Genomic DNA, 54,688 nt, shown 5'->3' on the forward strand with positions numbered 1-54,688 from the left:
CTGCTGGAGGCCGGTCCGCAACGGCCCGGTGAGCTGCGCAGGCAACTGCCGGGCCTCAGCGAGAAGGTGCTGACCCAGGCGCTGCGCTCGATGGAGGCGGACGGTCTTGTGCACCGGGAGGTGCACGACGTCCTGCCGCTCAAGACGGTCTACTCCCTGACCGCCTTCGGCCGTGAACTCTCCGAGCTGCTGGCCCCGTTGTCCGACTGGGGCCACCGCCACATGGAGAAGCAGGCCGCTTCCTGATCCCTCCGGTTTCCGATCCCCTTTCCTTCGCCGGCCCTTCGTGACCAGCTTCTGATCCACCCGGTCCCGCTGCCAAGTACGCACTTTTTTGTGGGTACGTGGTCAGCTCATCCGGTCGGCCTCCCGAGCCGCACGCTCCAGCCGCTCCCGGTAGGCCTCCCACCAGGCCGGGTCCTGCGAGGCCATGCTGTCGTTGCCCTGGTTCATCCCGACGGCACCGTCCATGAGCTCCCGGAGGATGTCGGCGTGTCCGGCGTGCCGGTGCGTGTCGGCGATCACGCGGACCATCGCGTGATGCAGCGTGACCTCGTCCTTGCCGTCCGGCCACCACGGCACCCTGCCCACGGTGTCCAGGGCGAGCGCGTCGAGCGTCGCGTCCGCGTGCGCCCATGCCCGGCGGTACAGGCCCACGATGTCCTCGCGCGACTCGTCGGCGGTGGCCCACATGTCGCCGTTGGCCTCGGCGGCGGTGTCGAGCCAGGGCAGTCGCTCCCCGGACGGACGCCCGAAGGTGTCGCCCAGATACCCCAACTCCACGCCGGCCGCGTGCTTCACCAGCCCCAGGAGGTTGGTTCCGGTCGGTGTCAGGGGGCGGCGGACGCCGTACTCGGAGACCCCGTCGAGCTTCCAGAGGAGGGCGTCGCGGGCGGACTGGAGGTAGAAGCGGAGGATGTCTTTGGGATCCGTTTCGGTCATGCGTGCCAGTCTGTGACGCGGGCGATCTTCGCGCACCGCTTTTCGCATGAGCGGCCGGGTGGAGGGCCGTCCCGGGCGCTCAACCGCGGGCGCCGGCTACCCCTGAAGCGTCCATGTAGTCGCGCGCCCGCGTGATCAGTCCGTCGTGGACATGGAGTACGAGCAGGCCGGGGACGGTGAAGGAGCTGCGCCCGGGCGGCACCGACCCCACCACGACATGCTCGGCGACGATCACGCCGGGTTCGGCGGACTCGTAGGCCGCGACCTTCCTGATCTCGTCCACGCGGGCGGGACTTCCGCCCCAGGCCACCCGGTACCCCGCACGTACGGCCTCGCGCCCGTCGTAGCGAGGCGGGAAGCCGGGGACGGCGAACGGGAACTCGTGCACCGCGTCCACGGCGTACAGGTCGGCGAGGTCGTCCGCGGACTTGTCGACCATGGCCCGGTAGTAGCGGGCTAGCACCTCGCGCGGGGTGCGGAGGACGGGGACCTGCGGTTCGGACATGGTGACCACCCCAGTCGTACGGGACCTTCACTCAACAGTCGTTGACCCAATTACCGTAAAGACGGCGGGGTGGTTCGGTCAACGGCTGTAGAGTCAATTGATGCCTACGTCCCCCTCCTCGCCCCATCGGTCCCGCGCCGACCGCCGTCGGGCCACCGAGGCGCGCATCCTCGACAGTGCCCGGGAGCTGTTCGCGGAGAAGGGCTTCGACCGCACCACCATCCGTGCGGTGGCGGCCGCGGCGGGTGTGGACCCGGCCCTGGTCATGCAGTATTTCGGTTCGAAGCGCGAGCTGTTCTCGCAGGCGGTGCAGGCGCTGCCCGTGTCACCGGCACCCGCCGACACCGACGCGCTGGTCGATCAACTCATCGCCACGCTCGGCCTCAAGCTCGGCGGTCTGCCCGAGGGCACGCTGGCGATGATGCGCTCCATGCTCACCGACCCGGCCGCGGCCGACCACGCCCGCGCCGCCCTCGCCCGGCAGATCGACGGCGTCGCCGCCGCCCTGCCGAGGGCCGGGGACCCCGAACTGCGCGCCGCCCTGATCGTCACCACTCTCCTGGGCGTCACCATCGGGCATCAGCTCCTCGACCTGCCCGCCCTCCATGACGCCCCGCCCGAGCGCGTCGCGGCACTTCTGCGGCCGGCGGTCAAGGCGCTGACGGGGCAGTCGGGGCAGACGGGTTGACGCCGGTGGGTGACGCGAGCTGATCCCGCCCCGCACCTGCAAGCCATAACGAGCTGATCCTGCTCCGCACCTGCGGGCCGTGCCGTCTCAGGACGGGGCGAGGACGCAGAACTCGTGCCCCTCCGGGTCGGTCAGACACGTCCACGGCACATCGCCCTGGCCGAGGTCGAGGTCGACGGCGCCGAGGGCCCGCAGCCGGGCCACCTCCGCCTCCTTGTCGTCACCGGGGTACGGCAGCAGGTCGAGATGGATACGGTCCGGCACGGTCTTCACGTCGGGCGTGCGGAGGAACTCGAGATACGGGCCGACACCCTCGGGGGAGCGGAACAGTGCATGGTCGTCGGTCACCTCGTGCAGCGGCCAGTCCACCGCCTCACCCCAGAACCGGGCCATGGCCCGCGGATCCGCGCAGTCGACCACCATCACGGCGATCGGTCCGGTGTCCCGGTGGATCTCCCGGGGCTCCAGCACACAGAACTCGTTGCCCTCCGGATCGGCGAGGACCGTGAACGGCACGCCGTCGCCCTGGCCCACGTCTACGGGGGTCGCACCGAGCGCCTTCAGACGCGCGACCAACTCCGCCTGATGGGCCGCGGAAGTGGAGGCGAGATCGAGGTGCACACGGTTCTTCGTCGCCGTCTTGGGTTCGGGAACCGGCACGATGTCGATGCCTACGCCGAGGGGGTCCGGCCAGACGAGTTCGGCGGAGGGTCCGACGTAGGTGGTCACGCCGGGTCGGAAAAGGTTCCAGCCGAGCGCCTGGGCCCAGAACCGGCCGACCGCCGGGCCGTCGACAGCCTTGATGTTCAGCTGAACAGGTCGCAGTGCCATGCGGACGATCCTATGCACCCGCTCCGCCGGATCACGTGGCGTGGAGCACTTTTGCAAGCGCCTGCTTGCAATAGTTAGCAAGGGTGAGGCACAGTGGGGCCATGGCATCGCTCAACGTCGGCAATCTCGGTGAGTACCTGCGCGAGCAGCGGCGAAACGCCCAGCTCTCGCTCAGGCAGCTCGCCGACGCCGCCGGGGTGTCCAATCCGTATCTGAGCCAGATAGAGCGCGGGCTGCGCAAGCCGAGCGCGGAGGTGCTGCAGCAGGTCGCCAAGGCGCTGCGGATCTCCGCCGAGACGCTGTACGTCCGTGCCGGCATCCTCGACGCCGAGCGCGACCGGGACGAGGTGGAGACGCGTGCCGTCATCATCGCCGACCCGACGCTCAACGAGCGGCAGAAGCAGGTGCTGCTCCAGATCTACGAGTCCTTCCGCAAGGAGAACGGATTCGGGACCGACACTGAGGAGACCGGCTCACAGGGGGCACCCGCTCCCGCGGCGGAGGCCACCACGGTCGACGTACCGGCAGACATCCCGGGCGAAGAAGCCCGGGGCACTGCCAAGCGCCGTACCCGCAAGAAGAGCACGGCCCCCCGTGCGACCGACGGCAGCGACGCCGGCCCGCAGCAGACGGCCAGTTGAGACACCGGCTGACCGAGCGCGGAACCAAAACCCTCACACGAAAGCGATCCGGGAGGACCATCACCATGGCCATCACCGACGACATCCGCAAGGCCGTTTCGGACCCCACCCCGCTCTACTTCCTCGCCGGCGCCGGTGACCTCGCCCTCCAGGAGGCCAAGAAGGTGCCCGGCATCGTCGAGCAGCTGCGCGCCGAGGCCCCGGCCCGTATCGAGGCCGTGCGCGGCACCGACCCGAAGGCCGTGCAGGAGAAGGCCGCCGCCCGTGCCAAGGAGGCCGGCGCCAAGGCCAAGGAGGCGCAGGAGTCCCTCCAGGCCAAGGTCGGCGAGTTCATCGCGACCCTGGACGGCGACATCAAGAAGCTCGGCACCACCATCGACGCCGACCTGAAGAAGTTCGGCGAGAGCGCCCAGGACATCGCCCTGCGTGGCGTCGGCGTCGCCGCCGAGTACGCCGTGAAGGCCCGCGAGACCTACGAGAAGGTCGCCGAGCACGGCGAGCAGGCCGTGAAGACCTGGCGTGGCGAGGCTGCCGAGGAGATCGAGGAGCTGGCCGTGGCCGTCGAGCCCAAGGCCGAGCCCGTCGAGGTCAAGGAAGAGCCGAAGCCCGCCGAGGCCCCGGCCGCCGCGACCGCACCGGCGAAGAAGACCACCGCCGCCAAGAAGACGACCCCGGCGAAGAAGACCACCGCCAAGAAGACGACCCCGCCCGCGAAGTAGGCGAGGCGGCCGGTACCGGTACGACGGGCCGGGCACCCCTGGGGTGCCCGGCCCGTTCTACGGGTACGGTGACCGCGTAACGACGATCCGAGTCAGGTGGTGGGCGTTGTGCTGATGCAGGGGTTCGCGGGGTTGATGTGGATTCTCTACCTCGCGATGCTGGGATTCGCGGTGGTGGCCTTCGTGATGGCCGCCCTGTTCCGTGAGGACGCGTACCGCGCGGCCAGCAAGAACAACAAGGGCTTCTGGCTGATCATCCTCGGCGTCGCGGTCGCGGTGAACCTCCTCGTACCGATGCTCTTCCTGCAACTCGCGGGCCTGGTCGCCTCGATCGTCTTCTTCGTCGACGTACGCCCGGCACTCCGCCAGGTGTCGGGAGGCGGAGGCAGGGGCCGCGGCGGCAGCAGCAGCGACGGCCCGTACGGCCCGTGGAACGGCGGCAGGTGAAAAGCGCCCCGTAAGGGGCGCGGGGCTGTATCGATTTGCGGCTCCCGCCGCGTGGGCGCGAGCAACCACATCGGACCCGCACCCGGCAAACGACAGGAACCCACAACGGCGGGCCCCCGTCCCACCTCACCCGGTCCGATCAAGCAGCAGCACAGCCACGTCATCCGTCAGCTCGCCACCGTTCAACTCCCGCACCTCGCTGACGGCCGCCCGCAGCAACGCTTCCCCCTGCAGCCCTTCGGACAGCTGCCGGCGGACCATCTCCACCATGCCGTCCTGACCGAGCCGCTCCTTGCCGACCCCGACCCGCCCCTCGATCAGCCCGTCGGTGTAGAGCATCAGACTCCACTCCCGCCCCAGCTCCACCTGCATCCGCGGCCACCGGGCACCGGGCAGCAGCCCGAGCGCCGGCCCGTTGTTGTCGTACGGCAGCAGCCGTGCCGGCCGTCCCGGCCGCGCGACCAACGGCGCCGGGTGTCCCGCGAGGCACAGCCCCGCCCGGCGCCCGTCCGGCGCGATGTCCACCGTGCACAGCGTCGCGAAGATCTCGTCGTCGGACCGTTCGTGCTCCAGGACCTGCTGCAAGGTGCCGAGCAGTTCGTCCCCGCACAGCCCCGCCAGGGTCAGCGCCCGCCACGCGATCCGCAGCTCCACGCCGAGCGCCGCCTCGTCGGGCCCGTGCCCGCAGACGTCGCCGATCATGGCGTGCACCGTGCCGTCGGGAGTGCGGACGACGTCGTAGAAGTCGCCGCCGAGGAGCGCACGCGAACGCCCCGGCCGGTAACGCGCGGCGAACCGCAGCGAGGAGCCCTCCAGTAGCGGTGTGGGCAGCAGCCCCCGCTCCAGGCGGCGGTTTTCCTGCGCCCGCAGCCGGCCCTCGGCGAGCCTCCGCTCGGCCGTGTCGGAACGTTTCCTCTCGACGGCGTAGCGGATCGCCCGGCTCAGCAGCCGGCTGTCCAGTTCGTCCCGGAAGAGATAGTCCTGGGCGCCCACGCGTACGGCTTCCGTGCCGCGCTCGGCGTCGCCGGAGGTGGTGAGGGCGAGCACGGCGTGCCGGGGTGCGAGCTCCAGTACGTGCTTGAGCACGGCGAGCTCGTCGTCACCGCCGCGCACGGGGGCGGGCAGGGCGAGGTCCAGCAGGATGCAGTGGACGTCGTCGGTGAGCAGCCGCTCGGCCTCGGTGAGGTTGCGGGCGGTGCGGACGCGGATGGGGTTGCCGGCGGCGTCGAGGAGCTCCGGCACGAGCGTCGAGCCACCGGGATCGTCCTCGATCACCAGCAGCGTCAGATGAGTCGTGCCGTTGTGCTTCTCGAACGTGCCGTCCGTGCGCGGGGCCTCTTCCCTTGAAGGGCCGCCACTTGCGGTTGCGGCCGGCGCCTGACCACTTTCCACGGCCGGGATCGCTCTCTGCCGCGGTACGGGTACGGGCATCGTCTTGGGTCCTTCCCTCCCCCCGAGGGCATGGTGGGGCGAGGGACCTCGACCCACCGACGGGGACCATAGCGGTACTCGGCGCCGCAACGGAATGGTGTACGGCACCCGGCTCGGCAGGCGGCCGCTGTCATATGCCGCGTTCCGTACCGCAGTTGGACACCCCGCCCGAGGTGCGGGAATGACGAACGTCACGTCGGCGCCGGGTTTGGGAGCTCGTCGGCGTGCGGTGCGTCACGTGACCCCGGTCTCAGGGGCCCGCGAACCCCTCTACCCGTGCGTCAGGCGTCCGGCCGCACGACCGCCAGGATCGGCATGGAGCCCGCCCCGGCGATGGTCACCGTCCGCCCGGGCCGCGGGGCGTGGATGATCGCGCCGTCGCCTATGTACATCGCGACATGGCTGGCATCGGCGTTGTAGATGATGAGGTCGCCGGGCCGCATCTCCGCGACGTCCACATGCTTCAGCTGCTTCCACTGCTGCTGCGAGGTCCGCGGAATGGCCTGCCCGGCACTGGCCCAGGCCTGCGAGGTCAGCCCCGAGCAGTCGTACGAGCCCGGTCCCTCGGCGCCCCATTCGTAGGGCTTGCCTAGCTGGGCGCTCGCGTACTCCACGGCCTTCTTGCCCTGGGCGGACGCCTTGCCGTTGATCTCGTCGAGGATCCCGGAGTCCAGCCAGGCGGTCTGCGCCTGATAGGCGGCCTGCTGCTCCAGCCGGGCGAGGCGCTCCTTCTCCTCCTTCTCCAGCTGGGACTCGAGCTCCTCGGCCGCCGCGATCTGCTTCTTGACCTTCTTCTTGGCGGCGGCCTTCGTCTTCCGGTTGGCCTCGAGCTTGTTCCACTGCGCGGAGGCGTCCTTGGCGTACTGCTCCAAGTCCTCCTGGGTGCGGGTCATTTCCGCGATGAGGCCCTTGGTGGCGCGCTGGCCCTGCAGAATCCGGCCCGCACCGTTGAGGAACTGCTGCGGATCGTCGCTGAGCATCAGCTGTGCCTCGTCGGGCAGTCCGCCGCTGCGGTACTGGGCGGCGGCCGAGTCGCCCGCGCGCTTCTCCAGCTCCGCCAGCTTCTCCTTGCCCTTGACGATCTTCTTCGCCAGCGCCACGATCGCGGCCGACTGCTGGTCGGCGGCTTCCTCGGCGGCGTTGTACTCGTCCGTGGCGACGGCGGCGGCGTGATAGAGGTCGTCCAGCTTCTTGCGTACGGCCTCGAGGTCCTTGGTGGTCCCGGCGGTGGCGGATGCCGAAGGCGTGGGACTGGGACTGGGACTCGGGCTGGCGAACGCCGTGCCCGGCGCCGCGAGCACCGTGACCGCACAGACCACGGTCACAGCAGCCGTCACCAGCCCGCGCTTGCCCGCACCCATACCCCAGCCCCCCACCTGATTTACCGTCAGTAACTTACGGACGCCCGGGGATCGTGCCATGTCCTGACAGAAAACGACAGAGGCAGTACGACGTCCATCCCCCTGATCCACCCGCCCTATGACGATCTCCCCGCCATTGTGACGAACGACTCACGGAGATCGTTCCCCGCAGGTCAGACGGACGGGCGAGGTTCACCCGCGCGGAGCCAACGCCCCCCACGCCACGGTGACTTCCCCCTGACGCCACCGCACCGGCGCATCGGTCACAGGCCAGTCGGCGGTCAGATCCCGCACCGCGCGGATCCAGCGCTGGCGGGCGCCGTACGAGGCGTAGGGCGCGGCGGCGGCCCAGGCGCGGTCGAAGTCACGGAGGAAGGCGTGCACGGGCTCGCCCGGGACATTGCGGTGGATGAGGGCTTTCGGGAGTCGCTCGGCGAGGTCGGACGGCCGTTCCAGGGAGCCCAGCCGGGTCGCGAAGGTGACCGTCCGCGGCCCCTCCGGTCCGAGCGCGACCCACACATGCCGCCGCCCGATCTCGTCACACGTCCCCTCGACGAGCAGCCCGCCCGGCGCGAGCCGCGCACACAGCCGCGCCCACACCTCGGCGACCTCGCCCTCCTCGTACTGCCGCAGCACATTGGCGGCCCGGATGAGCATCGGCCGCGACCGGACCGGCACCTCGAAGCCGCCGTGCCGGAACTCGAGTCCCTCCCGCTCGTACGGCTTCGCGGCCGCGACCCGGGCGGGCTCGATCTCCACGCCTACGACACGCGCGCGTGGCGCGACGGTTCGCAGACGCTGCAACAGCTCGACGGCGGTCCAGGGGGCGGCCCCGTACCCGAGATCGATGGCGAGGGGGTCGTCGGTCCGCCGCAGCCCGGGCCCGTGGACCGCGGTGATCCAGCGGTCCATACGGCGCAGCCGGTTGGGGTTGGTGGTTCCGCGCGTCACTGTGCCCACAGGGCGGGTGGTGGCGCGGGATGTCATGCCTACGAGGGTATGCGCGCCGAAGACACTCCTGACGCATCCACTCCCCGAACAGTTGAGCGACCCCCGGTAATGCCTCAGCAAAATTCACCGTGCCCGGAATGGGAACCCGTTCCTCCGATGTTGCACCCCCGTGGAGGGCTCCCCACACCCTCCGTCAGGCATGCCCGCTGCGAGGAGGACCGCCACGTGAGCCAGTACGTCAGCAGGCTCGGGCGGCGCTCCCCGGCCGCGCCCCCGCGGCTGAGGCTGCACCGCCGCCCCCGCCGTATCGCGATGCTCTCCGTGCACACCTCCCCGCTCCACCAGCCCGGCACCGGCGACGCCGGCGGCATGAACGTCTACATCGTCGAGCTGGCGCAGCGCCTCGCCGCGATCAACATCGAGGTCGAGATCTTCACGCGCGCGACGACCGCCGCACTGGAGCCGACGGTCCAGCTCGCCCCCGGCGTACTCGTCCGCCACGTCGACGCCGGCCCCTACGAGGGCCTCGCCAAGGAGGAGCTCCCCGCCCAGCTGTGCGCCTTCACGCACGGCGTGATGCAGGCATGGGCCGGCCACCGCCCCGGCTACTACGACCTCGTCCACTCGCACTACTGGCTCTCCGGTCACGTCGGCTGGCTCGCCGCCCAGCGCTGGGGCGTCCCCCTGGTGCACGCCATGCACACCATGGCCAAGGTCAAGAACGCCAACCTCGCCGACGGCGACATCCCCGAACCCGCCGCCCGGGTCATCGGCGAGACCCAGATCGTCGACGCCGCGGACCGCCTCATCGCCAACACGGCGGAGGAGGCCGACGAGCTCGTACGCCACTACAGCGCGGACCCCGGCAAGGTCGCCGTGGTCCACCCCGGCGTCAATCTGGACCGCTTCTGTCCCGCCGACGGCCGCGCCGCCGCCCGTGCCCGCCTCGACCTTCCCCAGGACGCCCTCATCCCGCTCTTCGCGGGCCGCATCCAGCCGCTGAAGGCCCCCGACGTCCTCCTGCGCGCTGTCGCCGTCCTCCTCGACGAGCGGCCCGAGCTGCGCTCCCGTCTGGTCGTGCCCATCGTCGGCGGCCCCAGCGGCAGCGGCCTCGCCAAGCCCGAGGGCCTGCAGAAGCTGGCCGCCCGGCTCGGCGTCGCGGACGTCGTACGGTTCCGTCCGCCCGTCGGCCAGGAACAGCTCGCGGACTGGTTCCGGGCCGCGTCCGTGCTGGTCATGCCGTCCTACAGCGAGTCCTTCGGCCTGGTCGCCATAGAGGCCCAGGCGGCCGGCACGCCCGTCCTCGCGGCAGCGGTCGGCGGCCTGCCGGTGGCCGTGCGCGACCGGCAGACAGGTTTCCTCGTACGAGGCCACAACCCCGCCGACTACGCGCGCGTGCTCCGCGACCTCGCCGACGACCCCCACCTCGCGCCCCGCATGGGCGAGGCCGCCGCCCGGCACGCGCAGTCCTTCGGCTGGGACACCGCGGCCGCCGCGACGGCGGACGTCTACACGGCCGCGATGCAGGCCCACCGGCGTCGCGTACGCTCCCACCATGGCTGAGGAGCAGAAGGCGGCACAGGTCATCGAGGGTGTCCTCCAGGACAACGAACTGGAGTGGGAGAGCCCGGCCCCCGGCAATTACGTCGTCCAGCTCCCCGGCACCCGCAAGCTGAAGACGACGGTCTCGCTCCTGGTCGGCCGCCACTCCCTCTCCCTGAACGCCTTCGTCGTCCGCCACCCCGACGAGAACGAGTCCGGCGTCCACCGCTGGCTCCTGGAGCGCAACCTCAAGCTGTACGGCGTGAGTTACGCCGTGGACCGGCTCGGCGACGTCTACGTCACCGCCAAGCTGCCCCTGGCCGCCGTCACCGCCGACGAGATCGACCGCCTCCTGGGACAGACCCTGGAGGCGGCGGACGGCAGCTTCAACACCCTGCTGGAGCTCGGTTTCGCGTCCGCGATCCGCAAGGAGTACGAGTGGCGGGTGGCCCGGGGCGAGCCGACGCGCAACCTGGACGCGTTCGCCCACCTGACCCAGCGCCCGGCCGACCGGCCCGACCGGTCCGACTGACCCCGGGCCGACGCGTCAGGACTCGCCGGAAGGGTCGCTCTTGTCGAGCTCGTCGGCGAACGCGCGCAGGGCGTCCGCGAGTTCCTTCTTGGTGGGCAGCTCGTCGACCTTCTTGTCGAGCTCGGAGATACGCCGGTTGAGCTCGTCCAGCTCACTGGGCGCGGACGGTTCGCCGGAGGGGCCCTCGGTCGGTTCCTCGGTGGGGTCGTCCGGTTCCGTGAACGTCGGGCTCGGCTCGCTGCCGCCGGTGGTGTCGCCACCGCCGGAGCCGCCCGTGTCCCCGTCCGCCGGGACGCTGATCCCCACGGAGGGTTCGGAGGTGGGCTCCTCGTCCGAGGTCGCCGCGAGGGCGGCCCCGACGCTGAGGGCGACCAGGGCGGCCGCCCCGACGACGGCGGTCGAGAAACGTCTGACTCTCACGGTGCGGTCGGGCTGTGAAGTGCCTTGGGTGTCCTCTGAGTTGTCCATGGACCGACGCTAAGCGGCACTGATCACCGGACGGGCGTCTTCCGGCGAACCTCTCGAACGGACGTCCGCTTTCGGCCGTCGACCTGCCGTGATCCGAAGTCTCACCCTCCCTTTGTGTACCGCCCGGGCGTGACCCCCACCAACTTCCTGAAGTGCCGGGTGAGATGGGACTGATCGAAGAAGCCGGTGGCGGTGGCGACCTCACTCGGCCGCACCCCGTCCAGGAGGAGCCGCCGGGCGCGGTCGACGCGGCGGGAGTTGAGGTACTGGTGCGGCGCGATGCCGTAGGCGGTGCTGAACGCCCGTACCAGATGGGCGGGATGCGCGTGCACCAGCGCGGCGGCCTCGACGAGGGTGATCCCCTCGACCACCCGATCGTCGAGGAGTTCGCGCAGCCGACGGGCGAGGGCGGGGTCGGCGCGCGGGACGTCGGTGACCAGGCGCGGCCGCAGCTGTGCGGTGAGCCGTTCCCCGATGAACGTCAGCCTGCTGGCGGCCTCCAGCTCGTCGCCGGGATGGTCGAGGGCGTGGTGCAACTGCCCGACGCGCCGCCGCAGCAGGGGGTCCCGCAGATCGGGGGTGTCGACGGCGGACCCGACGAGATCCTCGCCGAGCAGCGAGGTGTCGAGATAGACGACCCGCTTGCGGAAACCGTCCGCCGTGACGGGGGAGCCGTTGTGCGGGACGTGCGGCGGCAGCAGGGACACCGTGTCGTGCGGGGTGCCGTGCTCGTGCCGGTCGAGGTCGTACCGTACGGCCCCGTCGTCCACGATCAGCAGCGTCCACGCGTCATGGACGTGCATCGGGTAGGCGTACCCGGTGTAGTGAGCGTGGAAGACCTCCACGACGCCCGGGACGGCGGGGCGCCAGGCGGAGACGGTCTGCCGGGTGGCCATGCAAAGAACGTACAAGACCGTGTCGTAGGCCGCCCGGCAGTCTCATGGCATGAGCGAAGCACCCATCCGATTCGACACGAAGATCGCCGTCCTGCTGCGGGAGGACCTGGAGCCGTGGCAGCGGCTGAACGTCACCGCGTTCCTGGTCAGCGGCCTCGGCACGGTGGTTCCCGAGGTGGTCGGGGAGCCGTACGAGGACGCCGACGGGGTGGTCTATCTGCCGATGTTCCGGCAGCCGGTGATGGTTTTCGAGGGGACGAAGGAGACGTTGACGGCGGCGCATACGCGTGCGGTGTCCCGGGGGTTGCCGTGCTCGGTGTTCACGGGCGATCTGTTCTCGACGGGGAACGACCGGGACAACCGGGCGGCGGTGCGGGCCGTGGGGACGGGGGAGTTGGATGTGGTGGGGATGGCTGTGTACGGGGCGCGGAACGGGGTGGACAAGGTGGTGAAGGGGGCGCGGATGCATCCGTGAGGGTCAGCGCTTCTTCGGGGTGCCTTTGCGGTGGACGGATGCTCTGAGTTTGGCCGCCTCGAACTGGCGTCCGCGGGCTTCGAGGGTGTCGGCGAGATCGCGTGTGACGGCGGAGTAGAGCAAGTGGTCCCGACCCAGGACCTTCTGCACACGAGTCCTCGTGTCTCGCAGGACTTGCTCGGCCTCGCCAGCCCGGCCCGTATCGGTGAGTACCCTGCCGAGACTGTCGGCCGTGTTGAGGGTGTCGGGATGGTTGTCGCCCAGTGTGCGCCGCTGGCGTTCCAGAGTGTCGGCCAGCACACCGTGGGCTTCGTCGTACCTGGTGAGCAGACGTAGTACGAGGCCGAAGGACTGTCTGCTGCGGAGAGTGCCGGGGTGGTCCTCACCGAGTACGTTCCGTCGTCGCTCCAGGACCTCGGTGGCGAAGAGGAGGCTCTCGGAACCTCGGCCGGATTGGCGCAGCGCGGTGGACAGGTGGTGAACGGTGTCGAGGGTGTCAGGGTGGTCGTCGCCGAGCGAGCGCCGCTGCAACTCCAGGACCTCGGCGAGGTTGGTGCACGCTGTCTCCAGCTCGCCCATACCGCCCAAGGTCACGGCCACGCCGTATGCGGCGCGGAGCATCTCGGGGTGGTCCCGGTCCAGAGTGGCTCGCCGCCGCTCGTAGATGTCCTGGTAGACGTTGTACGACTCTTTGAATCGGCCCAGCTTGTTCAAAGTGACGGCGAGGTCGTGGGCCGAGCTCAGTGTGTCGCCGTCGTTCTCGCCCAGCACCTGTCGACGCCGCTCCAGGATGTCCTCGACGATCGGCAGGACCTCCCCGTGCGCCCCCAGACTGTCCAGGGCCCAGGTCACCATGTGGGCGGCTCGCAGGGTGTCGGGGTCGTCATCGCCCAGCGACGCGGACCACGTCTCGTACAGGCGTTCAGAGAGGGCGCGGGCGGCGTGAGGCTGGGCACTGCGTACGAGACAGCGGGCGGCGTTCAGCAGTGTGGGGCGCAGTTCGGCGCGGGCGTCCAAGGCGGGCAGTGCCGCTGTCAGATGCGGCGTGAGGGAGGCCCATCGCGGCCATGTCGTCGGCAGTTCCGGATCACCGGGGTCAGCGGCGATCAGCAGGGCCGCCACATCATCCTGCACGGCATCCGCGACCTCGCCGTAGGTCTCCCGTACCACCGCCTGCGTCAGCCGATGCACCTGAAACACATCCGACCCCACCACCGCCAGCCCGTACCGCCCGAGCGGCGTCAGTGCGCTCTCCGGCCAGAAGATGTCCTCCGCGTCCCCCGGCACACTCGCCAACGAGTCGCGCGCCGTGACCAGCCATGACGTGGGAATCGGCTCGGGCCCCAGAAACGCGGCGAGGCGGAGCACCGCGACGGCTCCCGGATGGTCGGCCTCCAGACGTTCCGCGGCGATCGTGACCGTGGCGGCCAGGGACGCGGGATAGTCGGGCAGGTTGCTGCGCCCGAGCAGCTGGGCCGTGTTCGTCCTGAGCAGTTCCAGATACCGGTCCGCCGGAATCCCGCCCCGCATCACGCCCGCGGCCTGCGCCAGCGCGAGCGGCAGGTCGCCGAGGGCCTCGGCCAGCGCGTCCGCCTGATCGTCGGTCAGGGCCGGCAGCTGGCCCCCCAGATACGCCACCGACTCCTCCCGGCTGAACACCCCCAGCGACAGCCCCGGCACGATCCCGCTCCACGCCGGATTGCGAGCCGTGATCAGTACGTGCCCGCCGCCCTCCGGCAGCCAGCTCCGCAGCTGCTCCGGATCCTCCGCGTTGTCCAGGATGATCAGCCAGCGGTCCCGGGTGCGCAGGTACTCCATCGCGTACCGGGCGTTGAACTCGACGCCCGCCTCCGGCTTGGCCACGTCCACGCGGGCCGCGAGTTCGGCGTAGCGGGCCACGACCTGCTCGCTCTGTTCGGCGTCGACCCACCAGACGAGGTCGTAGTCGGCGGCATGCCGGAAGGCGTACTCCAGAGCCACCAGGGTCTTGCCGATGCCGCCCGTGCCGCGCAGTGCCTGGACGGCGGCGTGGCGTTCGGCCAGCAGTTTGCCGCGGACCTCGTCGATGACGGCTTCACGGCCGGTGAAGTGCGGGTTGCGCCGCCGGTCGCGTACGTCCCAGACGGTGGGGCCGCCTCCGGTGCGGGGCGGGAACGGCGGCTGGGGGCCGTGCGGGGCGGGTGGCGCGGACGGTGTGGCCGCGGCGCCGGGGAAGGCCGGCGGGCGGGTGGGCCGCGCGGGTCCCCGGACGGCGTCCAGGAGGGCCTTGAGGGCGTCCGGCTCGCTCAGTCCGTGCAGGTCCTTGCGGAGCCGGGGCGCGAGGATCGCAGGGACCCGGCCGGACTCCAAAGGCTCGACCACGAGCGGGATGAAACGGCCGCGCCGGGCGATGACAGACGTCCACTCCTCCTCGGTGTACCGCCCCGCCTCGAAGTAGCGCGGGGAGAAGACGGCGACGACGGCGGACGCCTGGTCGAGTGCGTTGTTCATCTTCGTCACGAAGTCGTCGCCGGTGCGCCAGTTCCAGCGGTCGAGCTCCACCCGGTAGCCGTTCTCCTGGAGGTGCCAGGCCACCCACTCCGCCCACTCGTTGTCCGGACCGGCGTAGCTGATGAAGATCGGCTCGGAACTGTCGGACATGCCCGTCTCCCACCCCAGCGGCCCCGGCGGCCCCCCGCGGCTTCCTGTATACCGCCGGGAAACGCGTCCGCGCCCGGTGTAGGGAAAAGTCGACGGACAGGGGATGCCAGGTCAGGAACGGTGGCGGGACCGGGCGGTGGCCGGGATCAGGCCGCGCTGACTTCGGGCTTGGCGGCGACCGGCGGCTCGGCCGGCAGCGGGTCCTCGGCGGGCAGCCGCCGCATCAGCACGCCGTAGCCCACCGCGGCCAGCGTGCCGACGACCGCGCACAGTCCCCACAGCCACTCCGCGCCGTAGTGGTCGATGATCAGACCGGACATCAGCGGGGCGACGAGGGAGGCGACGGCCCAGGACAGGGTGTACATGCCCTGGTAGCGGCCGCGGCCGTGCACGGGGGAGAGGCGGACGACCAGGCTGGTCTGGGTGGGGGCGTTGACGATCTCGGCGAGGGTCCAGACGCAGACCGTGAGGGCGAAGACGCCGATGGAGCCGGCGAAGGCGGTGAGCCCGAAGCCGTATCCGGCGAGCAGGGACGAGATGACGAGCAGCCGGCGCGGATCGCGGTCCTGGATGAACCGGGTGACCGGGATCTGCAACGCGACGATGAGGATGCCGTTGACGGCGATCGCCATGCCGTAGTCGGCGGGTGTGAACCCGGCCTCGCCCATCGCCACCGGCAGTCCGACCGAGCCCTGCTGGAAGACGAGGGCGATGAGGAAGGACAGCCCGACGACACCCATGTAGCGCCCGTCGCGGAGCACGGTGCCGAGCCCGACCTCGTTGTCCGCCGCCTTCTCGGTGGGGGTGCGTTCGGGCCGCGACTCGGGCAGCTTCAGGAAGATCACGATCGCGCAGGCGGCCGTCATGCCGGCCTCCAGGAGGAAGCCGGCGAGGTAGCTGAACTCGGCGATGAACCCGGCGGCCAAGGAGGAGATGGCGAACCCGAGGTTGATCGCCCAGTAGTTGAGGGAGAAGGCGCGCACCCGGTCCTCGGGCCGCACGATGTCGGCCATCATCGCCTGCACGGCGGGCCGCGAGGCGTTGCTCGTCATACCGACGAGGAAGGCGACGGCGGCGATGGCGACGGGGTGGTGCATGAAGCCGAGCAGGGCGACGGAGGCGGCGGTGGAGGCCTGGGCGATGAGCAGCGTGGGCCGCCGTCCCAGCCGGTCGGTCATGACACCGGCCCCAAGGGACGAGACGACACCGCCCAGGCCGTGCAGGGAGGCGACGAGACCGGCGTAGGCGGCGGAGTACCCGCGGTCGAGCGTGAGGTAGAGCGCCATGAAGGTGGCGACGAAGGCGCCGAGCCGGTTGACGAGGGTGCTGAGCCACAGCCACCAGAACGCGCGGGGGAGACCGGAGACGGATTCCCGCAGGGCACGTCTCAAGGTGGCTGCTGACATGGCGGATCCCCCGGGATGATGTAAGTGTCTCTGGCGGCAACGGCAACTTACAATCGGCGTGCTCGGGGAGGCCACTCAATTAACAGATCTCGTCAACCGTCCGCCTGCCGAGCGGAGGCACAAGCGATCGAGTCGGTGGATTACGCTCATACGCATGGCCGACGCACCGTACAAGCTGATCCTCCTCCGCCACGGCGAGAGCGAGTGGAACGCGAAGAACCTGTTCACCGGCTGGGTGGACGTGAACCTGAACGAGAAGGGCGAGAAGGAGGCGGTCCGCGGTGGCGAGCTCCTGAAGGACGCCGATCTCCTCCCCGACGTGGTCCACACGTCCCTCCAGAAGCGCGCCATCCGTACGGCACAGCTCGCGCTGGAGTCCGCGGACCGCCACTGGATCCCGGTCCACCGTTCGTGGCGCCTGAACGAGCGTCACTACGGCGCCCTCCAGGGCAAGGACAAGGCGCAGACCCTCGCGGAGTTCGGCGAGGAGCAGTTCATGCTCTGGCGCCGCTCCTACGACACTCCGCCGCCCGCGCTCGAGGACGGCACCGAGTACTCCCAGTCGGACGACCCGCGCTACGCGACGATCCCGCCGGAGCTGCGCCCGCGGACGGAGTGCCTCAAGGACGTCGTGACGCGCATGCTCCCGTACTGGTACGACGGCATCGTCCCCGACCTCCTCGCGGGCCGCACGGTCCTGGTCGCGGCCCACGGCAACTCGCTGCGCGCCCTCGTCAAGCACCTCGACGGCATCTCCGACGCCGACATCGCGGGCCTGAACATCCCCACGGGCATCCCGCTGTCCTACGAACTCGACGCCGCCTTCAAGCCCCTCAACCCGGGCGGCACCTACCTCGACCCCGACGCGGCCGCGGCGGCCATCGAGGCGGTCAAGAATCAGGGCAAGAAGAAGTAACCAGAGCTGAACGAGCCCCCTACCTGCAGGTTGTCCGCTGGTAGGGGGCTCGTTGCTGTCCTCGGGCCGTCGCTGGGCCGTGGGAGTGCACGGAACGACCTGCACGGTCAGAGACAGTGCGGACGGGGTACTACGGCGGGCACTGCCCCAACCGGAGGTGTGAAGCTTCCCCGTGATCTTGGACACTCGATGCTTACGCCACGAGGGCGTGTTGTTGTTCCAGACGCTGCCGGGTCTCCAGCGGAGTGAGGTAGCCCCAGAGCGGATGGCGGCGCAGGCGCTGCCGGTTGTAGAAGGTCTCGACGAAAGCGAAGATGTCCGCGCGGGCGCTGGCACGGTCGGGCCAGCGGCGGGTTCCGAGCTCCGCCTTCAGTAGAGCGAAGAACGACTCGGCGGCGGCGTTGTCGAAGCATGAGCCGGTGCGGCCCATGCTCTGCCGTAGTCCCAACTGGCGTATTTCACACCGTAGTTCGTCCGAGGTGTATTCACTGCCGCGGTCCGAATGCACGATGCAGCCGGGCTGGAGCCGGCCACGTCCGGCAGCCATGCCCAGTGCGTCCACGACCAAGGATGCGCGGTGGTGGTCGGCCATCGAGTAGCCGACGATCTCGCGGGTTGCGAGGTCCAGCCAGGTCGCCAGATACAGCCAGCCCTCGTCGGTGGGGATGTAGGTGATGTCGCCGACGAGCTTCACCCCGGGCGCCGGTGCGGTGAAGTCGCGGGCGATCAGATCCGGGGCGGGCACCGCCCTTTTGGCCGGGCGGGTCAGACCCTTTCGCCTGCGCCGTGTGACGCCGCTGATGCCGCGTTCACGCATGACGCGCTCGATCCGTTTGCGGTTCACGCGGTGTCCGAGCCGGCGCAGTCCGGCGTGGATGCGCGGCACTCCGTAGGCGCCGCGGGAGGCGAGGTGCAGCACGGTGATCTCGTGCGCCAGGACATCGTCCGCGGCCTGCTTCGCCCGCCTGGTCTTCTCACCGGCCAGCCATGCGTAGAAGGAGGAGCGGGCCACCTTCAGCAGCCGGCACAGCAGAGCAACATGGTGGGTGGTCTTCTCCGCCTCGATGAACGCGTACACCTGGCTCATCGATCGCTCTCCTTCGCGAAGAAGACCGCCGCTTTTCGCAGCACCTCAATCGTCTCCGCCTGCTCGGCGGCCAGCCTCCGCAACCGGCGCAGCTCTTCACGCTCGGCCGTCGTCAGCTCTCCCGGCGCCCCCTGCCCGCGGTCGATCTCATCCTGCTTGACCCAGTTCCGCAGGCCCTCGGCGCTGACCCCGAGCTGCCGGGCCACCTCGGTGACGGTCTTCCCGGAGGAACGCACGAGAGCGACTGCGTCCCGTTTGAACTCCTCCGTGTACCGCCTGCTGCGGTTGCTCTTACTTCCCACCTGGCACTACTTCCTCTGGAACTCACGTCCCAGTCTCCAGGTGTCCACGATCAAGGGGAAGGTTCAGTGAGCGTGCACCGACTCCATAGGTCTTGCCTTGGCTCGTGCAGCAAGATCCTCGAAGTAGAGCATTGCCTTGGTCGTGAGAATGCGCTCCTTGTAGATGTACGGGGCCAAGACGTCCCACATGTTCACGATGTTCAAGCCGTAGGAGCCGATGATCAGGCTCTCCTCCACTACACCGTGAGCAACGAGCTTGCCGACATCGTCATAGAAGAGGCTGACGCGGCGGATGTCGCGCTTCACTTCGGACGGCAGAGCCCTGTATCCGCGCGGTCAGTGCTACCAGGACAGCCAAGAGGTTTAGCGCGAGCGACAGGCCCATGCTTGGAGGCTAGCCATGCGGGTGGACCTCAAGAAGCTTCCACGGCAGCAGGGGCCGGATAAAGAGCAGAGACGGCTTTACGAGTGCGCTCCTGGCTCGACGGCATGAGGTGTGCGTACACGCGGAGCGTCAGGCCCGGGTCCGAGTGGCCGAGGTACTCGGCGAGAGCTTTGATGTTCTCCCCGGCATCCAGCAGCACCGACGCGTAGAAGTGCCGGAGCGCATGCATCCCGTTCTCGCGGGACTCGGCGTAGGGCTGGCCGCGCTCCGGAACAGGGATGACCCCGGCAGCGGCGAGCGCTGGTTTCCACGCCTCCTCGTTGAGCGAGGTGCGCCAGACGTGCCCACCACGGGGCCCGGTGAAGATCAGCCGATTGGTCACCGGAGGCCCGTCGGACACCTTCCACGGCAAGGTGATCTCGACTGGCAAGAACCGCTTCATGTGCTCCCGGAACGCACCGGCGACCGACCCAGGAAGCGGCACGTCCCGCAGCTTGCCGCCCTTGGGCGGGGCGAACACGGCCTTGCTCCGGCTCAGCTTCAGTTGCTGGACCACGTGGAGCGTGTCCGACTCGAAGTCGATCGCGTCGACGGCGACGCCGAGGATCTCTCCCTGGCGAAGCCCACATCCGGCGCCCAGGTCGACCATGGCCCGGTACCGCTCGGTCATGCCGGCCTGGACGGCGAAGACTCGTTCAGGTGTCCAGGGAGCGACTCGCCTGTTGTCCACGGCCGGTGGCCGAACCGATCGAGCCGCACACGGATTCCGGGGAAGATGCCCGTCGTCCACGGCTGCGCTGAGGGCGGCACGCACGTTGGAGTAGATGGTGCGGGCGTACGAGCCCCGGATGCCGTTCTCGCTCAGTTGCCGAACCCAGTCTCGGATGTGCGCAGACTGGAAGGAACCGAGCGGGCGCAATCCCAAGTACGGGAAGTCGGTCACGGACGGCGGAGGGGTCGGCGCCAGGAGGCCACCCGTGCTGACGAACGGACCCCGCCACGGCTACTGGTGCGAGTGCTGGACCCAGGACCTCACCGAGGAGGAACGGCCAACGCTCCGGGCATCCCTCGACGCTTACTCGGCTTCCCAGGCAGACAGATGGGTTGCGGTGACGCTCCGCACCATCTCTCCGGCTCTGGACTCCGACGCTTCCGACACGGCATGGGCCTGGCTCTCCCAGGGACGCATCGCAACCCGGCAAGCCCTCTTACGTTCCGAGCCCTGCACGGTCACGATCACCCATGCGCAGACCCGCCGGGTGGAGGGGGCGCCGTTCCCGACCGCGGGTCCGTTGGGACGGGAGCTGGGGCGGGTTGCTGTTAAGGAAGTGGGCGGCTAAGGCGTGCCGTTGCCCTCTCGATTACCACCCGCGAGCTGGCCCACCGTCATGACGATGATGCCGACCACCAGAATCACGTTGCCGGTCAGGGTGCCCCACAGCCGGGTATCCGAGTCGCTGATCACCAGCCCGAAGACCGCCTGCCAGCACAGCGCGAAGGCCACCACCAGCTGGCCCCAGCCATAGAGGTGAGGGCCGCGGACGTGGCGACGGTTCATGGGGAGCACCCAGCCACGGGCAACCGCCGCCACGCCGGAGGCGGCGACGAGCAGCGCCAGCAGAACAAGAGGTATGGCGAGGTAGAGCTTCATGATCCCTCCCCTGCGCGCCAGGCCCACGCCGGACGCCAGCGTGATCATGGCACCCACCGCGCCGCCCGTCCATAGGTTCCCCGCGTCCCTCATGATCGACCGTACAAGCCCCAGTACGCTGTGTTGGATTCGTCAAGAGCACCCCTCTTCACTGACACCAGTACCTGACACCAACAGGGCCAGACAGCGGGTTTTGAATGGGCCATTGAGACTCCACCGACCTCGTAGATGTCTGTGCATGGCAACGTCATCTCTCCTTGGCGTCACGTAGGGCGCAGGAAATGTTGCGGCCGGTGATCAACGGGGTGAAGCTGAGCGGGATGCACCGGATCCCAGCGAGCGCGGACGGAACCGCGCAGGTCGCGGTGCGCGAGGAGAGCGTGCGATGCGGATGATGATGAAGGCCCGCATGGACACCCAGATGTCGAATCAGGTGACGAAAGGCGGAGCGATGCCCGACTCGCTGAAGTCAGCGATCGAGCAGCTGAGGCCGGAGGCCGCCTACTTCACTCCTGAGGGCGGGCGCTCCATGATTCTCGTATTCGACATGCAGGACAGCTCGCAGTTGCCCTCCATCGCCGATCCGTTCTTCCAGGAGATGGGCGCGGAGGTCACGTTTGAGCCGGTCATGAACCTCGACGATTTGCAGAGGGGCCTTGCTGCCCTGAAGTAGCAGAGCTGACCTCAGCGCCCGCATGCCGATCCACAGAGAACTACGGATCAGAAGGTTGTGCGGGGGGTGGGTGCGGAGCCATTCGGTGTCGCGGGACCGTGCAGGTCTGGAGACTCCTATCCGGCCACCCCCCTTGGCCGCCGTGTTCCTCAGTGAGGACACTGAACCGGCCCATCCGGACCGCGGAAGCTGACAGCAGCCACTGATATCGGCCTTGGTGCCACGGTTGGCGCCGCTGGCTGACGTCCCAGATCGTGCGGCATGGCCGGAGACTGGGCGAGGCCTCCCGCCCATGGCTGAGAGACCGGCTACGAGCTGGCGGCACGGCATAGCTGAGGAAGCCGAGGAGCTTGCCGCCGGCACCTTGGACCCCGAGGGCGCCTGCATGGCAGCGCTGTACCCCGAGGGGCTGCTTGCGGCGACCGACGCAGTCCTCGACGCCTTTGAGGGTGAGCTTCCGGGACTTGGCGAGGCCGGCGATGAGCAGGTCTTTGCTGTGGTGGAACGCGTCGTCCTGGCCCTCGACGCGGTGGACGACGCCGACAACGGCGGCGCCTTCGAAACCGACGAACGAGAAGAGCTGTGCGACTACATCGACGAGTCGCTCACCGAGCACGGCGTCGATGTGGTCGCCCTGACCGCCCGCCACGGCCTCGGCCGGTGCCGGCTCACAGACAAGTGGCGGAAGTGGTAAGCCGACTCAGCCACACGATCCGCTGAGCCCAGTGAGGCCGCTCATCGATCCTTCACCCAGGTCAGCGCCCGGACCTTTCGCAAACGCTCGCAGCTTCCCAAGCTGAGGGGGTGTCACGGCAGTGGCCATGCTGGTCATCATCGCTCCCGGCCGTTCGGGGGAGACCCGCGCGGCATCGAGGACCCATCCCACCCTGCGGGGCATGCCTTGCTGGGACGAAAGGGAGACATGATGCCGCTCTATCTATCGAGGTTCAGCTACACGCCGGAGACTTGGGCGAGACTCATCGGCCACCCCGAGGACCGCGCAAAGGCCGCGCAGTCGTACATCGAGTCCGTCGGCGGCAAGCTCCACGGCTTCTGGTACGCGTTCGGCACCCGCGACGGCTACAACTTGTGGGAGGCCCCCGACAACGTCTCCATGGCCGCGGTCGCCCTGGCGATCAGCGGAGGCGGCGCGCTCAGCTCGTTCGAGACGACCGTTCTCCTGACCGTCGACGAAGCCCTGGATGCCCTGCGCAAAGCCGGGCAGATCCAGTACCGGGCCCCCGGCGCGTAGCGGTCCAGGTGGCAGGCAGCGACGAACAAGTCCCAGCTTTCGGGCCGTCCCTGGGCCGTCCGAGGCCGCTCGACAGTGGCCCATGACGACCGACGACCACCGCCAGGCGTACGAGCCCGCTGCCCCTGACCAGCAAATATCCAGCTCACCAAGATCCCCGGCAACACCCAGGGCAAGAAGAAGTAAGCCGCACGAATCAAGCCCCCTGCCCGCGGCCTTCCCGCAGGCAGGGGGTTTGTCTGTGCGGCCGGCTCGCCCGCCCCGCTAACCTGCGCGCATGACTCACCACCGAAAGGGCGATGCCGCGTAGGCGCCCCTCCGCGGTACGGGCCGCGACGCCGGTGCGGGTACGACCTTCCCGGCACCCCCGTCCACGTCCCCGTATCGGCCGGATCTCCGCGGGCTGTGCCGCCGACATCCGCAGGCTCGAACACCGACGCTTCTCGCCGGGGGACACGGACAGCGTGTTCCGGTACTGGGCCGCTCTCGCGCACGGCCCCCTCGCCCATCTGACCCGCGACGTCGACGCCTGCGGCATTGCCGGGTGCGGGTGCGACCCGGGGTACTTCCGCGACCACCTCGAACAGGTGCTCCACGCCTTGCCCACCAGGTCCGCCCGTGAACTCCGCGCCCTGCTCCACGACCTCGACGCCGTCATCCTGCGCCGGGCCCGCGTCCTGCCTTACTCCTCGCCCGACGTCCCGTGGTGGAAGGAGTGGTTCTGAGCGGGCAAGGAGTCCGTCAACCTCCGGACAACTCCCCGACCGCACGCCCGCCCCACCCCTACCGTGCGCCCCATGCGACGCGTGTGGTGGGCGGTCGGCGGCGGGTTCGCCGCGGCGGTACTGGCGGTGGGCGGATGGCTCGTGGCCGCGGACAAGGGGTATCCGTTCGCGGACGCGCGGGCCTGCGAGGGCAGCGACGTGCCTTTGGAACAGGAGCTCGACGTCGTGGGCCTGCCGATGCCGTCCGGCGCACGGGACGTCCACTACGTCACCCACCCCGCCGCCAAGGACGGAGACGTCGAGCTGGCCGTCGCCTTCCGCAGCACCGCGAGGGTGATGCGCGCCTACCTCGAACAGCACAAGATCGTGACGACCGGGTTCACCCACCTCGCCGACGGCCGTTTCCTCACCGGCGACGTCGGCACACCTCCCGCCTCCCTCGGCCTGTGCGGCGACGTCCCCGAGATCCACGCGCCCGCCGTCCTCGTCGAACAGCGGCGTGCCGACTTCGGCGGGGAGCCGGAGACCGTCGACATCGCCCTGCAGACGGACCCCGGCCGCATCGGCACCCTCCGGCCCACCACGGACGTCCTGCTCACGGTCAACCGGACCCGGGGCACCTGACCCCCGTGACGCGAAGGGCCCCGGCGCGATCACCGGGGCCCTCACCGTCGTACGACAAGAATCGCGGCGTCAGCCGCACTGGCACGGATTGCCCGACTGGCACCCGCACCCGCAGCCCGAACCACAGCCGCACGCGCCTATCAGCATCAGGTTCCTGATCTCGGCGGGCTGCTCGGTCGGGCGTTCCTGCGCGGGGTCGGGCGTGGGGGTGCTGGGGGATTCGGCCATGGGTCCCTCCTCGGGGCAAGGGTCTGACTCTCGGCACAGACCCTGTCCCCATTGCATGCCCGCCCACGAGGTCGCATCAACGGCGCATTGAGGCTTGCACGCGCCCCGAACAGGCCCCGCACACCCCCGACAGGCCTGGGGCTCAGGCCCCCTCCACCCCCGTCGCCGGCTGGATGTCCGCCTGCAGATCGTCCGCGTGCTCACCCGTCACCAGGAACACCACCCGCTTGGCCACCGACACCGCGTGGTCGGCGAACCGCTCGTAGTAGCGGCCCAGCAGGGTGACGTCCACCGCCGTCTCGATGCCGTGCTTCCAGCGGTCGTCCAGCAGGTGCTGGAAGAGGGTGCGGTGCAGCAGGTCCATCTCGTCGTCGTCCTGCTCCAGCTGGAGCGCGAGGTCGACGTCCTTGGTGATGATGACCTCCGCCGCCTTCGCCATCAGGCGCTGGGCGAGCTGGCCCATCTCCAGGATCGTGGCGTGCAGGTCGTGCGGGATGGCACGCTCCGGGAAGCGCAGCCGGGCGAGCTTCGCCACATGCTGGGCGAGGTCGCCCGAGCGCTCCAGGTCCGCCGACATCCGCAGGGAGGTGACGACGATACGGAGATCCGTGGCCACCGGCTGCTGCCTGGCCAGCAGGGCTATGGCCCGCGCCTCCAGCTCGTGCTGAAGGTCGTCCACCCTCTGGTCGGCCTCGATGACGCTCTCGGCCAGCTTCAGGTCGGAGTCGAGGATGGACGTCGTGGCGCGACCGATCGCCGACCCCACCAGCCGGGCCATCTCCACCAGACCGTCGCCGATCGAGTCAAGTTCCTCGTGGTACGCGTCCCGCATCTGGGATCCCTCTCTTACGTCTGCCTCGGGGGTTCCGGGGGCCAGAACCAGCCACCGGAAACATCCGACGACCGGCGCTGTGAACCCCACGCTCCCACGTTCGGCCCTGTACGCGTCGATTTCCGTCACCCCAAATGAACCATCACTGGCTCCTAGGTGAACTCTGGGCGACGAGTGTTCGAGCTCGCACCTCGAAGGCTGTGGCCAGGAGCGATCCCATGCCTAACCTGGACGCATGGACGTGAACGCGGCGGTCGCCGCAGTGGCAGCGATCGCCGGAGCACTCACCGGCGTGATCGCCATGCTGGCGTTCCGCTTCAGCGAGCGGGAACAGAAGCGACCCACCCGTACCTCGCTGCACACCGACCCGGTGCTGCCGCCGGGCGTGGACACCGTCCTGTCCGTCCTCCGCTCCTCCGCGGTCGTCCTCGACGAGGCCGACGGTGTCGTCAAGGCCAGCTCGGCCGCCTACGCCCTCGGCCTGGTCCGCGGTGGCAAGCTCGCCGTCGAGCCCATGCTGCTGATGGCCCGCGACACCAGGAGAGACGGAGAGATACGACAGGTGGAACTGGATCTGCCGAGAAGGGGAACCGGACGCGGCGAGGCCCTCGCGGTCTCCGCCCGTGTCGCCCCCCTCGGCTCGCGGCTGGTTCTCCTCCTGGTCGAGGACCTCACCGAGGCCCGCCGCATCGAGGCGGTACGCCGCGACTTCGTCGCGAACGTCAGCCACGAGCTCAAGACCCCGGTCGGCGCCCTCTCCCTGCTGTCCGAGGCTGTCATGGACGCCTCCGACGACCCCGAGGCGGTGACACGCTTCGCCGGCCGCATGCAGATAGAGGCGACCCGGCTGACCAACCTGGTCCAGGAGCTCATCGACCTCTCCCGGGTCCAGAACGACGACCCCCTGGAGGACGCCGAACCCGTCCGTATCGGCGAACTCGTCGCCGAGGCCATCGACCGCTGCCGCCACCAGGCAGGCGCCAAGCAGATCACCATGGCCGCCGGCGGCACCGCAGACCTCAGCATCTGGGGCAACCGCGGCCAGCTCGCCGCCGCCCTCGGCAACCTCGTCGAGAACGCCGTGAACTACTCCCCGGCCCGCACCCGCGTCGGCATAGCCGCCCGCCGGGTCACCGCGCCCGGCGGAGACCTCATCGAGATCGCCGTGACCGACCAGGGCATAGGCATCTCCGACAAGGACAAGGAGCGCATCTTCGAGCGCTTCTACCGCGTCGACCCGGCCCGCTCCCGTGCCACCGGCGGCACCGGCCTGGGCCTGGCGATCGTCAAACACGTGGCCGCCTCCCATGCCGGGGAGGTCACGGTGTGGAGCTCGGAGGGACAAGGCTCCACGTTCACCCTGCGGCTGCCGGAGGCGGGGGCTGCCCGCGACCGCGCACATCACCCGGCCGACCTCGATGACGAGGACGGACCCGACCCATCCCCGTACGAACCGCTTCCCGCCCCGGAGGTCCTTCCGTGACCCGAGTGCTTGTCGTCGAGGACGAGGAGTCCTTCTCCGACGCCCTGTCGTACATGCTCCGCAAGGAGGGCTTCGAGGTCGCGGTCGCGACCACGGGCCCCGACGGCCTCGACGAGTTCGAGCGCAACGGCGCCGACCTCGTCCTCCTCGACCTGATGCTGCCCGGCCTGCCGGGCACCGAGGTCTGCCGTCAGCTGCGCGGCCGCTCCAACGTGCCCGTCATCATGGTCACCGCCAAGGACAGTGAGATCGACAAGGTCGTCGGCCTGGAAATAGGAGCCGATGACTACGTCACCAAGCCCTTCTCGTCCCGCGAACTCGTCGCCCGTATCCGGGCCGTCCTGCGCCGCCGCGGCGAGCCCGAGGAGGTCAGCCCCGCCGCGCTGGAGGCCGGTCCGGTCCGTATGGACGTGGACCGTCACGTGGTCACGGTCTCCGGCTCCAAGGTCGACCTGCCCCTCAAGGAGTTCGACCTGCTGGAGATGCTCCTGCGCAACGCGGGCCGCGTCCTGACCCGCATGCAGCTCATCGACCGCGTCTGGGGCGCCGACTACGTCGGCGACACCAAGACCCTCGACGTCCACGTCAAGCGCCTCCGCGCCAAGATCGAACCGGACCCGGGCGCCCCCAGGTATCTGGTGACGGTCAGGGGTCTGGGCTACAAGTTCGAGCCGTAGAGCGACCCGGCTGGTGAGCCGACGGACGGAGTCCGGCGCAGCACTCCGAAGCCCGCGTAGCGGTGCGAGGGGTGCGTCGAGGATGGTGCTCGAACCGGACCCGGGCGCCCCCAGGTATCTGGTGACGGTGCGTGGGCTGGGGTACAAGTTCGAGCCGTAAGCCGTACGACGACGAAAGGGCGGGGCCTCCGAAGAGGTCCCGCCCTTTCGTCTGCGACGAACCAGTCGTCGTACGACCGCTCAGTGCCCGGCGGCAGCGCTCTCGGTCGGCGTGGCGGAGGCCGATGCCGCGTCGGTCGCGGTCTCCGTCGCCGAGGGCGAGGCCGTGCCGGTGGCCGACCCGGTCGGGGAGGGCGAGGTGCTCCCGCCCGTGCCCGGCGCCTCGGGCATCTCGGTGGGGCCCCACTTCTCGAAGAAGCTCTTGGCCGGCACCACGAAGGCCCGCAGGCTCACGTCACCGGTCTTGCTGAAGCTGAAGGTGATCTTCTGCGCGTTGCCGTCCTGGATCGCCTCACGGCTGCTGGGCAGGACCGCGGAGGCGTTGCCCTCACCGCCGATGACGAGGGAGCCGCCGGCCGGGATGGTCAGCTTGCCCTTCCCCTTGGCGGCGGCGAGCTCGGCGGTCTTGCCGGCGTCGGCCACGGTGACCGAGTCCAGCGTCTCGGCGGTGGGGCCGTTGTTGAACAGGGTCGCGGAGATCACGGCCGGACCCGTCGACTCCAGGTCGGGCTGGGTGATGACGACAGCGTTCTGGATCTTGATGTCACCGACGGAGGTGGCCGCGTTGTCCGGCTTGACCTCCAGGGTCTGGGCGTTGTTGCCGGCCGCACACGCGGAGAGCGAGGCGATCGAGAACGCGATGGCGGCGGCCGCGAGGCCACCGCGTCGAAGGCTGCTGCTCACGGGGGCGGCAACTCCTTGACTCGAACGGAGCGGGCGCATAAAGCCGCCCTAAGTGTCTGTCAGCGGGCCTTAGGTTACCGAGCCGTTCCCGCGTCACCGCACCCGACCCTCCCCAACGGGCCGTCTTCCGCACCGCAGGGGCTAGTCACCACCCCCCCACAAGTGACCCACGGGCCACTTTGAGCCGCACTCGTCCGCCATTCACATAAGAGGCCTCCACGCCCCTCGCAAATCTTCCGTGAAGGAAATCGCGATCGCCCACGAAATTGATCACGGGCTGATCCGGTGGGCGCTCACGATTGCGAGTGATCAATTCCGGAAACGGCGCGGAAGCGACTCCGGGGCACCGAACGGAGTAGCGGAAGTCGCACACACGGAACCAGACATATGGGGACGTTCGTCTACACTGAAGGGCCTCCGGATGTGTGTAACGTACGCGTTTCACCTCCCCCGGAGAGCCGCTCCGACCTGCGAATACCTTCTTCCGCTCGGCCCGCGCAGCACGTTCCTGTTGTTGTTGTCAACCCCCGAGATATGCCCTGACCTGCGAAAACGCCATTCAGAACCCGCAGTTTCCGTGTTACCCTGGATAGCCACGGAAGGGGTACCTGTCACATGACGTTCAAGGTTGGCGACACCGTGGTCTATCCCCATCACGGGGCCGCGCTGATCGAGGCTATCGAAACTCGCCAGATCAAAGGCGTGGACAAGACCTACTTGGTGCTGAAGGTCGCCCAGGGTGATCTGACGGTACGTGTGCCAGCGGACAATGCGGAGTTCGTCGGCGTGCGTGATGTGGTCGGTCAGGACGGACTGGACCGGGTCTTCGAGGTGCTGCGCGCGCCGTACGCCGAGGAGCCCACGAACTGGTCGCGTCGCTACAAGGCAAATCTGGAGAAGCTCGCCTCCGGCGATGTCATCAAGGTCGCGGAAGTCGTGCGTGACCTGTGGCGTCGTGAGCGTGAGCGCGGACTTTCCGCAGGTGAGAAGCGCATGCTCGCCAAGGCCCGCCAGATCCTGGTGAGCGAGCTCGCCCTCGCGGAGAACACGAACGAAGACAAGGCCGAGGCCCTGCTCGACGAGGTCCTCGCGTCCTGACGACGCACGCTGCCGCCAGACCCGGCTCAGCACATTGCCGCGTTCTCTGAAGAGGGAAACGCTGCAAAGAAATGCCGCGGTGCCCGATGACGTATCCATTGTCGCCGGGCGCTGCGGCATGTTCACGCCCGGACGCCGATCTGTCCTGCTAGGGCCCACGCTGTCCCGGCGCTCACATCTTCGGGGGCGAGCCCCGATACTTGGCGTGCCGGGCCCGGGCAGCAGGCTCGACCGGCGTCACGGAAGGGTCCGGTCAAGGCGTCGCGCCCGGCACGCTGACTGGCCTACCCACCTTGGCCGAGCACACAAACCTGACAGGAACCGATGTCTGACGATTCGCGTCCTTCGCGCGCCGAAGTCCGTACGGCGGTCGTGATTCCCGCCGCCGGCCGGGGCGTACGCCTTGGCCCGGGCGCCCCCAAAGCGCTCCGCGCGCTGAACGGCACCCCCATGCTGATCCACGCGGTCCGTGCGATGGCCGCGTCCCGCGCGGTCTCCCTGGTCGTCGTCGTGGCACCGCCCGACGGCGCCGCCGAGGTCAAGAGCCTCCTCGACGCCCACGCCCTGCCCGAGCGCACCGACTTCCTGGTCGTCCCCGGCGGCGAGGAACGCCAGGACTCCGTGAAGCTCGGCCTGGACGCCCTGCCACCGGACTACGACATCGTCCTCGTCCACGACGCGGCCCGCCCGCTGGTCCCCGTGGACACGGTGGACGCGGTCATCGAGGCCGTACGCGAGGGCGCCACGGCCGTCGTGCCCGCACTGCCCCTCGCCGACACCGTGAAGGAAGTCGAACCGGCCACGGTCCCGGGCGACCCCGAGCCCGTCGTCGCCACCCCGGAGCGCGCCCGCCTCCGCGCCGTCCAGACACCCCAGGGCTTCGACCGCGCGACCCTGATCCGCGCCCACGAGACCGTCACCGGCAACGTCACCGACGACGCGAGCATGATCGAGCAGCTCGGCGAGACCGTCGTGGTCGTCCCCGGCCACGAGGAGGCCTTCAAGGTCACCCGCCCCTTGGACCTGGTCCTCGCGGAGGCGGTCCTGGCACGCAGGAGGCTCAACGATGGCTTCTGACGCCTTTGCGGGGACGCCGCTGCCGCAGGTCGGCATCGGCACCGACATCCACGCCTTCGAAGAGGGCCGCGAGCTGTGGTGCGCCGGACTGAAGTGGGAGGGCGAGGGCCCGGGCCTGGCCGGTCACTCCGACGCCGACGTCGTCGCGCACGCCGCGTGCAACGCGCTGTTCTCGGCGGCGGGCCTCGGTGACCTGGGGCAGCACTTCGGCACGGGGCGCCCCGAGTGGTCGGGTGCGTCCGGGATCACCTTGCTGACGGAGGCGGCCCGGATCGTGAACTCCGCGGGCTTCCGGATCGGCAACATCGCCGTACAGGTCGTAGGACCGCGGCCGAAGATCGGCAAGCGCCGCGACGAGGCCCAGAAGATCCTCTCGGAGGCGGCCGGAGCGCCGGTGTCGGTGTCGGGCGCGACCACGGACGGACTGGGGTTCCCCGGCCGCGACGAGGGCCTCATGGCGATCGCCACGGCGCTGGTCGTACGGGTCGGCTGACCGACAACGTCACGAAAACGTCCCCTTGAGCAGAACGCGCGCACCGCACTACCCGGGGCCCACTACCCTTGTCTCGTGACTATTCGGCTGTACGACACCAGCGCCCGGCAGATCCGTGACTTCACCCCGCTCATGCCGGGTTGTGTCTCGATCTACCTCTGTGGTGCCACCGTGCAGGCCGCACCGCACATCGGGCACATCCGGTCCGGTCTGAACTTCGACATCATGCGCCGCTGGTTCGAGTACCGCGGCTACGACGTCACGTTCATCCGCAACGTCACCGACATCGACGACAAGATCATCGCCAAGTCGCACGACCAGGGCCGCCCCTGGTGGTCCATCGGCTACGAGAACGAGCGGGCGTTCAACGACGGCTACCAGGCCCTCGGCTGCCTCCCGCCGACCTACGAGCCGCGTGCCACCGGGCACGTCCCCGAGATGATCGAGATGATGCGCGGCCTCATCGAGCGCGGTCACGCCTACGAGTCGGACGGCAACGTCTACTTCGACGTGCGCTCCTTCCCGGGCTACCTCCAGCTGTCCAACCAGGAGCTGGACAACCTGCTCCAGCCCGCCGCGGACGGCGAGACCGGCAAGCGCGACCCCCGTGACTTCGCGCTGTGGAAGGCGACCAAGCCGGGCGAGCCCGACTGGGAGACCCCGTGGGGCCGTGGCCGCCCCGGCTGGCACCTGGAGTGCTCGGCCATGGCCCACAAGTACCTCGGTACCGCCTTCGACATCCACGGCGGCGGCCTCGACCTGATCTTCCCGCACCACGAGAACGAGATCGCCCAGGCCAAGGCCTACGGCGACGACTTCGCCGCGTACTGGGTGCACAACGCCTGGGTCACCATGAGCGGCGAGAAGATGTCGAAGTCGCTCGGCAACAGCGTCCTCGTCTCCGAGATGGTCAAGACGTGGCGCCCGATCGTCCTGCGCTACTACCTCGGCACCCCGCACTACCGCTCGATGATCGAGTACAGCGAGGAGGCCCTGCGCGAGGCCGAGTCGGCGTTCGCGCGCATCGAGGGCTTCGTGCAGCGCGTCGTCGAGAAGGCCGGCACCGTCGAGCCCTCCGCCGAGGTCCCGCCCGCCTTCGCCGAGGCCATGGACGACGACCTGGGCGTCCCGCAGGCACTCGCCATCGTCCACACCACGGTCCGCCAGGGCAACAGCGCGCTGGCCGCCGACGACAAGGAAGCCGCGGTGGCCCGCCTCGCCGAGGTCCGCGCCATGCTCGGCGTCCTCGGCCTCGACCCGCTCGAGGCCCACTGGGCCGGCGAGGAGAGCCGCGGCGAAGACCTGCACGGCGTGGTCGACAGCCTCGTACGACTCGTCCTCGACCAGCGCGAGTCGGCCCGCGGCCGCAAGGACTGGGCCACCGCGGACGCCATCCGCGACCAGCTCAACCAGTCGGGCCTGTCCATCGAGGACGGCCCCCAGGGACCGCGCTGGACCCTCGGTCCGCGCTAGCCCGCTTTCTTGATCGATTGTGCCGCCCGGCCCTCCGGGCGGCACACTGCATAGACGTACGTATTACTTCCGTAGAGAACAGGTAGGTCATGGCCGCGAACAACCGCCGCATGTCCGGCAAGAAGGGCGCGCAGGTCGGCAGTGGCGGCCAGCGACGCAAGGGCCTCGAAGGCCGGGGTCCGACGCCGCCCGCCGAGCTGCGCAAGAAGCACAAGGCGAACCGCATCGCCAACGCCAAGGCCAAGCAGGCCGCGCGCCGTCCCACGCCGCGCGGCCGGGGCGGCAAGGGCACGTCCGAGATGGTCGTCGGCCGCAACCCCGTCGTCGAGGCACTGCGCGAGGGCGTGCCCGCGGTGACGCTGTACGTCCAGCAGTTCATCGACAACGACGAGCGGGTGCGCGAGGTGCTCCAGCTCGCCGCCGAGCGCGGCGGGATCAACCTCATGGAGGCCCCCCGCCCCGAGCTCGACCGGATGACCAACGGGCTCAACCACCAGGGCCTGGTCCTCCAGGTCCCGCCGTACGAGTACGCCCACCCCGAGGACCTCGCCAACGCCGCCTACGACCACGGCGAGGACCCGCTGATCGTGGCGCTGGACGGTGTCACCGACCCGCGCAACCTCGGCGCCGTCGTCCGCTCCGTGTCGGCCTTCGGCGGCCACGGCGTCGTCGTGCCCGAGCGCCGCGCGGCCGGCATGACCGCCGGCGCCTGGAAGACGTCCGCCGGTACGGCCGCCCGTACGCCCGTCGCCCGCGCCACCAACCTGACGCGCGCCCTGGAGGCGTACCAGAAGGCCGGCATCGCCGTCGTCGGCCTCGCCGCCGACGGAGAGCACGAGATCGGCGACCTGGAGGCCCTCGGCGGCCCGGTCGTCATCGTCGTCGGCAGCGAGGGCAAGGGCCTGTCCCGGCTGGTCGGCGAGACGTGCGACTTCCGGGTGCGGATCCCGATGCCGGGTGGCGCGGAGTCGCTGAACGCCGGTGTGGCAGCGGGTGTGGTGCTGTACGAGGCGGCTCGTCGGCGGGCGTGAACAGGGGTCCGCACCGTCACCCGCACGGGGGAATCCCGCCTCCGTTCGGGCGATGCGGGCAAGCTTGACGCTGTCCGGACACATCCGGGCAGTCAAAAGCAGTGTCCTAAACGCACGTCACTCGGTTAGATGAGTGTGGACACCAGAACACCCCGCACACCCACGGGGGACCGCTCGTCGGGATTCGATTCCGGATTCGACGACGCTCCCGCGCTGAGCATGGTGAAGGTGCCGAGCGATCCGGCGCAGGTCATCGTCAATCACGCCAGCTTCCGCGTGCAGTTGGGCGCGTCGACGAGACGTGCCGCCCAATCCCCGCGGATCGCCCGGCACTTGAGCGCCGCCGAGGACACCGCCCGGATGCCCGCCGTGGGAACCACGGCCACCGGTGCGGCCCGCCGCCGCCCCGTCGTCTGGAGCGGCAAGTCCGCCCCCGACGACACCGGCGCCCACCGCCTGCTCCAGGCCGTGCGCGGCGGCGGCGTCCGCCCGGTCGACGAGCCCTCCGCCGGCGCCGGAGCCACTCAGGTCATCCCCCGAATCGACGTCTACGACGACGAGTTGACCCAGACCGTCGAGACCCCCGTCGTCGGCGCCCAGCGCACCTACGACGGCGACGAACCCCGTCTCCTGCCCGACATGCGGACCGTCGGCAGCGCCTACGACGAGGAACTCGGCTCCGGCGACGAGGAGTTCGAGGACACGGCGCGATCCGGTGACACCGGCACGTCCCGGCGCCCCGGCGTCGACCCCGCGCGGCACGCCTACTACCCGGGCCGCCGCATGAACCTGGGCGTCGTCCTCCTCCCGCTGCGCATCTTCCTCGGCTTCATCTCCATCTACGCCGGCATGGGCAAGCTCTGCGACCCCGTCTACTTCGACGGCGGCAAGCGCGGCTCCATGGTCAAGTGGCTCAACACCCTGCACCCCTGGGAAGTCGCCGAACCACTGCGCCAGTTCGCCCTCCAGCACCCCGTCGGCTCCGGCCTGGTCATCGCCTTCCTCCAGGTCATCGTGGGCGTCCTCACGATCCTGGGCTGCTGGCAGCGCGTCGGCGCCGCCTTGGGCGCCCTGCTCTCCGCCGCGCTCCTGCTCACCGTCAGCTGGAAGAGCGTCCCCGCCTACGACGCGCCCGACATCATCTACCTCGCCGCCTGGTCCCCGCTGATCATCGCCGGCGCCCCCGTCTACTCCATCGACGGACGCCTCGCCGGCGGCGCCTGGCGCCGCCTCGGACCCCGCTCCGACCTCTGGGAACTGCGCCGCTACGTCCTGCGCCGAGGCGCCCTCGTCACGGCCGTCGTCATCGGGCTCACCCTGCTGATCGGCTCGATGCTCGGCGGCGCCGTCCGCGACGCCGACCGCATCATCGTCCCCGGCCCCGGCGACGCCCCGCGCAACGAACTCCCCGGCTCCCCGCTCCCGCAGGAACCCGGCAAGCGCAAGAAGACCCCGTCCGCCTCCACCTCGCCCACCCAGGGCGCCACGGCGGGCACGGCCACCCCCTCCGGCGCCGCCACCACCCCGGGCGCCACCAAGGACACCAGCACCACCACCGGCGCCCCCAGCCAGACCCAGGGCACCGGCCAGGCCCCGCCCCAGCAGTCCTCCCCGACCGGAGGCGCCCCCAGCAGCAGCTCGGGACCGACCGGCGGCACCGGCTCCACGGGCGGCACCGGCGGTACGACAGGCGGCTCGGACACCGGAGGCTCCTCCGGCGAACCGGGCCTGGTAGGCGGCCTGTTGGGGTAGCTGAGCCGGTGGGAGGCATTCTGGGACAGCAGCCCACCGGCTGACCCGAAGACGCGAAGGGCCCGGCACCTGAGTGCCGGGCCCTTCTGCGACGTGACGCTCAGCGCCCGAGCGCCGCCAACTCCTTCGCCGCCTCGGTCAGATCCTTCGCGGTGTCGATGGCCCGCCAGTACGCCCCCTGCGGAATCGGATACCCGGCGAGCCGCAGCTCCCGCGCCAGATGCGGGAACGTGGTCCGCTCGTGGTCCCCCCGCTCGGGCAGCATCGAGGCGAACTCCGGGGAGAAGACGTACACACCCGCATTGATCTCGTACGTCGTCGGCGGGGACTCGATGAAGTCCGTGATGTGCCCGAACCCGTCGGTCTGCACGGCCCCCCACGGAATCCGCGGCCGCGCCAGCGCCAGCGTCGCCACCGCGTCGCGCTCGGCGTGGAAGTCCGCCATCTCGCGCAGCGAGAACCTGGTCCAGATGTCGCCGTTCGTGGCGTACCAGGGCTGGTCCGGGTGCGGAAGACGCGCCGCCGCGTACTTGAGGCCACCACCGCGGCCCAGCGGCTCCGTCTCGACGACCGTCGTCACGTTCACCGGCAGATCGGCCGAGTCCAGCCACGTCTGCAGGACGTCGGCGAGATGGCCACAGCTGACCACCACGTCCGTCACGCCCTCCTCGGCGAGCCAGACAAGCTGATGGCCGATGATCGGAGTCCCCGTCCCGGGGATCTCGACCATCGGCTTGGGCCGGTCGTCGGTGTACGGGCGCAGCCGCGAGCCCTGGCCACCTGCCAGGACGACGGCTTGAACGGGGCGGGACGCGGCGTTCGGATCGGTCATGACCGAACTGTACGTGGCGTCCCGCGCGCGGATTCTGCCGGTAACCGTTCCTTATTCAGACGTAACTTTCTACAAGCGGAATGGAGGCCTCCCCCGATCGTGAGGAGGCCATGGCCTCAGCTGTGCGCCGCCGCCACACCCGTCGCGAAGGAGGTGTCGCAGACGGGCCGGGCGTACGACTGCGCACGCGTCGGGCCGTACACCCGCACTGCCGCACGGCCCAGCGCGCGGGCGATCGACACACAGTGCCTGGCGAGCGACGGGTGCCCGTTCACGGCCTCCTGGAGGTGGGTGAGGGCGACGCCCGGGTTCTCCTCCTGGAGCTCGGTCAGGAGCTTGTCGCGCAGGACCTCCTGCGGGGCACGCGCCCTGGCCTTCGAGGAGGCGCCGGCCGCCGAGACGTCGGAGGCGGTGAGCACGGAGCCCGAGGGATCCCCCGACCAGTCGACTCGGGTGACCGCGAGGGTCCCGGAGAGGACCAGGACGACTGGCAGGACAAGGGCGAGCGTGCGGCCGATACGGCGGGCGGGGCCCTGGCCGCGTCGCGTCTGTTGGTTAGTGGAGTGCTTCACGCGTGTGAGGGTAGCGCGGGGTGATGATTTGGCGACATTTAGTCACCGGTTCGGGGGATGAACTGGTGCCTCGAATTGGGTAAGGCGTTGACGCACACTGCTCGAAATGACCGGTCTGCCGGGGTATTTGTTGACAACGAAGAGGGCCCCGCAGCAGGCTGCGGGGCCCTCTTCGTCAACCTGGGTGAAATCACCCGGGATGTACTGCCTGTGGGTCAGTCGGAGAGACGCTCACCGGTCGAGGTCGAGAACACGTGGGTCTCGCCCGAGCGCGGGACGACGTGCAGCGTGCTGCCCTTCTCCGGGACGTCACGGCCGCTGACACGGACGACGAGGTCCTGCGCGTTGCCGTCGAGCTTGGCGGTGCCGTAGACGTACGCGTCGGCGCCCAGCTCCTCGACCACGTTCACGGTGACCGCGAGACCCAGGTCCGCCTCCGGGCCCGCCACCTCGAAGTGCTCCGGACGGACACCCACGGTCACCGTCTTGTCGGTGATGCCGGAGATCGCGTCACGCTGGACCGGCACGATGCTCTTGCCGAACTTCACGCCACCGTCGGTGATCGGGACCTCGACCAGGTTCATCGCGGGGGAGCCGATGAAGCCGGCGACGAAGAGGTTCGCCGGACGGTCGTACATGCTGCGCGGGGTGTCGACCTGCTGGAGCAGACCGTCCTTCAGCACGGCCACCCGGTCGCCCATCGTCATGGCCTCGACCTGGTCGTGGGTGACGTAGACGGTGGTGATGCCGAGACGACGCTGCAGGGACGCGATCTGCGTACGCGTGGACACACGGAGCTTGGCGTCCAGGTTGGACAGCGGCTCGTCCATGAGGAACACCTGCGGCTCACGCACGATGGCGCGGCCCATGGCGACACGCTGACGCTGACCACCGGAGAGCGCCTTCGGCTTGCGGGCCAGGTAGTCGGTCAGGTCGAGGATCTTCGCCGCGTCCTCGACCTTCTGCTTGATCTCGGCCTTCGGCACACCGGCGATCTTGAGCGCGAAGCCCATGTTGTCGGCGACGGTCATGTGCGGGTACAGCGCGTAGTTCTGGAACACCATGGCGATGTCCCGGTCCTTCGGCGGCAGGTGCGTGACGTCACGGTCACCGATGCGGATCGCGCCGCCGTTGACGTCCTCGAGCCCCGCCAGCATGCGGAGGGAGGTCGACTTGCCACAGCCGGACGGACCGACCAGAACGAGGAACTCTCCGTCCTCGATGTGGATGTCAAGACCGTCTACGGCGGGCTTCTCGGTGCCCGGGTAGATCCGGGTCGCCTTGTCGAACGAAACAGTGGCCATGGTGATGGGCCCCCTTCTACCGGCAGGAACGTGCCGGACGATCCGTTGTAGGAAGGTGGTGGTGTAGTCCACACAGGTGAACTGGGAGGGACGGTACCTGGCGTTCACCCGATCTGTCAGTAGTCGAGGGCATGTGAACTTCGCCGAAATTTTCGACAGGGTGCCACCGGGACCTGGGTACACTGCACGGGCGCGTACCGCGGCGGACGTACGCATGCCTCCTTAGCTCAGATGGCCAGAGCAACGCACTTGTAATGCGTAGGTCGTCGGTTCGAATCCGACAGGGGGCTCCACGAAATCCCAGGTCATACCCAATCTGACCTGGGATTTTTCATGCCCGGCCGCCCAGCGCCCCCAGCGCTTCGTCGGTCAGCCGGTACACCGTCCACTCGTCCTGCGGACGCGCCCCCAGGGCCTCGTAGAACGCGATCGACGGTGTGTTCCAGTCCAGGACCGACCACTCCAGGCGCTCGTACCCCCGCTCCACGCAGATCCGGGCGAGTTCGGTGAGCAGGGCCTTGCCGTGGCCGGCGCCTCGGGCTTCCGGGCGTACGTAGAGGTCCTCCAGGTAGATCCCGTGGACGCCGCGCCAGGTGGAGAAGTTGAGGAACCACAGGGCGTAGCCGACGGCTTCTCCGGTCGTGTCGTCCTCGGCGATGTGCGCGTAGGCCGCCGGGCGCTCGCCGAACAGGGCTTCGTGGAGTTGTTCCGGGGTCGCGTTCGCCTCGTCCGGGGCCTTTTCGTAGTCGGCGAGCTCGCGGATCAGGGCGTGGACGGCGGGGATGTCGGCGGGGGTGGCGGTGCGGATCATGAGGGGTGGTGGCCTTTCAGGCGGCGGGCGATATCCAATTGTTCCGGCTCGAGTGGGCGCCCGTCCTCGATCTCCCAGAGGCAGTTCTGGAGGACGCGGCCCAGGGTCCAGGCACGCGCGCGTGGGCGGTCGAGGCCGAGGACGTCGGTCATGGCGTCGAAGCGCCAGTGCACTTCGTCGGGGTCGAAGCGGTTGTCGATGGCGGGGAGGAGGTCGAAGCCGGGGTCGCCAGCGAGGGGTGCGGGGGATGTACGCGACGTATCGGGCGGCTGACCGGCGGGAGGCGGGGGCGCACAGTGCGGAGTCGTCGCGGCTGGCGCGGGTCGCGGACCGGATTGCCGGGCGTCACTAGGGTTTCGGCCGTCCCTGGAAACTCGTGAGTGCGCTGTCACACCCCTGTGCGACCATCGCCTCAACGACCGATGTTCCAGGGGGGATTCTGTGTCCGACGACGTTTCCTGTCCGCCTGCGAGACGGATGGGACGAAGGCGTGCGGCCGTGTTCGCCGTCGTCGTCTCGCTGTGTGCGTCACTGCTGTCCCTGGCGGGTGCGGGGCCGGCCGTCGCCGACGAGGCGGAGTGTGCGCCGCTCGCGCTCGCGGCCTTCGGTGATCCGGGGGACGCGATCGGCAAGGCGACCGTCGCGCCCGATTCGAGCGCCTGCTATACCGTCACCGTCGAGACGCCCGGCCTTTATCTGGTGCCGGCGATGGACGCCAACGGCAACACGATGGCCAGGCAGTTGTTCGCCGCCGACGGCGGTCAGGTGGACTGCTCCGGCGACGGGTACGCGACGAGGGACATGTGCGCGGTGCCCGCGGCCGGCACCTACACGTTGAAGGTCCTCAACACCGGCTGGGAGGACGAGACCGCCTCCGTGACGTTCGTGCCGCTCGGCTCGGACAAGGGGTGCGCGCTCGCTGTCGGCACCGACTGGGACCAGCCGGATGTCACCCGTACGACAGTGAGCCAGGTGGAGGTCGACTGCCAGCCTTTCGAAGGCGAGCGCGGCGACCGGGTCCGGCTCACCTACGGGTCGAAGGTGTACGGCGACTCCCGTGCCTGGATCACCGACGCGACCGGTGCCCGGGTCTGCGAGCAGTTCCCGGAGGACGGCGAGGACAGCTGTGTCCTGCCCGGCGACGGCCCTTACCGGGTGATCTCGACCGTCTCGCGCTCGGAGAACGGCTTCCCCGCCGAGTTCGCCGTCAAGGTGCGTCGGCTCAGCGACCCGCAGGGCTGTACCGCCACTCCGGTCCGCCCGTACGGCGCGCTGGAGCGGCAGGACTTCACCGCCAACCCGTGCTTCACCTTCACCGCCGCTTCCGCGGGCTCGTACACCGTGCACTCGGTGAGCGAGGACCGGGAGGTCGAGGTGGCGCGGGTGTACGACGCGGCCGGGCTGAGCGTGTGCCGGTACGGTGCCGATCCGTGCCGGATCAAGGCGCCGGGTACGTACACGGCCGTTCTCGACGGCACGTACCCCTTCCGTGACACGCGGGCCGGCCTGGTCGTCCTCGACCGCGCGGCCGACGACGGGTGCGTGGCGACCGGGACCGGTCTGTACACGGGTGAGTTGACTTCGGTCGGGGAGTACGACTGCCTTGCGCTGTCCGTTCCGCGGGGGGCCCGGATCGCCGCGCTCACCTCGCTCTCCTCTGCCGGGCTGACTCCCGAGGTGGAGGTCCTGGACCGCACGGGCACCGCGCAGTGCGATGAGGGTGAGCTCCGTGGCGGCGACTGCGCGCTCACGGGTGAGGCTCCTTACCGGGCCCTGGTGCACACCGAGGACGGCGGTGACTCGGCGACGGGTGCCTACGCGGTGGCCTTTCACCGGACCGACGTCGCCGAGGGCTGCCCCGTGCTGTCCGCCGGGAGTTTCGGCGCGGGCGGCGCGAAGGCCACGCTGACCACCGGCGGCGGCGTCTTCTCGCACTGCTTGGCCATCCCGGCGGCCGCGCACACCGACGCCGAGGTGTTCCAGCTGATCGCCACTTCCGGGACGGCCTCCGCGGCGTTCTCGGTGCTGGACTCCGACGGCAAGCGGGTCTGTGAGCGCTATGCCACGACCAACGGCTGGGTCATCTGCTCCCTGACGCCGGGCAAGGACCACACCGTGCTGGTCAACGGCCGGGACGAGACGGCCACCTACAGTCTGACCCGGCGGGACGTCACGGCGAGCGCTTCCTCGGCGGGCTGTACCAAGACCGCGGCGGCCAAGGTCGGCGGGCCCTCGGTGAAGAGTGGGTACGACGGTCCTGGCACGCTGAACTGCCATCAGGTGACCACCGCCGCGGCCGGCGATGTCGTGCACGTCAATGTGCGGGACGCCCTCGGGACCGCCAACAGCGCGGTCATCGCCGACAACGGCCGGGTGGAGTGCTCCTTCCGTAACTCCTCTTGTGCGGTCACCGGGTCCACCACGCATCAGGTCCTCGTGCAGACGCCGGTCACGCTGAAGGCGGCGCCCGAGTACCGCCTGGACGCTCTGCGGATCGCGACCGCCGACGGTCCGGCGCCGGAGTGCGTGAAGGTGCCGTCCGTGGCCTACGGATACGGGCCGATCACCGGCACCTTGGACGAGTCGCACACCGCGGTGTGCGCGGCGCTGCCGACCGCCGGGTTCGACCGCTTCGAGACGGACATCAAGGACACAGCCGGTGCCGCCACCACGGCGGTGCCGGCGCTGTACAACACGTCGACCTGGGCCAACGGCTGCACGCACTACATCCCGGAGGGTTACGACTGCGACGCGTTGGGCTCCTCCTCGCAGAGCACGCCGACGGTGTTCGTCCTGGGCTTGCCCGAGAAGGCGTCCAGCACTGCCTACAGCGCCGAGCTCACCTGTACGTCGGTGTGTGGCACGGAGAAGACGGCCGTCACCGCGGTCAGCCCCGACACCGGTGTGACCGGCGGTAAGGTGAAGCTGACGGTCACCGGCACCGTGCTCGGCCCCGACGTCGTCGTCCGGCTCAGCCTGGCCGGCAAGACGATCACGGCGGCGGCGGATTCGGTCTCCGCGGACAACCGGACGGTGACCGCGCCGCTCGACCTGACCGGCGCGGCCACCGGTACCTGGAACGTCAGCGTGATCACGCGTGGCTGGGAGTTCCCGCGCGGCACCTTCACCGTGGCTGCCCGGCCCGAGCTGCAGAACACGGCCGCCCCCAAGGTGACGGGCACGGCCAAGGTCGGGGCCAAGGTCGCGGCGTCGCCGGGGAGTTGGTCGGCGGCCGCGTCCTCGTACACGTACCAGTGGAAGGCGGACGGTACGCCGGTCTCGGGGGCGACGGGGAAGTCGTTCACTCTGCTTGCCTCGATGGTCGGCAAGAAGCTGACCGTGACCGTCACCGCGGTCAAGGAGGGCTGGCAGAGCGGGACGGCGACTTCGGCCGCGGTGACCGTGGCCAAGGGGGACGCGCCCAACGCGAGCAAGGTGCCGGTGATCAGCGGGACGGCGAAGGTCGGGAAGACCCTGAAGGCGTCGAAGGGGACGTGGAGTCCGGCGCCGACCTCGTTCGCGTACCAGTGGTACGCGAACGGGAAGGTGATCACCGGGGCCACCAAGTCCTCGCTGGTGCTGAAGTCGGCGCAGAAGGGCAAGAAGATCACCGTGAAGGTGATCGCGCACCGTACCGGTCACAAGGACGGGTCGGCGGTGAGCAAGGCGACCAAGGCGGTCGTGAAGTGAGCCGTTGAGGCGGGCGGAGGGGGCGGCCGGACGGTCGCCCCCTCTGCGTGACCGGGAGGAGTCCGCCGAAGCGGGTGTGTCAGGGCAGGAGAACGACCTTTCCGGTGGTGCCGCGTGTTTCCAGTGCCCGGTGTGCGGCGGCTGCCTCGCTGAGGGGGAAGCGGTGGATCGCGGGGGTGAGGCGGCCTGCGGCGGCTTCGCTGAGGGCGCGTAGTTCGAGGGTGCGGACGGGGTTGGGTCCGCCGGCCTTCTGCATCATCGCGGGGCCCAGGACCTGCTCGGACACGCCGTCGATCAGGTAGGGCCCGCCGTCGTGGATGCCTTCTGCGGACCAGCCGAAGACGATGTGCCGGCCGCCGGGGCCGAGGAGTTCGGTGCTGTGGCGGGCGATCTCGCCCCCGACGCCGTCGAAGACGACGGTGGCGGGCCTGCCGCCGAGGAAGGCGCGGACCTTGTCGGGCCAGGCGGGGTCCTTGTAGTCGACGGCGAGGTCGGCGCCGTTCTCCGCGACGCGGGCCGCTTTCCGCGGGCCGCCGGCCAGGCCGACGACGGTGGCGCCGGCGTTCTTGGCGTACTGCACGAGGAGGGTGCCGATGCCGCCGGCGGCGGCCGGGATCACGGCGACCGAGTCGGGGCCGAGGTCGGCGAACTGGAGGATCCCCATCGTCGTACGGCCTGTTCCGATCATGGCGACGGCCTCGGCGGCGTCGAGGTTCGCCGGGATCTCGTGGACGCGGTCGACGTCGGTGACGGCGAGTTCGGCGTAGCCGCCGGGGGCGAAGCCGAGGTGGGCGACGACGTGCTTGCCGAGCCAGAGGGCGGCGACGCCGTCGCCGAGGGACTCGATGACGCCGGCGACCTCACGGCCGGGGATGGTGGGCAGTTGCGTCGGTGCGGGCAGGGGGCCCTGTGCGCCCTCGCGGAGTGCGGTGTCCAGGAGGTGGACGCCGGCCGCCTCCACGGCGATACGGACCTGGCCGGGGCCGGGGAGAGGGGCCTCGACCTCCTCGTAAGTGAGGTTCTCGGCCGGGCCGAAGGCGTGCAGTCGGATGGCGTGCATGGGTGTTCCCCCTGTGGGCTGTCGGAGCCCGGGTCGTGGTGGCCCGGGCCGTCGACCTCACTCTTCAACCTCAAGCATGCTTGAGGTCAAGGGTGTGCCCTCGGACAGGACACCGGGGGCGCCGACCTGGTCGCCGTTGCCGCGGTCGATGGCGGGGCGGCCGCGCCAGCCGTCGAAGCGGAGGTCGAGCAGTTGCGCATCGGGCGCCCTGTTCTCTGACGGCGGGGGAGTCTTCGCAGGTCAGGGTGTTCGCCCGGGGTGTTGTCAGTGGTGGGGTGCAGCATGGGGGCATGGCGAGGCGAGTGGCGGGTGGAGCCGGCGGTGCCGGTGTGAAGGGTGCGCGGCGGCCGGAGGTGCGGTTGCCGCCGTTGGCGGTGTACGACGGCGGGGGGCTGGAGCCGGACGGGGACTATGACGGGCTGGAGTTCACGGAGGCGGACTTCGCGGGCCAGGACGCCTCGGGCGCCCGTTTCATGGACTGCGCGCTGACGGGGTGCGCGCTGGACGAGACACGGTTGCGCAACGCGCGCCTGCTGGACTCGGTCCTCACCGGCGTCCGGGGGGTCGGGACCAATCTGTCGGAGGCGACCCTGCGGGACGTGGAGCTGGTCGACGCCCGGCTGGGCGGGGTGCAGTTGCACGGGGCGGTCCTGGAGCGGGTGGTGATCCGCGGCGGCAAGATCGACTATCTGAACCTGCGGGCGGCGCACCTGCGGGACGTCGTCTTCGAGGGCTGCGTCCTCGTCGAGCCGGACTTCGGCGGGGCCCGGCTGGAGCGGGTGGAGTTCGTGGACTGCGCGCTGAAGCGGGCGGACCTCACGGGGGTGACGCTCATGGACGTGGATCTGCGGGGGGCGGTGGAGATCGACATCGCGCGGGGGGTGGAGCGGCTTGCGGGGGCGGTCGTCAGTAGCGCACAACTGCTGGATCTGGCACCGGTGCTGGCGGCTCAGATGGGGATCAGGGTGGAGGGCTGACGGCGTGGGGGCCTTCTACGGCAATGTCCTGGTCGCGCGGACGTGCGCCGAGGTCGTGCCGCTGCTCGCCGGGGCGACGGCGGAGGACGGCGGGGCGCTGCGGGGATACGCGGTACCGGCGGGCCCCGGGCACACGGTGCTCTTGTTCCCGGACCCGGACACCGAGGCGATCGAGCTGGCCGGACCGTTGAGCCGGCTGCTGGGGACGGCGACGCTGAGTTCGTACGTCTTCGATTCGGACGTGCTGGATCTGCGGGTCTTCGAGGACGGCGAGGAGCGGCACTTCTACGACTCGTATCCCGGGTACTTCGACGAGGGCGAGACCGACGAGGACGGCAATCCGGTGGGCGGTGACTCCGTACGGCCCGACCCCGAGGGTGTCGACGCCGAGGCCTTCCTGCCGTTCGCGGCCGCGCCCGTGGACAGGGCGGTGCTGGAGTCCGTCCTGCGCCGCGTGGCCCTGGACCCGGAGGACGGTGACGGGGACGGGCGGTATGTCTTCGCGGAGGACCAGCACTACGACGTGATGGAGACGCTGGGTCTGGACGGCCGTCGGCTGAGCGCGGGGTACACCGGCCTCTCCCGCGGCGAGCTGCCCGAAGGGCTGCTGCTCGAGGAGCTGATGGTGTTCGGCGGGGCGACGTTCGGCCCGGCCGGGGGCTGAGGGTCCGGCCGCCGGGTGCGGTACCAGAGGGCGGCGCTCCTGCCTCGGTGGGCGGGAGCGGTCAGTCGACTCTGGGGAAGCGGGCCTGGAGGGTCCAGATCGCCGGGTTCTCGGCGAGGTCGTCGTGGAGGTCGCACAGGTCGGCGAGCAGGTCGTGGAGGAAGTCCCGTGCCTCGCGGCGCAGTTCGGAGTGGGAGAAGGTCAGGGGCGGTTCCTCGGCCGGCATCCAGTCGGACTCGATGTCGACCCAGCCGAAGCGGCGCTCGAAGAGCATGCGGTCGGTGGACTCGGTGAAGTCGAGTTCCGCGTGCTGGGGGCGGGAGGCCCGGGAGCCGGCCGGGTCGCGGTCGAGGCGTTCCGCGATGTCGCACAGCGCCCACGCGAAGTCGAGCACCGGCACCCATCCCCAGGCTGTGGACAGTTCTCGGTCCGCCTTGGTGTCGGCGAGATAGACGTCACCGCAGAACAGGTCGTGGCGCAGCGCGTGGACGTCCGCGCGGCGGTAGTCCGTCTGGGGCGGGTCCGGGAAGCGGTTGGAGAGGGCGTAGCCGATGTCGAGCACGTACGAGATGGTGTCACGGCGCGGCGGGAGGCCGGACGGGGCGACCGTGCGCCGGGTCCGGAGCCGCGGTGGGGTGGTGGCGCGCCCGCTCTAGGATCACGGTCATGTCCCGTTCCGTGCGCCTTGTCCCGGCCTGTGCCTCCGTCCTGCTCGCTCTCGCGCTCTCCGCGTGCACCAGCGGTGGAGTGCAGGGCGCCCCCGGCGGCTCCGGTGTGCGCGACCCGTACTTCCCGAAGGCGGGCAACGGCGGGTACGACGTGGCGCACTACGCGCTGCGGCTGTCCTACGACCCCGACGCGGAGCACCTGTCCGGCACGGCGACCGTCACCGCCCGGGCCACGCAGGACCTGTCCGCCTTCGACCTGGATCTGAAGGGGCTGGACGTCGAGGAGGTCACGGTCGAGGGCGCGAAGGCCCGCTGGAACCGCGCCGGTCAGGAGCTGACCGTACGCCCGGCGGACGAGCTCGATCAGGGGGAGACGTTCGAGGTGCGGGTCCGCTACTCCGGCACCCCGCGGACGATCACCGACCCGGACGGCTCCGAGGAGGGCTGGCTGCGCACGGAGAGCGGCGCGGTCGGACTCGGCGAGCCGACGGGATCGATGGCGTGGTTCCCCGGCAGTCACCACCCCTCCGACAAGGCGTCGTACGACATCGCGGTCACCGTGCCGGAGGGCCTGCGGGCCGTGTCCAATGGGGAGTTGACGGGCGAGACGACCAGCAAGGGCCGTACGACCTTCACCTGGCGCACCGCCGAGCCCATGGCGAGCCATGCCGCCACGCTCGCGGTCGGCGACTACGACCTGCGCCGCTCCACCGCCGGTGACCTCCCGGTGTACACGGCCGTCGCCCCGGGGCAGGCGAAGGCGAGCGTGAAGGTGCTGGGCCGGCTGCCGGAGGTCATGGAGTGGGCGGAGTACAACTTCGGCCCGTACCCCTTCTCCTCCACCGGCGCGATCGTCGGCGGCGAGCACGACGCCGGGTACGCGCTGGAGACGCAGAACCGTCCCTTCTTTCCCGGCGCCCCGGACACCGGGCTCCTCGTCCATGAGCTCGCGCACCAGTGGTTCGGGAACTCCGTGACGCCGAGGACCTGGCGGGACATGTGGCTCAACGAGGGGTTCGCGACGTACGCGGAGTGGCTGTGGGAGGAGGACGAGGGCGGCGACAGCGCCCAGGAGACGTTCGACGCGCTCTACGACCACGGCGAGGACAGGTTCGAGGACCTCTGGTCCTTCCCGCCGGCGAAGCCCGCCGGCGCCGCGCACATCTCCGACGAGGGCCCCATCTACCAGCGTGCCGCGATGGTCGTCCACAAGATCCGGCAGACCGTCGGCGACGACACCTTCTACGACATCGTCCAGGGCTGGACGGCCGCCCACCGCCACGGCAACGCGGACACCGCCGACTTCACGGCGTATGTGCAGAAGCAGGCGCCGGACGAGGACTTCGACGCGATCTGGGCGCAGTGGCTGTACGGGGAGGGGAAGCCGGAGCACCGCTGAGCCGCCCGGTCAGGGCCGGCGCCCGGTGAGGGTGCACTCCGTGGGGATCACGCCCCGTCGAACGCGTCGAGCCGTCGTGCGAGGTCCGGCGGCCACATGGCCTCGTTCGCCGACCTGAGTTCCTTCCGGGTCCACCAGCGCCAGGTGAGGATGAGGTCCTCGGCGTGGGCGGCGGCGAGGTGGGGGCCGGTGGGTTCGCGGCGCGGGCCGTGGGTGACGTAGATGTGCTCGTGCTGGTGGACGGGGCCGGCGCAGGCGTGCGTGAAGTCGTGCTCCCAGGTGCACAGCAGCGGGCCCGCCGCCAGGTCCGTCCATCCGGTCTCCTCGCGCAGTTCGCGCAGGGCGCCCTCGACGGGGCTCTCGTGCGGCTCCAGGCCGCCGCCGGGCATGGCCCAGTGGATGCCGACCTCGACGTTGTCGTACCGCAGGAGGAAGACGGCGCCCTCGGGGTCGAGCACGGCGACCCGGGCGGCGCGGCGAGGGGTGCGCAGCGGCTTGCGCAGGACCGCGCAGGGGCGGCCGAGCGCGCGGTCCTCGCGGTGGTCGATCACCTCGTAGCCGAGGGCGGTCCAGAAGGCGAGGGCCTTGGGGTTGGTGTCGAGGACGGCGAGGCGGACGGCGCCGCGGCCCGCCGTGCGGAAACGGTCCTCGACGAGGGACGCCAACCGCCGCCCGTACCCCTGGCGTCGGCTGTCCGCGTCCACCATCAGCAGGCCGATCCAGGGGTCCGGGTCGGCCGGGTCGGGGTGGTGGGCGAGGGTGATCACGATTCCGACGAGCCGTCCCTCTCCCTCACTCTCGGCTTCGCTCGAGCGGGGGGACCCCCACCGGGCGAGCAGCACCTCGGCGTCCGGCTCCGCGAGATCGTCGGCCAGCGCTGCCGCCACCTGCTCCGGGCGCACGTCGTCCGGATCCGGGAAGTCCCCGCTGAGCGCGTGGAACTCACGGTTGGCGGCGTAGAGCGCGGTGAGTTCGGTGAGGACGGGGGCCGGGATGTCGTGGTCGGGGGTGAGGGGGACGGGGGCGAGGATCATGCGGGGCAACTTATCGCGCACACGTCATGCGCAGCCTCGTCACCACACACCTCGCGACGCACCCGGCTACGCGCACCGCAAGGGCCCTCGCAACGCAGGAACCCCCGGCCGAAGCCGGGGGTTCCTGCGCAGGGTGGTGTGCCTGTGTCCGTCATACGTCAGACGGACACACCGAAGTCCGACGCGATGCCCGCGAGGCCCGAGGCGTAGCCCTGGCCGACGGCGCGGAACTTCCACTCGGCGCCGTTGCGGTACAGCTCGCCGAAGACCATGGCGGTCTCGGTGGCCGCGTCCTCGGACAGGTCGTAGCGGGCGATCTCGGCGCCGCCGGCCTGGTTGACGATGCGGATGTACGCGTTGCGGACCTGGCCGAAGTTCTGCGAGCGGTTCTCGGCGTCGTAGATCGAGACCGGGAAGACGATCTTGTCGACGTCGGCCGGGAGGCCCGCCAGGTTGACGTTGATCGCCTCGTCGTCGCCCGCGCCCTCGCCGGTGCGGTTGTCACCGGTGTGGACGATGGTCTGGTCCGGCGTCTGCTTGTTGTTGAAGAAGACGAAGTGGCCGTCGGAGTAGACCTTGCCCGTCGGGTTGACCGCGATCGCGGAGGCGTCGAGGTCGAACTCCGTGCCGGTGGTGGTGCGGACATCCCAGCCCAGGCCCACGGTGACGGCAGTCAGGCCCGGAGCCTCCTTGCTGAGCGAGACGTTGCCACCCTTGGACAGGCTTACAGCCATGGTTGGGATCCTTCCCTCGTTATGCATTGCACAGGCAGTACGGGCTTGAAGCTACATCTACCCCCAAGAACGCGGAGAGGGGCACCAAAGGTTCCGCCCCTCTTTACTTTCTTTGCCAAGCGGGAGTGAGGGGCGCGAGGCACAGAGACGGGGATATTCGCGTGACGTGTGCGGGTCAGCCGCGCGACCATAGGGGGCATGTCCGGTCCTCACGTCATCCGCGGCTCCGTCTCCCTTCCCGAGGCCGAGCTCATGTGGCGTTTCTCGCGGTCGTCCGGACCGGGCGGCCAGCACGTCAACACCAGCGACTCGCAGGTGGAGCTCCGCTTCGACCTGGCCAAGACGGAGTCGCTGCCCGAGGTGTGGAAGCAGCGGGCCCTGGAACGCCTGGCCGGCCGCCTCGTCGACGGCGTCGTCACGGTCCGCGCCTCCGAGCACCGCTCCCAGTGGCGCAACCGCGAGACCGCCGCCGTACGCCTGGCCGCCCTCCTGGCCGAGGCCACCGCCCCGCCCCCCAAGCCCCGCAGGGCCACCCGTATCCCGCGAGGCATCAACGAACGCCGCCTGCGCGAGAAGAAGCAGCGGGCGGAGACGAAGCGGGGCAGGACGGGCCGCGACTGGGGTTAGCACCGGCGCGCGCCGCGGCGTACCCCCGTGCCGAGGCGTACTCCTGTCACATCCGCGCCCTCTCGTTCGTCAGACCGTTGAGACCACCCCGGCGACGCGACGAGAGGGCAGAGGCGGATGAGCGAGAGTGAGTTTCTTGCCGAGCGGTTCGAGGCGCACCGGGGGCATCTGAGCGCCGTCGCCTACCGGATGCTCGGGTCGCGCGCGGAGGCGGACGACGCGGTGCAGGAGGCGTGGTTCCGGCTGAACCGTTCCGACACCCGGCAGGTGGACAATCTCGGGGGCTGGCTGACCATGGTCGTCGGGCGGGTCTGCCTGGACATGCTGAGGTCCCGCAAGGCACGTGCCGAGCAGCCGCTGGAGCCGGACGTACCGCTGCCCGGCGTGGTCCCCGACCTCGAGCAGGACGCGCTGCTCGCCGACTCGGTCGGCGTCGCGCTGCTCGTCGTACTGGAGACGCTGACGCCCGCCGAACGGCTGGCGTTCGTGCTGCACGACCTGTTCGCGGTGCCGTTCGAGGATGTGGCCGACATCGTGGGACGTACGCCGGCCGCGGCGCGGCAGCTCGCCAGCCGGGCCCGGCGCCGGGTGCAGGGCGCTCCGGCGCCCGACGCGGACCTGGTCCGGCAGCGGGAGGTCGTCGACGCCTTCCTGGCCGCCGCGCGCGGGGGTGACTTCGACGCGCTGGTGGAGGTGCTCGACCCGGACGTCGTGGCGCGCGCCGAGGCCGGTGTCACGGCGGGCGCCCTTGCGGTGGCGAAGGGCGCGACGAGCTTCGCGAGCCTGGCCCTGGTCGCGCGCCCCGCCCTGGTCGACGGAGCCACGGGACTCGCGGTGCTGGTGGACGGCCGGGTGGAGCGTGCGCTGGCCTTCACGTTCGTACGGGACCGGATCGCAGTGATCGACGTAGTGTCCGCCCCCGAGCGAGTGGCAGCCCTGAACATCGAGCTCCGCTAGCCGCCGTCGAGGCAAGGACTGACCGGCAGATGTGTCCCAACTCCCGTCGGCACAACCGCAGGTGGCCGCCCTCGGGCCGGGGACACGTCTGCCGATCCCCCGCCGCCGTGACCTCTCAGTCCAGGCGGCGGTAGCGGCCCCTGAAGTACGTCAACGGGCCTCCGTCGGCGCTCGGGACCCCTGCCGTCAGGACCCGGCCGATCACCAGGGTGTGGTCGCCCGCGCGTATCCGCTGTTCCGTTCGGCACTCCAGGGTCGCCAGGGCGCCGTCCACCAGGAGGGAGCCGGTGACCTCGCCCCGGGTGCGGGGGATGTCCTCGAAGAGGAGGCGGTCGCTGATGCGGCCCTTCATGGCGAAGCGGCCGGCGATGTGGCTCTGGCTCTCGGAGAGGACCGAGACGGCCCACAGGGGCTGTTCGTCGAGGAGGTCGTCCATGCGGGAGCCCTCGCGCAGGCTGACCATCACCAGGGGCGGGTCCAGGGACACCGACATGAAGGCGGTGGCCGTCATGCCGACGTCCTCGCCCCCCGGCCCCTCGGCGTCGAGCGGGGGCTCGTAGGCGGTCACCAGGACCACACCCGCGGCCAGCCGTGACATGGCGGCGCGGAACTCGTCGTTGCTCACCCCCACAGGATGCCCGTAGGCGGTGGCGGCGGTGATCGGGGAAGTGTTCGGCACGTCGAAAACGCTAGTGTCCGACCGGGGCGGACCGCATCGGACCTCCGCCCGAGCCAGGACCCGATCCCGGACCTAGGACCCCCGACCAGCCCCTCCCCGGGAACCTCCACAAACCCACAAAGTTTGCGTTCAGTAAACGCACAGGGAAAATACAGAAACCCCACTCAATTGTTCATCTTTCGCTGTGACTTGAGTCACAAGGGGTACTAATTGTTGACCCTGTGTACCGAGTGGGCAGCGCGCTGTGATTCAGTGGCGGGGAAGCTGCCAGAACGATACGCCGATGAGAACCCTTGATTCGCTGCGAGGTCTCGGGGGGAGGGCGAGCATGGAGACCGAGTCGGAGCCCTACGTCCGTCTTGCGACTCTGCGACAACTGCATCAGGTCATGGCGGACATGAACACCGCCCGCTCCCTGGCGGACACCCTGCAGACCGTCGCCGACGGAGTGGTCACCGGCCTCGGCTACGAGCTGGCGTGCGTCAACCTCGTCCGCCCCGACGGCGACCTCGTCGTCGCCGCCTTCGCGGGCAACCCCGCCGCCGAGGCGCTCATCACCGGCCGGGTCGGCTCCCGTGACTCCTGGGAGCGCCGCCTGAGCATGGGTGAGAACTGGGGCGACCTGGTCTTCATCCCGCATACCGAGGGCTGGATCCTCGACGACGACGACGTACCGCAGTGGTACACCGACGGCCCCGCGCCCCGCTTCGAGGACGAGTGGCACCCCTCCGACCGGCTCTTCGCCCCCATGTTCACGCCCGGCGTCGGCGGCGCCGCCTGCGGTGAGCTGATCGGCGTGCTCTCCGTGGACCGGCCGCGCAACGGCCGCCGGCCGGGCGCCTGGGGACGCGAAGCGCTGCAGATGTACGCCTTCCAGGCCGCCATCGCGATCAGCAACGCGCGCCTGCGCGCCAACATGCAGCGCGCGCTGGTCCGGCTCGAGCGCGAACAGCAGGCACTCAGGGCGAGTGAAGAGAGCTTTCGGCAGGCCTTCGAGTACGCCCCGTCCGGCATGGCCATCGCCGAGATGGGCGGCGACCAGCACGGCCGGATCCTGCGGACCAACGACGCCCTGTGCCGCCTCCTGGGCCGTCCCGCCTCCGCGATGCGCCGCTACTCCTTCTCCGACCTGGTCCACCCCGAGGACATCGGGACACTGCTGAGAACCTCGGCGGAGGGTGGACGCGCGGAGCTGCGCCTGGGCCGCCGCGACGGCACCTACCTGTGGGTCTCGCTCCGCAACTCCGTCGTCGCCGACGCCGCGGACGGCCCCCGGTTTCTCCTCACCCATGTCGAGGACATAGAGGACCGCAAGCGCCGCGAGCTCCAGCTCGCCCACCGCGCCTCCCACGACTCCCTCACCGGCCTGCCGAACTCCGCCGAGCTGCGCGCCCGGCTCTCCGCGCGGCTGTGCAAGCGCCCCACCCACGCCGCCCTCGAATCCATCGACTCGGCCTTCGGCCACCCCGCCTACGACGCCAACGGCCACGGCTTCGACTTCCGGCCCGGCGCCGAGGCGTTCGACACCGCCTTCGATCACCATGTGCACACCGTCGCCCCCGAGGGTGAGCTCGACGACGGCACCAAGGGGCTCGCGGTCCTCTTCTGCGACCTCGACGGCTTCAAGTCGATCAACGACCGGTTCGGGCACAACGCCGGTGACGCGGTCCTCATCGAGGTCGCCCGCCGGCTGTCCCGGCAGGTCCGCGACGGCGACACCGTGGCCCGCCTCGGCGGCGACGAGTTCGTGATCCTCGCCGACGGCCTGGGCCGCGCGGACGCCGCCGACCTCGCCGTACGCCTGCGCAACGAGATCATCCAGCCCATCCGCGCCGAGGGCCGGGCCGTCCGCGTCGGCGCCAGCTTCGGCATCGGCTGGGCGCACTGCGGGATGACGGCGGACGAAGTGCTGAAGTCCGCCGACGAGCGGATGTACGTAGAGAAACGATCTCGTCCCAAACAACACAGACGCGCGGGATGATCCCCAGGTCAGCGAGCTGATGCGATCCGAGTCACCCGTTTGGGGCAGCAGGAGCGGGTAGGCTCGCCATTCACCACGCGTACCGCATCCGTCCCCGCACCTGCTGAGGAGTACCTGGGATGACGTCCGGCACCACCGGCGCGAACACGCCGCCCGAGGACGACGACCCGTTCGGCTACCTCTACGCCGACGGACAGGCCAACGGAGCCCAGCCGCCCTCCGGCGGCTACGGCTATCCGGGCTCCGTCAACCGGGTGCGCGCGGTCGGCCAGCGCCAGTACGGGCAGCCGCAGCAGCAGTCCACCGCGCCGTACGGCCAGGTGCCGCAGCAGCAGGGCGCCCACGGCCAGCCCAACAGCGCGCACTACGCGGCGCCGGAGACCTTCCCGGGCGGCGCCCCCACCACCCAGCACCCGCAGCAGGGGTACAGCGGTGGCGGTCGCGGCCGGGGTCCCAACACCAAGGGCCTGCTGATCGGTGCCATCGCGGTGGTCGCCGCGGTCGTCATCGGCATCGGGGTGGCGATGCTGGGCGGCGACGGCGACGACGACGCCTCCGGCAACCAGGCCTCCGCCACGCCCTCGTCCCAGCAGAGCAGCGAGCCGAGCCAGGCCGCCAGCAGCGCGGCGGCCGACGAGGAGGACCTGCCGAAGACCGACGCCAAGGCCCTCGCGCTCGGCCCCGGTGTGACCACGGCGACGGACATCAAGGGCGCCAAGGCGGGCGGCGGTGTCTACCTCAACGGCTTCAACGCCGTCGGCGCCTCGGTCACGTGGAACGTCAGCGGTGTCCCCAAGACCGGCAAGTACACGCTGTACGTCGGCTACAGCGTCCCCGGCAAGGACGCCACCGCCACCCTCACGATCAACGGCACGGCCTCCACCACGCCGGTCGGCATGGACAACTACGCGCACGCCGCCGAGGGCGACTACACCAAGGGCTGGACGCAGACCTACAACTGGGTTCAGCTCAACAAGGGCTCGAACACCATCAAGGTCTCCTGCGAGCAGGGCAACCAGTGCGACGCCCTGCTCGACCAGATGTGGCTCGTCAAGGGCTGGGTCAAGTCCTGACGGCACTCAGGCCGCGGTGACCTCACTCGTCACCGCGACCCGCCCCCGCAACTCCGCATAGGCGGACGGGTCGAACTCGCCCGCCACCGGCGCCAGTACCGTCGCCGCCGACAGTGCCACCGCGCGGGCAAGCCGGTCCGGCCACGGCAGCTGTTCGACCAGCCCCGACAGCAGTCCCGCGACCGCGGAGTCCCCGGCGCCCGTCGGATTGCCGTGCACACGGGACGGCGGGGTGGCGCGCCAGCGGCCCTCGGGGGACGCGGCGAGGAGGCCCTCCGCACCGAGAGACGTGACGACCGCCCGGGCACCCCGCCGCCGCGCGTCCTGCGTGGCGCGCAACGGCTCGTGGGATCCCGTCAGTTCGGCCAGCTCGTCGGCGTTCGGCTTGATGATGTCCGGGCGGGCCGCGACCCCACGCCGCAGGGCTTCGCCGCTGGTGTCGAGGAGGACCGGGACCCCGGCCGCGCGAGCCGTCCGCACCAGCCCCGC

Annotated in this window: 57 protein-coding genes, 1 tRNA gene and 3 pseudogenes (2 of these 61 only partly in view); 32 read left to right on the top strand and 29 right to left on the bottom strand. The window is 70.2% G+C overall.

What is annotated here, in order from left to right; genetic code table 11:
* Nucleotides 1-246, top strand: partial view of a winged helix-turn-helix transcriptional regulator gene (locus QF037_RS25635; RefSeq protein WP_307028998.1) — the 3' portion only. Its footprint begins 93 nt before the window's first position; 246 of the gene's 339 nt are visible here — the last part of the coding sequence; the start codon falls outside the window, past its left edge; the stop codon is at nt 244-246.
* 102 nt (nt 247-348) lie between these two features.
* Here QF037_RS25635 and QF037_RS25640 read toward each other — a convergent pair whose 3' ends face one another.
* A complete protein-coding gene (locus tag QF037_RS25640; RefSeq protein WP_307029000.1) occupies nt 349-942 on the bottom strand; it encodes a DinB family protein in 594 nt (197 codons plus the stop codon).
* Nucleotides 943-1,021: 79 nt separating this feature from the next.
* A complete protein-coding gene (locus tag QF037_RS25645; RefSeq protein ID WP_307029002.1) occupies nt 1,022-1,447 on the bottom strand; it encodes a nuclear transport factor 2 family protein in 426 nt (141 codons plus the stop codon).
* 100 nt (nt 1,448-1,547) lie between these two features.
* On the opposite strand from QF037_RS25645, the gene QF037_RS25650 reads away from it, so the two are divergent.
* Nucleotides 1,548-2,135, top strand: a complete 588-nt coding sequence (locus tag QF037_RS25650) for a TetR/AcrR family transcriptional regulator (RefSeq protein WP_307029004.1) — start codon at nt 1,548-1,550, stop codon at nt 2,133-2,135.
* An 87-nt stretch (nt 2,136-2,222) separates the two neighbouring features.
* Here QF037_RS25650 and QF037_RS25655 read toward each other — a convergent pair whose 3' ends face one another.
* The gene (locus QF037_RS25655) at nt 2,223-2,966 is read right to left on the bottom strand and encodes a VOC family protein (protein WP_307029006.1); all 744 of its coding nucleotides are present in this window, start codon (nt 2,964-2,966) and stop codon (nt 2,223-2,225) included.
* A gap of 101 nt (nt 2,967-3,067) precedes the next feature.
* Here QF037_RS25655 and QF037_RS25660 point away from each other — a divergent pair, with 101 nt between their 5' ends.
* The 3 genes from QF037_RS25660 to QF037_RS25670 all read left to right on the top strand — a co-directional run bounded on the left by QF037_RS25660 (nt 3,068) and on the right by QF037_RS25670 (nt 4,773).
* The gene (locus QF037_RS25660) at nt 3,068-3,607 is read left to right on the top strand and encodes a helix-turn-helix domain-containing protein (protein WP_307029008.1); all 540 of its coding nucleotides are present in this window, start codon (nt 3,068-3,070) and stop codon (nt 3,605-3,607) included.
* 65 nt (nt 3,608-3,672) lie between these two features.
* Nucleotides 3,673-4,326, top strand: coding sequence for a hypothetical protein (locus tag QF037_RS25665; RefSeq protein WP_307029010.1), 654 nt, complete (start codon nt 3,673-3,675; stop codon nt 4,324-4,326).
* A 114-nt stretch (nt 4,327-4,440) separates the two neighbouring features.
* The gene (locus QF037_RS25670; protein WP_373463970.1) at nt 4,441-4,773 is read left to right on the top strand and encodes a DUF2516 family protein; all 333 of its coding nucleotides are present in this window, start codon (nt 4,441-4,443) and stop codon (nt 4,771-4,773) included.
* A 126-nt stretch (nt 4,774-4,899) separates the two neighbouring features.
* Here the strand turns inward: QF037_RS25670 and QF037_RS25675 are convergent, their stop codons facing one another.
* From QF037_RS25675 to QF037_RS25685, 3 genes are all read right to left on the bottom strand, one after another.
* The gene (locus tag QF037_RS25675; protein WP_307029012.1) at nt 4,900-6,204 is read right to left on the bottom strand and encodes a PP2C family protein-serine/threonine phosphatase; all 1,305 of its coding nucleotides are present in this window, start codon (nt 6,202-6,204) and stop codon (nt 4,900-4,902) included.
* Nucleotides 6,205-6,485: 281 nt separating this feature from the next.
* On the bottom strand, nt 6,486-7,565 hold the full coding sequence (locus QF037_RS25680; protein ID WP_307037368.1) for a C40 family peptidase: 1,080 nt from the start codon (nt 7,563-7,565) through the stop codon (nt 6,486-6,488).
* A 192-nt stretch (nt 7,566-7,757) separates the two neighbouring features.
* Nucleotides 7,758-8,552 carry a class I SAM-dependent methyltransferase gene (locus tag QF037_RS25685; RefSeq protein ID WP_307029014.1) on the bottom strand — a complete coding sequence of 265 codons (795 nt, stop codon included), beginning with the start codon at nt 8,550-8,552 and terminating at the stop codon, nt 7,758-7,760.
* Nucleotides 8,553-8,741: 189 nt separating this feature from the next.
* Between QF037_RS25685 and mshA the strand changes: the two genes are divergently transcribed.
* Together mshA and QF037_RS25695 are read left to right on the top strand one after the other, a co-directional pair.
* A complete protein-coding gene (gene mshA / locus QF037_RS25690; protein WP_307029016.1) occupies nt 8,742-10,079 on the top strand; it encodes a D-inositol-3-phosphate glycosyltransferase in 1,338 nt (445 codons plus the stop codon).
* On the top strand, nt 10,072-10,590 hold the full coding sequence (locus QF037_RS25695) for a YbjN domain-containing protein (protein WP_307029018.1): 519 nt from the start codon (nt 10,072-10,074) through the stop codon (nt 10,588-10,590). The genes mshA and QF037_RS25695 overlap by 8 nt, the downstream gene beginning before the upstream one ends.
* A gap of 15 nt (nt 10,591-10,605) precedes the next feature.
* On the opposite strand, the gene QF037_RS25700 is transcribed toward QF037_RS25695, so the two are convergent.
* Together QF037_RS25700 and QF037_RS25705 are read right to left on the bottom strand one after the other, a co-directional pair.
* Nucleotides 10,606-11,058, bottom strand: a complete 453-nt coding sequence (locus tag QF037_RS25700; protein WP_307029020.1) for a hypothetical protein — start codon at nt 11,056-11,058, stop codon at nt 10,606-10,608.
* A 101-nt stretch (nt 11,059-11,159) separates the two neighbouring features.
* Complete coding sequence (locus tag QF037_RS25705) at nt 11,160-11,954, bottom strand: helix-turn-helix transcriptional regulator (RefSeq protein ID WP_307029022.1); 795 nt, start codon at nt 11,952-11,954, stop codon at nt 11,160-11,162.
* A 49-nt stretch (nt 11,955-12,003) separates the two neighbouring features.
* Here QF037_RS25705 and QF037_RS25710 point away from each other — a divergent pair, with 49 nt between their 5' ends.
* Nucleotides 12,004-12,429: a DUF2000 domain-containing protein gene (locus QF037_RS25710; protein ID WP_307029024.1), complete on the top strand. Its 426-nt coding sequence runs from the start codon at nt 12,004-12,006 to the stop codon at nt 12,427-12,429.
* A gap of 3 nt (nt 12,430-12,432) precedes the next feature.
* Here the strand turns inward: QF037_RS25710 and fxsT are convergent, their stop codons facing one another.
* Nucleotides 12,433-15,069: an FxSxx-COOH system tetratricopeptide repeat protein gene (gene fxsT, locus QF037_RS25715; RefSeq protein WP_307029026.1), complete on the bottom strand. Its 2,637-nt coding sequence runs from the start codon at nt 15,067-15,069 to the stop codon at nt 12,433-12,435.
* Between the two features lie 146 nt (nt 15,070-15,215).
* Nucleotides 15,216-16,475 carry an MDR family MFS transporter gene (locus QF037_RS25720; RefSeq protein ID WP_307029028.1) on the bottom strand — a complete coding sequence of 420 codons (1,260 nt, stop codon included), beginning with the start codon at nt 16,473-16,475 and terminating at the stop codon, nt 15,216-15,218.
* Nucleotides 16,476-16,629: 154 nt separating this feature from the next.
* On the opposite strand from QF037_RS25720, the gene QF037_RS25725 reads away from it, so the two are divergent.
* The gene (locus tag QF037_RS25725; RefSeq protein WP_046258768.1) at nt 16,630-17,391 is read left to right on the top strand and encodes a phosphoglyceromutase; all 762 of its coding nucleotides are present in this window, start codon (nt 16,630-16,632) and stop codon (nt 17,389-17,391) included.
* Between the two features lie 193 nt (nt 17,392-17,584).
* On the opposite strand, the gene QF037_RS25730 is transcribed toward QF037_RS25725, so the two are convergent.
* The 4 genes and pseudogenes from QF037_RS25730 to QF037_RS25745 all read right to left on the bottom strand — a co-directional run.
* Nucleotides 17,585-18,478 carry an IS3 family transposase gene (locus tag QF037_RS25730; protein WP_307027911.1) on the bottom strand — a complete coding sequence of 298 codons (894 nt, stop codon included), beginning with the start codon at nt 18,476-18,478 and terminating at the stop codon, nt 17,585-17,587.
* Complete coding sequence (locus tag QF037_RS25735) at nt 18,475-18,780, bottom strand: transposase (protein WP_075033595.1); 306 nt, start codon at nt 18,778-18,780, stop codon at nt 18,475-18,477. The genes QF037_RS25730 and QF037_RS25735 overlap by 4 nt, the downstream gene beginning before the upstream one ends.
* A 63-nt stretch (nt 18,781-18,843) precedes the next feature.
* Nucleotides 18,844-19,086, bottom strand: a complete 243-nt coding sequence (locus tag QF037_RS25740) for a DUF4760 domain-containing protein (RefSeq protein ID WP_307029031.1) — start codon at nt 19,084-19,086, stop codon at nt 18,844-18,846.
* Between the two features lie 107 nt (nt 19,087-19,193).
* Nucleotides 19,194-20,099, bottom strand: a pseudogene (locus tag QF037_RS25745) (tyrosine-type recombinase/integrase); the annotation flags it as partial.
* Between the two features lie 43 nt (nt 20,100-20,142).
* Between QF037_RS25745 and QF037_RS25750 the strand changes: the two are divergent.
* Nucleotides 20,143-20,421, top strand: a pseudogene (locus QF037_RS25750) (hypothetical protein); the annotation flags it as partial.
* 80 nt (nt 20,422-20,501) lie between these two features.
* Here QF037_RS25750 and QF037_RS25755 read toward each other — a convergent pair.
* The gene (locus QF037_RS25755; protein ID WP_307029033.1) at nt 20,502-20,864 is read right to left on the bottom strand and encodes a hypothetical protein; all 363 of its coding nucleotides are present in this window, start codon (nt 20,862-20,864) and stop codon (nt 20,502-20,504) included.
* 337 nt (nt 20,865-21,201) lie between these two features.
* Here QF037_RS25755 and QF037_RS25760 point away from each other — a divergent pair, with 337 nt between their 5' ends.
* From QF037_RS25760 to QF037_RS25780, 5 genes are all read left to right on the top strand, one after another.
* Nucleotides 21,202-21,489, top strand: a complete 288-nt coding sequence (locus QF037_RS25760; RefSeq protein ID WP_307029035.1) for a DUF3303 family protein — start codon at nt 21,202-21,204, stop codon at nt 21,487-21,489.
* Between the two features lie 292 nt (nt 21,490-21,781).
* The gene (locus tag QF037_RS25765; RefSeq protein ID WP_307029037.1) at nt 21,782-22,183 is read left to right on the top strand and encodes a hypothetical protein; all 402 of its coding nucleotides are present in this window, start codon (nt 21,782-21,784) and stop codon (nt 22,181-22,183) included.
* 231 nt (nt 22,184-22,414) lie between these two features.
* Nucleotides 22,415-22,741, top strand: coding sequence for a GYD domain-containing protein (locus QF037_RS25770; RefSeq protein WP_307029039.1), 327 nt, complete (start codon nt 22,415-22,417; stop codon nt 22,739-22,741).
* Between the two features lie 299 nt (nt 22,742-23,040).
* A complete protein-coding gene (locus QF037_RS25775) occupies nt 23,041-23,466 on the top strand; it encodes a hypothetical protein (protein WP_307029041.1) in 426 nt (141 codons plus the stop codon).
* A gap of 72 nt (nt 23,467-23,538) precedes the next feature.
* Nucleotides 23,539-24,090, top strand: a complete 552-nt coding sequence (locus QF037_RS25780; protein WP_307029043.1) for a hypothetical protein — start codon at nt 23,539-23,541, stop codon at nt 24,088-24,090.
* Between the two features lie 69 nt (nt 24,091-24,159).
* On the opposite strand, the gene QF037_RS25785 is transcribed toward QF037_RS25780, so the two are convergent.
* Together QF037_RS25785 and phoU are read right to left on the bottom strand one after the other, a co-directional pair.
* Nucleotides 24,160-24,318 carry a hypothetical protein gene (locus QF037_RS25785; protein WP_307029045.1) on the bottom strand — a complete coding sequence of 53 codons (159 nt, stop codon included), beginning with the start codon at nt 24,316-24,318 and terminating at the stop codon, nt 24,160-24,162.
* Nucleotides 24,319-24,460: 142 nt separating this feature from the next.
* Nucleotides 24,461-25,150 carry a phosphate signaling complex protein PhoU gene (gene phoU, locus QF037_RS25790; RefSeq protein WP_307029047.1) on the bottom strand — a complete coding sequence of 230 codons (690 nt, stop codon included), beginning with the start codon at nt 25,148-25,150 and terminating at the stop codon, nt 24,461-24,463.
* A gap of 235 nt (nt 25,151-25,385) precedes the next feature.
* On the opposite strand from phoU, the gene QF037_RS25795 reads away from it, so the two are divergent.
* Both QF037_RS25795 and QF037_RS25800 read left to right on the top strand, forming a co-directional pair.
* Nucleotides 25,386-26,633 (top strand): sensor histidine kinase, encoded by a 1,248-nt coding sequence (locus QF037_RS25795; protein ID WP_307029049.1) that lies wholly within the window; start codon nt 25,386-25,388, stop codon nt 26,631-26,633.
* Nucleotides 26,630-27,310: a response regulator transcription factor gene (locus tag QF037_RS25800; protein WP_266890667.1), complete on the top strand. Its 681-nt coding sequence runs from the start codon at nt 26,630-26,632 to the stop codon at nt 27,308-27,310. Before QF037_RS25795 ends, QF037_RS25800 begins: the two co-directional genes overlap by 4 nt.
* A 240-nt stretch (nt 27,311-27,550) precedes the next feature.
* Here the strand turns inward: QF037_RS25800 and QF037_RS25810 are convergent, their stop codons facing one another.
* Entirely contained in the window at nt 27,551-28,213 is a 663-nt protein-coding gene (locus QF037_RS25810; protein ID WP_307029052.1) for a DUF461 domain-containing protein, read from the bottom strand.
* Between the two features lie 615 nt (nt 28,214-28,828).
* On the opposite strand from QF037_RS25810, the gene QF037_RS25815 reads away from it, so the two are divergent.
* The 6 genes from QF037_RS25815 (at nt 28,829) to QF037_RS25840 (ending at nt 35,137) form a co-directional block, all read left to right on the top strand.
* Entirely contained in the window at nt 28,829-29,311 is a 483-nt protein-coding gene (locus QF037_RS25815; RefSeq protein ID WP_003953493.1) for a CarD family transcriptional regulator, read from the top strand.
* A 324-nt stretch (nt 29,312-29,635) separates the two neighbouring features.
* Entirely contained in the window at nt 29,636-30,388 is a 753-nt protein-coding gene (gene ispD / locus QF037_RS25820) for a 2-C-methyl-D-erythritol 4-phosphate cytidylyltransferase (RefSeq protein WP_307029054.1), read from the top strand.
* Nucleotides 30,378-30,881: a 2-C-methyl-D-erythritol 2,4-cyclodiphosphate synthase gene (gene ispF / locus QF037_RS25825; RefSeq protein ID WP_266825412.1), complete on the top strand. Its 504-nt coding sequence runs from the start codon at nt 30,378-30,380 to the stop codon at nt 30,879-30,881. Before ispD ends, ispF begins: the two co-directional genes overlap by 11 nt.
* A gap of 75 nt (nt 30,882-30,956) precedes the next feature.
* On the top strand, nt 30,957-32,354 hold the full coding sequence (gene cysS, locus QF037_RS25830) for a cysteine--tRNA ligase (protein ID WP_307029056.1): 1,398 nt from the start codon (nt 30,957-30,959) through the stop codon (nt 32,352-32,354).
* Between the two features lie 89 nt (nt 32,355-32,443).
* Nucleotides 32,444-33,385 carry a 23S rRNA (guanosine(2251)-2'-O)-methyltransferase RlmB gene (gene rlmB / locus QF037_RS25835; protein ID WP_307029058.1) on the top strand — a complete coding sequence of 314 codons (942 nt, stop codon included), beginning with the start codon at nt 32,444-32,446 and terminating at the stop codon, nt 33,383-33,385.
* Nucleotides 33,386-33,514: 129 nt separating this feature from the next.
* Nucleotides 33,515-35,137 (top strand): DoxX family protein, encoded by a 1,623-nt coding sequence (locus QF037_RS25840; RefSeq protein WP_307029060.1) that lies wholly within the window; start codon nt 33,515-33,517, stop codon nt 35,135-35,137.
* A gap of 100 nt (nt 35,138-35,237) precedes the next feature.
* Here QF037_RS25840 and QF037_RS25845 read toward each other — a convergent pair whose 3' ends face one another.
* The 3 genes from QF037_RS25845 to QF037_RS25855 form a co-directional block, all read right to left on the bottom strand.
* Nucleotides 35,238-35,969, bottom strand: coding sequence for a nucleotidyltransferase family protein (locus QF037_RS25845; protein WP_307029062.1), 732 nt, complete (start codon nt 35,967-35,969; stop codon nt 35,238-35,240).
* 116 nt (nt 35,970-36,085) lie between these two features.
* Entirely contained in the window at nt 36,086-36,541 is a 456-nt protein-coding gene (locus QF037_RS25850; RefSeq protein ID WP_307029064.1) for a hypothetical protein, read from the bottom strand.
* Between the two features lie 215 nt (nt 36,542-36,756).
* Nucleotides 36,757-37,845: an ABC transporter ATP-binding protein gene (locus tag QF037_RS25855; RefSeq protein WP_307029066.1), complete on the bottom strand. Its 1,089-nt coding sequence runs from the start codon at nt 37,843-37,845 to the stop codon at nt 36,757-36,759.
* 216 nt (nt 37,846-38,061) lie between these two features.
* Between QF037_RS25855 and QF037_RS25860 the strand changes: the two genes are divergently transcribed.
* A tRNA-Thr gene (locus QF037_RS25860) sits at nt 38,062-38,138 on the top strand.
* Between the two features lie 38 nt (nt 38,139-38,176).
* Here QF037_RS25860 and QF037_RS25865 read toward each other — a convergent pair.
* Nucleotides 38,177-38,656 carry a GNAT family N-acetyltransferase gene (locus tag QF037_RS25865; protein ID WP_307029067.1) on the bottom strand — a complete coding sequence of 160 codons (480 nt, stop codon included), beginning with the start codon at nt 38,654-38,656 and terminating at the stop codon, nt 38,177-38,179.
* Nucleotides 38,653-38,901: pseudogene (locus QF037_RS25870) on the bottom strand (hydroxyurea phosphotransferase); the annotation flags it as partial. The gene QF037_RS25865 and the pseudogene QF037_RS25870, both read right to left, overlap by 4 nt.
* 253 nt (nt 38,902-39,154) lie before the next feature.
* Here QF037_RS25870 and QF037_RS25875 point away from each other — a divergent pair.
* Nucleotides 39,155-42,346: a Tat pathway signal protein gene (locus QF037_RS25875; protein WP_307029069.1), complete on the top strand. Its 3,192-nt coding sequence runs from the start codon at nt 39,155-39,157 to the stop codon at nt 42,344-42,346.
* A 79-nt stretch (nt 42,347-42,425) separates the two neighbouring features.
* On the opposite strand, the gene QF037_RS25880 is transcribed toward QF037_RS25875, so the two are convergent.
* A complete protein-coding gene (locus QF037_RS25880; protein ID WP_307029071.1) occupies nt 42,426-43,406 on the bottom strand; it encodes a zinc-binding dehydrogenase in 981 nt (326 codons plus the stop codon).
* Nucleotides 43,407-43,696: 290 nt separating this feature from the next.
* Between QF037_RS25880 and QF037_RS25885 the strand changes: the two genes are divergently transcribed.
* Together QF037_RS25885 and QF037_RS25890 are read left to right on the top strand one after the other, a co-directional pair.
* A complete protein-coding gene (locus QF037_RS25885) occupies nt 43,697-44,383 on the top strand; it encodes a pentapeptide repeat-containing protein (RefSeq protein WP_307029073.1) in 687 nt (228 codons plus the stop codon).
* 4 nt (nt 44,384-44,387) lie between these two features.
* A complete protein-coding gene (locus tag QF037_RS25890) occupies nt 44,388-45,047 on the top strand; it encodes a hypothetical protein (RefSeq protein WP_307029075.1) in 660 nt (219 codons plus the stop codon).
* A 61-nt stretch (nt 45,048-45,108) separates the two neighbouring features.
* Here the strand turns inward: QF037_RS25890 and QF037_RS25895 are convergent, their stop codons facing one another.
* On the bottom strand, nt 45,109-45,609 hold the full coding sequence (locus QF037_RS25895) for a hypothetical protein (protein ID WP_307029077.1): 501 nt from the start codon (nt 45,607-45,609) through the stop codon (nt 45,109-45,111).
* Between the two features lie 104 nt (nt 45,610-45,713).
* On the opposite strand from QF037_RS25895, the gene QF037_RS25900 reads away from it, so the two are divergent.
* Nucleotides 45,714-47,114 carry a M1 family metallopeptidase gene (locus QF037_RS25900; RefSeq protein ID WP_307029079.1) on the top strand — a complete coding sequence of 467 codons (1,401 nt, stop codon included), beginning with the start codon at nt 45,714-45,716 and terminating at the stop codon, nt 47,112-47,114.
* Between the two features lie 47 nt (nt 47,115-47,161).
* Here the strand turns inward: QF037_RS25900 and QF037_RS25905 are convergent, their stop codons facing one another.
* Nucleotides 47,162-48,148 (bottom strand): bifunctional GNAT family N-acetyltransferase/NUDIX hydrolase, encoded by a 987-nt coding sequence (locus tag QF037_RS25905; RefSeq protein WP_307029080.1) that lies wholly within the window; start codon nt 48,146-48,148, stop codon nt 47,162-47,164.
* Nucleotides 48,149-48,306: 158 nt separating this feature from the next.
* Entirely contained in the window at nt 48,307-48,882 is a 576-nt protein-coding gene (locus tag QF037_RS25910) for a TerD family protein (RefSeq protein ID WP_266825449.1), read from the bottom strand.
* 189 nt (nt 48,883-49,071) lie between these two features.
* Between QF037_RS25910 and arfB the strand changes: the two genes are divergently transcribed.
* A complete protein-coding gene (gene arfB / locus QF037_RS25915; protein WP_046258824.1) occupies nt 49,072-49,509 on the top strand; it encodes an alternative ribosome rescue aminoacyl-tRNA hydrolase ArfB in 438 nt (145 codons plus the stop codon).
* A gap of 117 nt (nt 49,510-49,626) precedes the next feature.
* A complete protein-coding gene (locus QF037_RS25920) occupies nt 49,627-50,466 on the top strand; it encodes a sigma-70 family RNA polymerase sigma factor (protein WP_307029083.1) in 840 nt (279 codons plus the stop codon).
* A gap of 115 nt (nt 50,467-50,581) precedes the next feature.
* Here the strand turns inward: QF037_RS25920 and QF037_RS25925 are convergent, their stop codons facing one another.
* Nucleotides 50,582-51,091, bottom strand: a complete 510-nt coding sequence (locus QF037_RS25925; RefSeq protein ID WP_373463971.1) for a flavin reductase family protein — start codon at nt 51,089-51,091, stop codon at nt 50,582-50,584.
* A gap of 382 nt (nt 51,092-51,473) precedes the next feature.
* On the opposite strand from QF037_RS25925, the gene cdgB reads away from it, so the two are divergent.
* Nucleotides 51,474-53,126, top strand: coding sequence for a diguanylate cyclase CdgB (gene cdgB / locus QF037_RS25930; RefSeq protein WP_307029087.1), 1,653 nt, complete (start codon nt 51,474-51,476; stop codon nt 53,124-53,126).
* 119 nt (nt 53,127-53,245) lie between these two features.
* Nucleotides 53,246-54,199, top strand: coding sequence for a CBM35 domain-containing protein (locus QF037_RS25935; RefSeq protein WP_307029089.1), 954 nt, complete (start codon nt 53,246-53,248; stop codon nt 54,197-54,199).
* A gap of 6 nt (nt 54,200-54,205) precedes the next feature.
* On the opposite strand, the gene QF037_RS25940 is transcribed toward QF037_RS25935, so the two are convergent.
* On the bottom strand, nt 54,206-54,688 hold the 3' portion of the coding sequence (locus QF037_RS25940) for a 1-phosphofructokinase family hexose kinase (protein ID WP_307029092.1). The gene runs 447 nt beyond the window's last position; only the last 483 of its 930 coding nucleotides appear in the window; the start codon falls outside the window, past its right edge — the gene reads right to left on this strand; the stop codon is at nt 54,206-54,208.

Source organism: Streptomyces canus, assembly GCF_030815415.1.
GTDB classification, from domain to species: Bacteria; Actinomycetota; Actinomycetes; order Streptomycetales; family Streptomycetaceae; genus Streptomyces; species Streptomyces canus_F.

Excerpts from the sequence above, each read along its gene's own strand:
- QF037_RS25640 (WP_307029000.1), bottom strand. The coding sequence starts at position 942 with ATGACCGAAACGGATCCCAAAGACATCCTCCGCTTCTACCTCCAGTCC.
- QF037_RS25645 (WP_307029002.1), bottom strand. The coding sequence starts at position 1,447 with ATGTCCGAACCGCAGGTCCCCGTCCTCCGCACCCCGCGCGAGGTGCTA.
- QF037_RS25650 (WP_307029004.1), top strand. The coding sequence starts at position 1,548 with ATGCCTACGTCCCCCTCCTCGCCCCATCGGTCCCGCGCCGACCGCCGT.
- QF037_RS25655 (WP_307029006.1), bottom strand. The coding sequence starts at position 2,966 with ATGGCACTGCGACCTGTTCAGCTGAACATCAAGGCTGTCGACGGCCCG.
- QF037_RS25660 (WP_307029008.1), top strand. The coding sequence starts at position 3,068 with ATGGCATCGCTCAACGTCGGCAATCTCGGTGAGTACCTGCGCGAGCAG.
- QF037_RS25665 (WP_307029010.1), top strand. The coding sequence starts at position 3,673 with ATGGCCATCACCGACGACATCCGCAAGGCCGTTTCGGACCCCACCCCG.
- QF037_RS25670 (WP_373463970.1), top strand. The coding sequence starts at position 4,441 with ATGCAGGGGTTCGCGGGGTTGATGTGGATTCTCTACCTCGCGATGCTG.
- QF037_RS25675 (WP_307029012.1), bottom strand. The coding sequence starts at position 6,204 with ATGCCCGTACCCGTACCGCGGCAGAGAGCGATCCCGGCCGTGGAAAGT.
- QF037_RS25680 (WP_307037368.1), bottom strand. The coding sequence starts at position 7,565 with ATGGGTGCGGGCAAGCGCGGGCTGGTGACGGCTGCTGTGACCGTGGTC.
- QF037_RS25685 (WP_307029014.1), bottom strand. The coding sequence starts at position 8,552 with ATGACATCCCGCGCCACCACCCGCCCTGTGGGCACAGTGACGCGCGGA.
- QF037_RS25695 (WP_307029018.1), top strand. The coding sequence starts at position 10,072 with ATGGCTGAGGAGCAGAAGGCGGCACAGGTCATCGAGGGTGTCCTCCAG.
- QF037_RS25700 (WP_307029020.1), bottom strand. The coding sequence starts at position 11,058 with ATGGACAACTCAGAGGACACCCAAGGCACTTCACAGCCCGACCGCACC.
- QF037_RS25705 (WP_307029022.1), bottom strand. The coding sequence starts at position 11,954 with ATGGCCACCCGGCAGACCGTCTCCGCCTGGCGCCCCGCCGTCCCGGGC.
- QF037_RS25710 (WP_307029024.1), top strand. The coding sequence starts at position 12,004 with ATGAGCGAAGCACCCATCCGATTCGACACGAAGATCGCCGTCCTGCTG.
- fxsT (WP_307029026.1), bottom strand. The coding sequence starts at position 15,069 with ATGTCCGACAGTTCCGAGCCGATCTTCATCAGCTACGCCGGTCCGGAC.
- QF037_RS25720 (WP_307029028.1), bottom strand. The coding sequence starts at position 16,475 with ATGTCAGCAGCCACCTTGAGACGTGCCCTGCGGGAATCCGTCTCCGGT.
- QF037_RS25725 (WP_046258768.1), top strand. The coding sequence starts at position 16,630 with ATGGCCGACGCACCGTACAAGCTGATCCTCCTCCGCCACGGCGAGAGC.
- QF037_RS25730 (WP_307027911.1), bottom strand. The coding sequence starts at position 18,478 with ATGAGCCAGGTGTACGCGTTCATCGAGGCGGAGAAGACCACCCACCAT.
- QF037_RS25755 (WP_307029033.1), bottom strand. The coding sequence starts at position 20,864 with ATGATCACGCTGGCGTCCGGCGTGGGCCTGGCGCGCAGGGGAGGGATC.
- QF037_RS25760 (WP_307029035.1), top strand. The coding sequence starts at position 21,202 with ATGCGGATGATGATGAAGGCCCGCATGGACACCCAGATGTCGAATCAG.
- QF037_RS25765 (WP_307029037.1), top strand. The coding sequence starts at position 21,782 with ATGGCTGAGAGACCGGCTACGAGCTGGCGGCACGGCATAGCTGAGGAA.
- QF037_RS25770 (WP_307029039.1), top strand. The coding sequence starts at position 22,415 with ATGCCGCTCTATCTATCGAGGTTCAGCTACACGCCGGAGACTTGGGCG.
- QF037_RS25775 (WP_307029041.1), top strand. The coding sequence starts at position 23,041 with ATGCCGCGTAGGCGCCCCTCCGCGGTACGGGCCGCGACGCCGGTGCGG.
- QF037_RS25780 (WP_307029043.1), top strand. The coding sequence starts at position 23,539 with ATGCGACGCGTGTGGTGGGCGGTCGGCGGCGGGTTCGCCGCGGCGGTA.
- QF037_RS25785 (WP_307029045.1), bottom strand. The coding sequence starts at position 24,318 with ATGGCCGAATCCCCCAGCACCCCCACGCCCGACCCCGCGCAGGAACGC.
- phoU (WP_307029047.1), bottom strand. The coding sequence starts at position 25,150 with ATGCGGGACGCGTACCACGAGGAACTTGACTCGATCGGCGACGGTCTG.
- QF037_RS25795 (WP_307029049.1), top strand. The coding sequence starts at position 25,386 with ATGGACGTGAACGCGGCGGTCGCCGCAGTGGCAGCGATCGCCGGAGCA.
- QF037_RS25815 (WP_003953493.1), top strand. The coding sequence starts at position 28,829 with ATGACGTTCAAGGTTGGCGACACCGTGGTCTATCCCCATCACGGGGCC.
- ispD (WP_307029054.1), top strand. The coding sequence starts at position 29,636 with ATGTCTGACGATTCGCGTCCTTCGCGCGCCGAAGTCCGTACGGCGGTC.
- ispF (WP_266825412.1), top strand. The coding sequence starts at position 30,378 with ATGGCTTCTGACGCCTTTGCGGGGACGCCGCTGCCGCAGGTCGGCATC.
- rlmB (WP_307029058.1), top strand. The coding sequence starts at position 32,444 with ATGGCCGCGAACAACCGCCGCATGTCCGGCAAGAAGGGCGCGCAGGTC.
- QF037_RS25840 (WP_307029060.1), top strand. The coding sequence starts at position 33,515 with ATGAGTGTGGACACCAGAACACCCCGCACACCCACGGGGGACCGCTCG.
- QF037_RS25845 (WP_307029062.1), bottom strand. The coding sequence starts at position 35,969 with ATGACCGATCCGAACGCCGCGTCCCGCCCCGTTCAAGCCGTCGTCCTG.
- QF037_RS25855 (WP_307029066.1), bottom strand. The coding sequence starts at position 37,845 with ATGGCCACTGTTTCGTTCGACAAGGCGACCCGGATCTACCCGGGCACC.
- QF037_RS25865 (WP_307029067.1), bottom strand. The coding sequence starts at position 38,656 with ATGATCCGCACCGCCACCCCCGCCGACATCCCCGCCGTCCACGCCCTG.
- QF037_RS25880 (WP_307029071.1), bottom strand. The coding sequence starts at position 43,406 with ATGCACGCCATCCGACTGCACGCCTTCGGCCCGGCCGAGAACCTCACT.
- QF037_RS25885 (WP_307029073.1), top strand. The coding sequence starts at position 43,697 with ATGGCGAGGCGAGTGGCGGGTGGAGCCGGCGGTGCCGGTGTGAAGGGT.
- QF037_RS25900 (WP_307029079.1), top strand. The coding sequence starts at position 45,714 with ATGTCCCGTTCCGTGCGCCTTGTCCCGGCCTGTGCCTCCGTCCTGCTC.
- QF037_RS25905 (WP_307029080.1), bottom strand. The coding sequence starts at position 48,148 with ATGATCCTCGCCCCCGTCCCCCTCACCCCCGACCACGACATCCCGGCC.
- QF037_RS25910 (WP_266825449.1), bottom strand. The coding sequence starts at position 48,882 with ATGGCTGTAAGCCTGTCCAAGGGTGGCAACGTCTCGCTCAGCAAGGAG.
- QF037_RS25920 (WP_307029083.1), top strand. The coding sequence starts at position 49,627 with ATGAGCGAGAGTGAGTTTCTTGCCGAGCGGTTCGAGGCGCACCGGGGG.
- cdgB (WP_307029087.1), top strand. The coding sequence starts at position 51,474 with ATGGAGACCGAGTCGGAGCCCTACGTCCGTCTTGCGACTCTGCGACAA.
- QF037_RS25935 (WP_307029089.1), top strand. The coding sequence starts at position 53,246 with ATGACGTCCGGCACCACCGGCGCGAACACGCCGCCCGAGGACGACGAC.